Below are 54,238 nucleotides of genomic sequence, written 5' to 3'. Positions count from 1 at the left end.
GGGCGCAAACCTTGGGGCGGCGCGCGCGCTGTTTCTCATGGCCAATGCGGTTGGCCCAGCGTACGTCGGCATCGTTGCGACTTACGCGAGCTACGCGGCGGCGTTCGGCGGCTACGCCGTCTGTCTGCTCGTCGCGGCGGCGTTGCTCTACTGGGGTGGGGAAAAATAGCGTCCGGAAATGTGCACACCGACACCATTGAATACGCGTGGCTCTGTAACAACCCACATGGACGGACCGAATCCCTTTGGTGCCATTCGCGAGTTCGAACACGATGGCACTACCTACAAGATGGCAGACCTCACAGTCCTCGAAGACGAGGGCATCTGTGACCCGTCTCGCCTGCCCGTTAGCATCCGAATCCTCCTCGAATCTGTCCTCCGTAACGTAGACGGCGACATGATTACCGAAGAAGACGTGCGCAACGCCGCGTCGTGGGCCCCAGACGTGCCGGACGTCGAAGTGCCGTTCACGCCGTCGCGCGTCGTTTTGCAGGACTTGACTGGCGTTCCCGCCGTGGTTGACCTCGCCGCACTCCGCTCTGCGGTCGAGCGCAAGGGCAAAGACCCGAAGCTCGTCGAACCGGACGTCCCAATCGACCTCGTCATCGACCACAGTGTGCAGGTCGACTTCTACGGCTCTGAGGAAGCCTACGAACAGAACGTCGAACTCGAATACGAGCGCAACGCAGAGCGCTATCGCGCGCTCAAGTGGGCCCAGCAGGCGTTCGACGGCTTCCGTGTCGTCCCGCCGGGAACCGGGATTGTCCACCAGGTCAACTTGGAGTATCTCGGTCAGGTCGTCCACGACCGCGAACGAGACGGTGAAAACTGGCTCCTGCCGGACACCCTCGTCGGGACCGACAGCCACACCCCGATGATTGGCGGCATCGGCGTCGTCGGCTGGGGTGTCGGCGGCATCGAGGCCGAAGCCGCGATGCTCGGCCAACCGATCACGATGAAACTCCCCGAAGTCGTCGGTGTCCGGCTCACGGGCGCACTCCCCGAGGGCGCAACCGCGACCGACCTCGTGCTCCACGTCACCGAAGACCTGCGCGAAGTCGGCGTGGTCGACCGCTTCGTCGAATTCTTCGGTCCCGGCGTTGGCAATTTGACGGTCGCAGACCGCGCGACCATTTCCAACATGGCCCCCGAACAGGGCTCGACCATCAGCGTCTTCCCGGTTGACGACGCGACGCTCGACTACCTCGAACTCACCGGGCGCGACCCAGACCACATCGAACGCGTGAAAGCGTATCTGGAGGCACAGGGCCTCTACGGCGAGCAGGAACCCGAATACACGGAAGTCGTCGAAATCGACCTTTCTGCGATTACGCCAAGTCTCGCCGGCCCAAAGCGCCCACAAGACCGCGTTTCGTTGCCGGACATGAAGCGTCATTTCCGCCAACTCGTCCACGGCGAGTTCGAAGACGAACTCCACGAAATCGACGAGAGCGAACTCGCCCGCTGGCTCGGAGAGGGCGGTCACGATGACGACCCACACGCCAAACACCCAGACTTGCCCGACGTGGGCGAACTCTCGAAGAAAGTACCGGTCACGATGCCCGACGGCACGGAAACAGAGATTGGCCACGGCTCGGTCGTCGTGAGTGCAATCACGAGCTGTACGAACACCTCAAATCCGTCGGTGATGATTGCCGCCGGACTGCTCGCAAAGAACGCCATCGACCGGGGCCTCGAAGTGCCGTCGTTCGTAAAGACGAGCCTCGCCCCCGGCAGTCGGGTTGTGACGGCCTACCTCGAAGCTTCCGGCCTCATGCCGTACTTAGAAGAACTCGGCTACAACGTCGTTGGCTACGGCTGTACGACGTGTATCGGGAACGCCGGGCCGCTCCCGGAGCCGATTGAAGACGCCATCGACGCCCACGACCTGTGGACAACCTCGGTGCTCTCTGGCAACCGCAACTTCGAAGCGCGCATCCACCCGAAGGTTCGCGCGAACTACCTTGCCAGCCCGCCGCTCGTGGTCGCATACGGCCTCGCCGGGCGGATGGACATCAACTTAGAGAAAGACCCACTCGGGACCGACGACGAGGGCGAACCGGTGTACCTCGCAGACCTCTGGCCGGGCGTCGACGAGATTCAGACGGCCATCCAGGAAAGCGTCGCCCCGGAGATGTTCAAAGAGAAGTACGCAGACGTGTTCAAGGGCGACGAACGCTGGGAGGCGCTCGAAGCTCCGACCGGCGACGTGTACGATTGGGACGAAACCTCGACGTACATCCGCGAGCCGCCGTTCTTCAAGGACTTCCCGCTCGAAGAACCGGGCGTACAGGACATCGCAGACGCGCGCTGTCTCATGCTTCTTGGGGATACCGTCACGACAGACCACATCAGCCCAGCCGGGCCGTTTAGCTCAAATCTGCCGGCTGGCCAGTGGCTCATGGACCAAGGCGTCGAACCCGTTGACTTCAACACCTACGGCTCTCGCCGAGGGAACCACGAGGTCATGATGCGCGGGACGTTCGCCAACGTCCGCATCGAAAACGAGATGCTGGACGACGTGGAGGGCGGCTACACCATCCACTTCCCGACGAACGACGAGACCACCGTGTTCGACGCGAGTGGGCGCTACCGCGACGAGGACACCCCGCTCATCGTCATGGCGGGCGTCGAGTTCGGGACCGGTTCCTCGCGCGACTGGGCGGCGAAGGGGACCGACCTGCTCGGCATCCGCGCGACCATCGCAGAGAGCTATGAGCGCATCTACCGCGACAACCTCGTCGGCATGGGCGTCCTGCCGCTGCAGTTCCACGACGGCGACGGCTGGGACAGCCTCGGACTCGACGGCGACGAAGTATTCACCATCAGCGGGCTCGATGATGGCCTCTCTGTGAACGACGAACTCACCGTCACCGCAGAGCGCGCAGACGGCTCGACCCTTGAGTTCCCAGTCACCGCACAGGTCGGTACCCCTGCTGCCGTAAAGTACGTCGAAAATGGCGGCATCCTGCACCTCGTGCTACGTCGTCTGTTGCAGAATAACTGAACGCCTGACACCGATTTTCCCATTTTTCACGGCAAAAGCGACAGCCACGACCAAAGCTATCAACTGTCGTGAGATTTTAAATACTGGGACGAAGGTGTGTTATGAAATGAGACATTTAGGCCTCAAGGTACGGATGGCGATTGCAGGGAGCATCCTGTTCGCCTTCTACATCGTCATCGCCTCAATCGCGTGGGCGATGACCGGCTCTATCGCCCTCGTCGCGGTGCTCAGTCTGTTGCTCGTCGCCGGGCAGTACAAGTTCGGCAAATGGGTCGCGGTTCGGAGCGTCGGCGCAAAAGACCTCCCGAGCGACCAGTTCGCTGACATCCACGAGAAGACAGAGCGACTCTGTGAGAAGATGGACATCCCAAAGCCGCGGCTTATGTACGCGCAGATGGGGTCGCCAAACGCATTCGCTGTCGGGCGCAAGAAGAGCGGAACGGTCGTCATCAGCACTGAACTCATGGAGGTTCTCGACGACGACGAACTGGAGGGCGTCATCGCCCACGAACTCGCGCACATCAAGAACCGCGACGTGGTGACGATGGTGCTCGGCCAGTCCGTGGCGATGCTCATCGGCTGGGGCGTTTACTTCGTCGTGCGCAACGTCGCAGACGGCATTCTCGGCTGGATCCTCGCGTGGATTGCGAGCATCATCGCGAACATGCTGGTCATGATCTTCGTGCTCGTCATCTCGCGGGTGCGCGAATACGCCGCAGACGAAGACGCGGCGCAGTATACGGGCAACCCAGAAGCCCTCGCAAGCGCGCTCGAAAAGATTGGTCACGTCAACCGCCAAGTCGAGGAGACGAACATCAACGACAGTGTGAGCGCGATGTGCATCTTCGGCGTCCAGAAGGGGCTGTTCGCCTCCCTGTTTGCGACGCACCCGCCAATCGAAAAGCGGATTCAGCGGCTTCGGCAGTAACGAATTTTCGCGGCGTGTCTCCGCGCTAACGTTTTTCCACCGGGAAGGAGTAGTGCATTGTAGTGACTGCTTCGACCATTTGGCCCCCGCGAACCGACGCCGCTCAGCTCGAAGACCTCGTGCTGACGGTTACGCGCTCGGGCGACGACCGTAAACTGCGCTCCGTCCACGCGCCCTACTCGGACGAAGAGATTGGGTCGGTTCCCGATTGTACAGGCGAGGACGTGGAACTCGCCATCTCGCGCGCCAGAAACGCACAAGAAGAGTGGGCTGCCCGTGATGTAAGCGAACGAGCGACCATTCTCACCCGGTATCACGACATGGTGCTCTCGCGCCAAGACGAGTTACTCGACGTGATGCAACTCGAAAGCGGGAAGGCGCGCCGTGATGCCCTCGAAGAGGTGCTCGACGTGGCGAACAACGCGCGCCACTACGCCACTCGCGCAGAAGGGTATCTCGCAGACGAGAAGCGAAAAGGCGGCTTTCCGGTACTCACGAAAGCCCGCCAGCATCGCCACCCGGTCGGCGTGGTGGGTGTCATCTCGCCGTGGAACTATCCGCTGACGCTCGCCGTCTCCGACGCGATTCCCGCACTGCTCGCCGGAAATTCGGTGGTTCTTAAACCCGCAGAAGAGACGCCGTTTACCGCGCTTCTCGCGGTGAAACTGCTCAGGGAAGCGGGAGTCCCACCGAACGTGTTTCAGGTCGTGACTGGCTCGGGGAAGGAGCTTGGGCCGCCGCTCATCGACAACGTGGATTTCGTCCAGTTCACGGGGAGCACGAAGACGGGCCGACGAGTTGCGAAGCGAGCAGGGAAAAACCTCGTTCCCTCGTCGCTCGAACTCGGCGGGAAGAATCCGATGGTTGTCTTCGACGACGCCGACCTGAAATGGGCCGTCGATGGCGCAATTCGCGGCTGTTTCACCAACGCCGGACAACTCTGTCTCTCCTTCGAGCGTCTCTATGCGCAGTCTGGCATCTACGAGCAGTTCCGCGACGAACTCGTGAATCGAACGCGTAGCCTCCACCTCGCGGCGAGCTACGACCACGACCCAGAAGTCGGGTCGTTGATGGGGAAACAGCAACTCGCGAGAGTGCGAACACACGTTGATGACGCCGTCGAGAAGGGCGCAAAGCTTCTCACTGGCGGGCGTCACCGCCCCGACCTCGGGCCGTATTTCTACGAGCCAACCATCCTCGAAGGCGTCACCGACGAGATGTTGGTCGCCCACGAGGAGACGTTCGGGCCGGTCGTCACGCTCCGGTCGTTCCGTAGCGACGAGGAAGCGATTTCGCTCGCGAACGATTCTGAGTACGGACTGAACGCGGCCGTCTGGACTGGGGATACAGACCGCGGGCACGACGTGGCGCGAAAAATCGAGTGTGGCACGGTCAACCTCAACGACCCCTACACCGCCGCGTGGGGGTCTGTGGACGCGCCGATGGGCGGGATGAAGCAGTCGGGACTTGGCCGCCGACACGGCGACGAAGGCTTCCTCAAGTACACCCAAACCCAGACGGTTGCAGAACAGCGATTCCACCCGATTGCGCCGCCCCGGCGGGTGCCAATGCGCCTGTACGCGAAGGGAATGAGCGCGATTCTGAAACTCATGCGGCGTATCCCGGGGCTTCGGTGAGCCGATGACCCATATTTTCTTCACCGGCTATCCCGGCTTTCTCGGGTCTGCGGTGCTCGAACGACTGCTTGCAGAAACCGACGAAGAGACGACCGTCACCTGCCTCATCCAGCCCAAGTTCATGAAAAAAGCCGAGCGTCGGCTTCCGGTCATCGCGGCGTGGGCAGAGACGAGTCCGGAGCGCGTGTCGCTCGTCACGGGCGACATCACTGCTGAGAATCTCGGACTGAGCGACGTCGAAGCCCTCTATGACTCGGTGGATACGGTGTTCCATCTCGCCGCCGTCTACGACCTCGGCGTCTCGCGCGAGGTTGCGTTGGCGGTGAACGTCGAAGGGACGAAAAACGTCCTCTCGTTCGCGCAGGCCGCAGATGCAGACCGCTTTCACTACGTCTCGACGTGCTACGTGAGCGGTGAGCACGTCGGTATCTTCGAAGAGACCTACCTCGACGTGGGCCAGTCGTTCAACAACCACTACGAGGAGTCGAAGTTCGAGGCGGAAGTTGCGGTTCAGCAGGCCATGCGCCGCGGGTTGGCGACGACCATCTATCGCCCGGCTATCGTCGTCGGTGACAGCGACACGGGTGGGACGCAGAAATTCGATGGGCCGTACTATCTCCTCCAGTGGATGCTCAGACGGCGAAAGCGCGTCGTCCTCCCCGTCGTTGGCAACGCGAAGCGGACGGAAGTGAACCTCGTGCCCCGCGATTTCGTTGCGAGAGCGATTGCACACCTGAGCCAACTGGAGAACTCGAAAGATACGGTGTACCAGCTCTGTGACCCAGACCCACCGACTGCGGCGGAAGTACTCTCTGCGTTCGAAGCGGCAACCGACCGAACCCTGCTCCGGATTCCGATGCCGAAAGTCGTGGTACAGAACGCTCTCGACTACGTGCCGGGCGTCTACGACCTGTTCAAGATTCATCCGGCGGTCGTCGACTACTTCGACCACCCGACGAGCTACGTCTGCCCGAACACGATTCGTGATTTACACGGGTCGGGTATCGCGTGTCCACCGCTCGTAACCTACGCCCCCGCGCTCGTTTCGTTCATGCAGAAACACCCCAAACTGGGCTGGGACGCGATGGTCTAAACTGCTCATACAGCAAGCGTTAACCCCCACTATCGTGGACATTTTTACATGTCTGCTGCACGCGCCAGTTTCAGAGCGGGGGTTATCGACTGCATCCCGCTCATGCTCGGCGTTATTCCGTTCGGACTTATCGCGGGCGTCGCCGCCGTCAGCGCCGGAATTCCGGCGGTCCACACGGTTGGGATGTCCGTCATCATCTTCGCGGGCGCGTCACAACTCGCCGCCATCGAACTCATCGGCCAAGACGCCCCGGCGCTGGTCATCGTCCTCACGGTGCTCGTCATCAACCTGCGGATGATGATGTACAGCGCGTCACTCGCGCCACATTTTCAGAAGTTGAACGAACGCTGGAAGGTGTTGCTTTCCTACATCCTCACAGACCAGGCGTTTGCGGTATCGATTATCAAGTTCGAGCAAAGTGACGTGAAAAAACACTGGTACTATTTCGGCGTGGCCATCACCCTCTGGGTCGTTTGGCAAATCGCCACCATCGTGGGAATCGTCCTCGGCGCGAGCATTCCCGCAGAGTGGAACCTCGGCTTTACCGTCCCGCTCATCTTCCTCACCTTGCTCATCACCGCGATGAAAGACCGGCCGTCGATTGCGGCGGGCGTCGGCGGCGGCGTGATTGCCGTCGTGGGCGCAGGGCTGCCGTTTAACCTCGGCTTGCTCATCGGCTCGCTCTGTGGCATTGCAACCGGCCTCCTCGTCGCAGAGAGGTGGGCGTAGATGCCAACGTCAATCGAGCCGACGCTGCTCTGGGCCATCATCATAGCGGCGGGCGTTGGCACGTTCCTCATCCGACTGTCGTTCATCCAGTTGTTCGGACAACTCGATGACCTCCCACCGCGCGCAGAGCGCGCGCTGTCGTTCGTTCCGGCGGCGGTGCTCGCCGCCCTCGTCATCCCGAGTTTCGTCTTCGTCAATGAATCGCTCGCGCTCGGCATCGGCAACGAAAAACTCCTCGCTGGGCTGGTCGCGGGTGCGGTTGCGTGGCGCACCGAGAACATGGTGGCGACGATTGTGACGGGCATGGGCGTGCTGTGGACGCTCACGTTCGTGCTTTAGGCGACAATCGACGGCCACACGCGGAGCAATAGGCTGAACAACACCGTGAGCACGAGCGCCATGAGCACGTCGAGCAACGCTCCTGCGCGAAGCATCTCCCCGCGAGTGAGTTCGCCCGTACCGAACACGATGGCGTTTGGTGGGGTGGCAACCGGAAGCGCGAATCCGAAGCTTGCGGCGATGGCCCCCGAGAGCGCAAGCGTGAGCGCGACGGCCGCCGGGGCTGCCCCGAACGCGCCACCGGTTGCAAGCCCGGCCGTGATGAGCAGTGGGGCGAGAATCGCGGCCATCGCGGTGTTCGAGGCGAGTTCGCCCGCGAGAATCGTGACGATGATGATGACGAACAACAAGACGAAAAGCGGCGCGTCCATCACCACACCGAAGGTGTTGGTCGCAAGCCATTCGGTTGCCCCGGTTTCGGTGAGCGCGTTCGCGAGCGAGAGACCGCCGCCGAGCAACAGGAGCGTTCCCCAGTCGATGGCGAGGAGGTCGTCCCATTCGACGGTGTCTGCGAGCACGAGCGCCGGAATCGAGAGCAGGCCAACGACCACGAAGTAGAGTGCGCCCTGATGGCCGCCAGCGCCGACGAGGCTCGGCCCAGAGCCGCCAAAGAGGGTGACGTACAGCCGTGGGGAAAGCACGCCTTCAAAGAGAAAGCCGAGGCCACCGAGTATCCATAGCGTCGCCGTCGCAGCGAAGATGAGTGCGACGCGTTTCGCGTGCGGCGAGAGTGGCCCGTCTGCTTCGAGCAGGGCGCGTGTTTCGTCGCGGACCACAGACACGTCGTGGGCTGCGGGTGGGAACACGACGAAAGTGAGGACGTACCAGACGAGCGGGAGCGTGACGATGACCACGGGCAGGCCAATCGCGAGCCACTCGACGAAGCTAATCTGAATGTCAGCAAACTCAGCGAGGGCTGCGACCACGATGGCGTTTGGCGGCGTGCCGATGAGGGTTCCCACGCCACCGACGCTCGCGGCGTAGGCCGTCCCGAGGAGCAACGAGCGGTGGAGATTCGAGTGCTCTTCGTGCGCCCCCGTCACCTGCGTCGCGAGGCCGAGGGCGATGGGTGCCATCATCGCCGTGGTCGCCGTATTCGAAATCACCATCGAAAGCAGCGCTGTCGTCACCATCACCGCAAGGACGAGGCGACGCGGGGAGGTACCGAGGCGAACCAAGAGTACGTAGGCGATTTTCCGGTCGAGATTCTGGCGCTGGAGTGCTGCTGCGAGCATGAACCCCGAGAGCAGTAAGAACACGATTGGGTCTGCAAATCCGGTGAGGGCACCGGAGAGGCGTGGAAACACGCCAAGCAGCGTCAGGCACACCGGTATCAAGAGGGCAGTCACGGGGAGCGGGAGTGCGCCTGTAACCCAGAGTATCGCGGCGAACAGCGCGGTCGAGAGCGCGAACTGACCTGCTTGGTCGAGTCCCGCGGGCGTGGGAAGGGCGGCGAACACGCAGGCGACGACGAGAGCGAGTCCCACCAACAGCACATTTCGCAGCCCCATTGAGAACACAATTGTCGCCTATCCGCAAAAGTACTTGCAGACGGACTGTCACAACAGCTAAACCGCTCACCTCAGTAGCCACGGCTAATGGCGGACGAACCGATTGCATTCGGGCCTGAGCCAAACTGGATTGTTGCCGTCTTCGGCCTCGTCGGCGTGGGCCTCGGCGTCGTTGGCCTGCTCGGAACCCTCTTACTCGGACAGTTTCTCGGTTCGATATTCAGGCTCGTCGCGGTCGCTATAACGCTCCTCTCCGGGCCGGTACTCGCGTTCGTATATGGGTTGTGGAGCGCAGAAACAGCCCCGCTTTCCGTGGGGCGACAGAGTGTCGCTGGCTACCTCCTTTGTGGACTGCTCGCCGTGTTCATCCTCTCGCTGGGCGGTGGGCTTCCGGTCATCCAACTCGGCATTGGGGTAGTTGCCTTCTCGCTTCCGACGGGTGGGGTCGGCGCTGGTGTTGCGTATCTGGCCCAACGCGCGTAATAAAAAGTGTGTCTCAGCAGTAGGTAGCGGTCGCGTACACGGTGCCGTCTGCGGTGATGCGCACGCCCACGCCAAGCGAGCGGGCGTTGTCGAGGCCGATGTACTCTGCGTCCGTCGTGGTGTTCAGCCACTGGTTTACGAGTGTGGCGGCGACCGCTTGCTCATCGGCGTTGATGCGTTGTTCGCCGTTTACCGTGTAGTAGGAACCCGCGGTGGTTTTCCCGATGCTCTCTGCGCCCCGGTGGTAGTAGCCTTTCGAGTCGTCTAAGATTTTACACTGTTCGTAGAGTTCGTATTTGCGGTACCGATCTTCGACCGTCTCGCCATTCGGTGATTCGTGGGCGTAGTACTCGCCGTCCGCCATGTCCGTGCTGTGGTACAGCGCCATCTCGGTCAACTCGTCTTTGAAGCGAAGTTCGCTAATTTCTTGGTCTGCCCGCGCTGCGTTGATTTCCTCATAGACGAGCACCGCGACCTTCGTTTCGTTAAACGAGTCGGGGTCAGTCTCCGGCACTGCCGTGGTTTGCGTTGCTGCAGGCGTTTCGGTGGCCTGCGCTGTCTGGTCTGTGTCGTCCGTTTGCGTCTGCGTGCTGTCTCCCCCAATGTCAAAATTGCCGCCCTGATTCTTCGCAAGTTGCATCCCCAGCAACCCTCCAACCGCGAGGGAGGTAAACACGATAACCGCCAGAATGATGATAACGGCTTTGTTTACCATTGTCGATATATACGAAGAATAGATAGATTAACCTATCGGACGGTCAGGATGAACTGACTGTTATGTGAGGGTTACTGAACCGCCCCGAAAGCCAGGCCATCAATCCCTAAAACTATCGGATGAGCCACTGTGGACAACGTTTTCAGACCAGGTCATCGAAGCGGTTCACGCAGCCATAGTTCCGGTCACCAGTGTGGTCGAAGCAGATAGTGCTAGAAAACCGACAGAAAGGCACTCATGGTTCAAGACTGGTGGATGTCGTGGCAGTGAGCGTGTCCACAGCCCGCAGCACGTCACCCGGGTCGATAACGGTGCCCTGCGAACAGAGGTCTCGGTACGCCATGCCCGCCTCACTGCCCGCGTAGTTTCGTGCCTCGAACGGCCGCTCTTCGACTATCAGCAGGCGGGTTGCTTCGCCGGCAAGGTCGAGGATTGCGCGATTCCCGATGCCGATTTCGACGTCCGCGAACACCGTCACGTCAGCCTCGTGGATGAGTGTTCTCGCAGCAGCGACCGTGTCCGCAGAGAGCGGCGCGAACGGCTCTTCGACCACGGCTTCGAGACCGAGCAGTCGAGCGGTTTCGAGGTCTGAATCGCCTTCGTTGAGCGCGCCAACGGTCACTTTGTAGCCCGCCGCAGAGAGCAGATACTGAAGCCGAGAACTCGTTCCGCCGCCGCCGATGACGTGAACGTGCGCGTCCTGTTCGGTGCCCATCTCGGGAAGTGCCGTGACGTAGACGGAGTGGGTCACTGGGTGGCGGGCGACGACTGCGCGGGTGTCGAACGCTGCCGCGAGGGCGTCTTCGGTGAGCACGTCCTCCGGTGGTCCTGCGGCGAGCACCTGCCCGTCGCTGAGCAACAAGAGTTCGTCGCAGTAGTGGGCGGCGAGATTGAGGTCGTGAATCGCGGCGACTGCCGTTTTCCCTTCTTCGACCAGCCCCGAGACGAGTTCGAGCGTTCTGACCTGGTGGTTGATGTCGAGGCTCGCGGTTGGCTCGTCGAGCAAGAGCACGGGCGTCTCTTGGGCGAGTGCGCGGGCAAGGATGACGCGCTGGCGTTCGCCCCCCGAGAGTTCATCGACGGTTCGGTCTGCGAACTCGGTGGTCTGGGTGCGAGAAAGCGCGCGCGACACCGCCGTCGTGTCCTCTTCGGTTCGCCGGTCGAAGCGCGTTTTGTACGGGTTTCGGCCCATCGCCACCACCTCGCGGACTGGGAACGGAAACGCGACGGAGGTGTCCTGTGGGACGGTCGCCACGAGTTGGCTGACGGCTTTCGCAGAGAGCCCGCGAATTGACTGGTCGTCGATTGAGACGGTGCCGGCATCCGGCTCGATTGCGCCGTTGAGGACGCGGAGAAGCGTGGTCTTACCCGCGCCATTTGGCCCGATGAGGCCGACGAAGGTTCCGTCCTCGACGCTCGCAGAAATCGAATCGAGTACCGAGACGTTGCCGTAGGAAACGGAGATGTCGTCGAGCGAAATCATAGGCGGTGGACCTCCCGGCGGCGAAGGAGATAGAGGAAAAAGGGTGCGCCGAGGGCGGCGGTCACGATGCCCACCGGCAGTTCGGCCGCGCCCGCCCGCGCCACGGTGTCGGTCGCTACGAGGAACACGGCTCCGGCAATGGCGCTCGTCGGCAGCAGGATGCGGTGGTCGGGGCCGACGAGCAGGCGCATGACGTGGGGAACGATGAGGCCGACGAAGCCGATGACGCCGGAGACGGCGACCGCGGCCGCGGTGACGATGCTCGCAACGGCGAGGAGGATGCGTTTCGTCCGCTCGACTTCGACGCCGAGTGAGTGGGCGTCCTCCTCGCCCATGAGCAGGATGTTCAGGTCGCTCGTGTAGGCGAACAGAATCCCGACGCCGACGACGACGAAGGGGAGCGTCGTGGTGACGCTTTCCCACGTGCTCGAATGGAGATGGCCCATGAGCCAGAACACGGCTTCTCTGAGGCCGTCACCGCTCTGGAGCAGTGCGTAGGAGATGACCGCACCGAGAAACGTCTGGACAGCGACGCCCGCGAGCAAGAGCGTGGCGACGGGGGTTCGACCGTTTTCTGTTGCGAGGATGTAGACACCGAAGGCGGTGACGAGCGCCCCGACGAACGCCGAGAGTTGGAGGCCAAAGGGGATGGCGAGAGGGAACGCGATGGTCATGACGGCTCCGAGCGCCGCCCCCGAGGAGACGCCGACGATGGAGGGGTCGGCCATTGGATTACGGAAAAAGCCCTGCATCACTGTCCCCGCGGTAGCGAGGGCGACGCCGACAATTGCCCCGAGCAAAATTCGGGGTAAACGAAGTTTGAACACGATGGTTTCGCTCGTTTCAGGGACTGAAAATGAAAAGAGTGGGCGTGTTGCAAGGTCGAAACCCGGCCACGGAAGGCCCGCGTTGGTGAGCGGGAGTGGGACAGAGTTCATGTGCAGCGAGAGGCCCGTTGGAACGACGAGCGTGTGTTGGAGGAGAATCTTCGCCACGATGAGCGGGTCGATTTGTACCGGACCCATGGCGGCGCTCACGAGAATAACGCAGAAAAGCGCGACCAGTAGGCCCGAGACCCACACGGTGAGACGAAGCTCTTGACGCATGTATGAAAGCGTGCTTGCATTAGGTAAATACTTATTGTGTAACCGGCGAGGGGGAAGTACGATGCACAAAAATTTCGTGCGGCTCGTCGCCGTTTTTGTGGTGGTTCTCGCTGGGGTTGGCCCCGCGATGGCTGTCACACCGGGCCAGACACACGCGATGACACAGGAATCCTGTAGCTTCCCATTCACCGCGACGGATGCGACGGGAACCGACGTCACCGTTGACGCGGAAGTCGAATCGGTCGTCGCGCTCCAACCGAGTGCGGCCCAGACGATGTGGGAAATCGGTGCCGAAGAAAAAGTGACGGGAATGCCCGTGAACGACTACACGAGCGACCTTGCGGGCGCAGAGTCCCGAGAGAACATCGTCGCGGAAGACCAGTTCACCGTGAACGTAGAGAAGGTTGTCGCGCTCGACCCTGACTTCGTTCTCGCGCCGAACATCGTCCCCGACGACACCGTGAGCAAACTCCGTGACGCGGGCCTCACCGTCTACAAATTCGAGTCAGCCGCCTCCATTGAGGCGGTGTACGAAAAGACGCTCCTGACCGGCAAGCTCGTCGGTGCCTGTGGCGGCGCACAGGAGCGCGTTGACGCGATGAAAGCCCAAGTGGATACGATTGAGCAAGCCACGGAAGACGAGGACAAACCGCGCGTCCTCTACCTGACCGGTGGCTTCACCGCCGGGAACGGAACGTTCATCCACTCGCTCATCGAGCGCGCGGGTGGCCAGAACGTCGCCGCTGAGGCAGGCATTTCGGGCTACGCGCAGATTTCAGACGAGGTCGTCGCGGAGTACGACCCCGAGTTTATCGTCGTGGACACGGGCGTGCCAGAGCCGCGAATCCCAGAAAAAGAACCGTACACGAACACGACGGCCGTCAAAGAGGGCAACGTCGTGGTGCTTGAGGCGAACGAACTCAACCAGCCTGCACCACGCATCGTGAACCCACTCACGCAGATGGCGAAGGCGTTCCACCCCGAAGCCTACGCAGCAGCGAACATCACCGAGACGGAAACTACTGCACAGCAGACGGAAATGACCGATGGCACAACGTCTGGAACAACGACGGACGCGACGGCCACGACCAGCACCGACGGACCGGGCTTCGGCATCACTGCCGCGCTCCTCGCGCTCGTCTGTGCCGCGCTGGTCGCGCTGCGTCGAACCTAATCGCCACCGCTTTCTCGCGGGCTTTTCGACAACAGAAGGCGTTTAATCCGTGACCGCTGATTGAACTGTATGGTCGAGAACGTCATCTGGCCCGCCTATCTCGATGCGGAACTCACGCGCAGCGAAGGCCGTCGCGTCCCAGAAGACCTCGCCGTCACAGACCCCACGGTCGAGGAAATTGCGAAGGCCGTCCAGCAGGTCGGCTACGACGCAGTCATCGAACGGAACAAAGCCTACTCACGCGAGTTCGAAGAACGCGGTCGCGTCCTCGTGAAAAACGCAGACGACGCCGGAAAGAGCGATCTCATCCAAGCCGTCGCCGTCTACGTCGGAGTCCTGCGCGAATGAAGCGGGTCGGTGAGGTTTCCCGGGTCGCCCAAGGCCTCGCAATCGTGCGACTGCCCGGCGAGGAGCATCCGAACATCGGCACGGCCGTTATCGACGAGAATCTGGACGAAGTCGGGCGCATCGTGGACGTGTTCGGTCCCGTCTCGAACCCCTACGTCGCCATCTCTTCTGACCGTCGTCCGGCGACGCTCATCGGCGTGAAACTCTACGCCCGGTAGCGAAACGGAAAAGGCGGCGGCTCACAACGTTTCAGTATGGAACACCGTTCGCGGATGTATCTCGCAACCGCCGCGACAGTCGGCATCTTTCTGCTCGTGCAGATGGGCGCGCTCGCGCTCGTCCAACCGTTCGACGCTGCTGGCTATCAGGCAGTTGAGAACCCCGACGACCCGACGAACAGTTTCGTCTATCTCGCCGCCATTCTCGTCGCCACCGGCGTCATGTTGCTCGCGTTTAAACTCGACTTGACGTGGGTGATTCGCGGCCTCATCGTGTTTTCGAGTTCGCTCGTCTCGCTCTACGTTTTCAGCATCCTCATCCCACCCGTCGTGACGGCGACGATTGGCGGCAGCGCGGTGAACGTCCTCCCCTTTGTCGCCGCGGGCCTGCTCGGGATTCTCCTGCTCGCCTACCCCGAGTGGTACGTCATCGACGCGGTGGGCATCGTGATGGGCGCTGGCGCGGCGGGGCTGTTTGGCATTAGCTTCGGTCTCCTGCCCGCAATCGTGTTGCTCTCGGCGCTCGCCATCTACGACGCCATCAGCGTCTACGGCACCGAACACATGCTCACGCTCGCAGAGGGCGTAATGGACATCAAAGTCCCCGTCATCCTCATCATCCCGCTCACGCTCTCGTACTCGTTTCTCGCAGAAGGTGCGGGCGACGGGGTGAACGAAGACGATGAAGAAACAGACGAAAGTGAAGATGATGGCTCGCGCGACGCCTTCTTTATCGGCCTCGGTGACGCCGTCATGCCAACTGTGATGGTCGCAAGCGCAGCCGTGTTCGCCCCCGCGCCGATGTTCAACCTCGGGGTACTGACGCTGAATCTCCCCGCGCTCACGTCGCTCATCGGGACGCTGCTGGGGCTGCTCGTGTTGATGTTCATGGTGATGAAAGGCCGCCCGCACGCCGGATTGCCGCTCCTCAACGGCGGCGCAATTGGAGGGTACTTGCTCGGCGCGCTCGTGAGCGGGATTTCGCTGGTGCAGGCGGTCGGGTTGGCGTCGTATCTGTAAACGATTCCTTACTGGGTTCCTGAGGTTACCTGACCGGTTGTATTTCGATTTCTCCCCCAGCCGTAATTTGAATTTTCAGTTCCGCTATTCCATTATCGAGCGTGAAATCCAACCTATTCGTCGTCTCATTCTCTAGCATTACTAAGACGGTATACTCGGGATTCGAGTCGGGTGCTGGGATTCCCTCCTCGAACTCTTGGCTACGCCCAGCGCCGACCAACATGTTGTCGGAAAACGCAGTCGAAAATCCCAGACCGTGGTCATCAAATATCGTAATCGAAACCACCACCATGTGATTCTGGTCGTGGTCGTTTTCGATAGTAATGGGGTAGTACTCACTCCCGCCGAGAGGAGCGTTGCAACCAGCTATCGCGGTTCCAGTGACCACAGACGCAAGTGTTAGAAAATGACGACGAGTCGAACCGGGCGACATAAGCCACCCTTCTCTCAAATTGGCTAAATATTTTCTCCTTATTCGCCCGTCAATGCCTGACTCGCGGGCGAGAACTCCATCTGTTCACCCAAGTCCTGCTCGACGGCCTTTTCGTAGAGCATCTGCGCCGCCGCGACGGTTTCGATGGCCGTCCCGCCGCTGTCGAAGACGGTGATGTCCTCGGCAGATTCGCGGCCCGGCACTTCTCCGGCGACGACCTCCCCGAGTTCAGCGTAGATGTCGTCTTCGGTGACCGCGCCCTCTTCCATGGCGAGGAGGAACGACCCGGCGTCAGAAAGCGCCCGCGCACGGAGGTCCGGGACGTACTTCGCGCGCTGGATGGTCGTCGCGTCGAGTTCGCGCTTTTTCGGGTGGTATTGGCCCATCGCCGTGACGTGCGTCCCCGGCGAGAGGAGGTCGCCGTCGAAGACGGGTTCGTTGGCCTTCGTGGCGGTGATAACGATGTCCGCGTCTTCGACGGCAGCCGCGCTTGAGGCGACGGCGGCGACGGTGGCGTCTAACTGTTCGTTGAACTCGGCGGCGAACGCCTCGCGGTTCTCCTTCGTTGGTGAGTAAACGTACACCGAGTCGAGGTTGCGGACGATTGCGGTGGCTTTGAGTTGCCCGCGGGCCTGTGCGCCGCTGCCGATGAGCGCGAGCGTGGAGGCGTCGTCGCGGGCGAGCGCATCGACGCCAACCGCGCCGACGGCACCGGTTTTAAACGGGTTGATGTTCGCGCCGTCTAAGAGCGCCTTCATCGCGCCGCTCTCTGCGTCGAACAGCGGGAGGACGAACTGGGCGTCGCGGTTGCCAAAGCCGGCGGCGTACATGTAGCCGCCCATCGCGCCCATCTCGGGGAGGATGGCGAGATAGCTCGTGAGTTTTCCCGGTGGGGAGTCGTTAAAGAGGCTGGTTCGTGGCTCTGCGGGCGCACCGGTGCCGCGCTCGCGGTAGCCCTCGCGGACGGCCGCGACGTACTCTTCAGGTGTTGCGAGTCCGCTCAGTGCATCGCTCGGGAGAAATCTAACTGCACCGCTCTCATGAGGCATACGCCTGAGTTAGGGGGTCTGTGTCTTAGGTGTGGTGACAGCAGAACGTGTGGTAAAAAAGACCGGAAAAGGAAAAAGAACGGAGTCGGTGACGAGTATTAGTCTGCAGAGCCGATTTTCGGCGGTCGTTCGTTGGTCGTTTGGGGTGCCGGTGTATCGACGGGGCCGTTTACGAACAGGCCGTGTCCGATGAGGGCGACACTCACGAGTGCGGCGATTGGAACTGCGGTTGTGAGTTCAAAACCGATGAGTGTGAGCAATGCGGTGATCCCCCCGAGAGATACAGGGATGAGACCAAGGATAATGTCGTAATAACCCGTCATAATCTGTTAGTAACAAGGGGAATTAGATGTATAAGTGTTTCCCATAAGTGGGTGGTATTATTCTAAGAAGGTAGTCTGCCTATTTTGAGTGTGTTTTTACAATTATTCTCATAACTTATGAGGGAGCCTGATTGCGTAGAAACCGAATCCCGACGCCTCTGTTTCGAACATTCGTGATATTTGAAACAGTTTTTGAAAAGGGCAGGAAAAATATATGTTTGAAAACTGACGGCGAAATTTGGCCCAAACTGTAGGCTCTTGAGGCGTGAGAACATAGCGCAATGAGCGAGTGCATCCACCCAACACAGCATAACTGCTGTTACTGTCAGCTCGCACGATACAGATAGGAATGCCGGTGTGGCCCGGCACGACCTATCATCTGCCGATACCGACGACTTTTCAGCCTCGGCAAGCAATTGCCCGTTCAGTGAACCATAACGACCGGTCTATCGTTGGGCTCGTGATGGTCGCCCACGCGATGGTCCACACCTACGAACTCTCGGTTCCCATCCTGTTGCTCATCTGGATGGCAGAGTTCGGCGTGAACGAGGCCACCATCAGCCTCGTCGTCTCCGCTGGCTTTGCGCTGTTCGGCCTCGGCGCGCTTCCCGGTGGGGTGCTCGTCGATAGATTCGGCTCCGGCCCACTCATCACCGCCTGTTTGCTCGGGATGGGCGGCTCTTTCTTGCTTCTTGGTCTCGCGCCGAACCTGCTCGTCGTCGCCGCCGCGCTCTTGCTCTGGGGGCTCGCAGCGAGCGTGTATCACCCCTCCGGCCTCGCGCTCATCAGTCGTGGCGTCACCGAGCGCGGCAGCGCCTTTGCCTACCACGGCATGGCGGGCAACCTCGGCATCGCCCTCGGCCCACTCATCACCTCGCTGCTCTTGCTCGTCTACGATTGGCGCATCGTCGTCGGCCTACTTGCCATCCCCGCCGGGGCCGCCGCGCTCTACGCTGCGCGCGTCAACGTCGATGAGCGCGCTGCGGTCTCCGCAGACGGCGGCAAGAACGCAGAGAGCGAACCCATCTCATCGGTGTCTGAGTTCGTCGAAGAGTCGCGTGCGCTGTTCGTTGGCGGCTTCGCGCTCGTGCTCACGGTTGCCATGATGTCCGGCCTCTACTATCGTGGCTCGCTCACGTTCCTGCCTGCGCTCATCACCGAGTTCCTCGGCTTCGACGGCGCGACCGTCACCGTCGCTGGCTTCGCCTTCGACATCGCGCGCGATGAACTGAGCCGCTACGTCTACTCCGGGCTCCTCATGGTCGGGGTCATCGGCCAGTACACAGGCGGCAAGCTCACCGACCGCTTCCCCGTTGAGTACGGCATCCTGTTCGGGTTCGGCGCACTCGCGCTCATTGCGTTGCTCATCGTCCCTGCCGCGAGCGCGGGCGTCATCCCCTTCCTGCTTATCGGCGTTGCACTCGGCTTTACGCTGTTTCTCGTCCAGCCAATCTATCAGGCGTCCATTGCGGAGTACTCGCCCGCCGAGGCGCGGGGGCTCTCGTATGGCTACACCTACCTGTTTGTCTTCGGCGTGGGGGCGATTGGCGGCGTCATCGCCGGGACGCTGTTGACCTACTTCTCGCCGATGGTGCTGTTTACGGTGCTTGCAGGATTTGGCGCGATTGGCTCGACCCTCGGCTTCGTCCTCATCCGGCGGTCTCAGGACGTGTAGGCCACGGCCGTCCGGAACGGGACGAGCAACACGAGGCCGACGAGAATCGAGACGATGACGAACGCGATGGCGAACCCACCGGGGAAAAATTCTGTCGCACGGAGCGCCTGTCCGATGAGCGCCGCGCCCACCCACGCGCCGGCGGTTCGACCGATTGTGGCTTTGAGGTCACGACGGCGACCGTCGTAGAGGCCCGCGAGGGGCGCGAGGAAAAGCCAGCCCAGTAAAAACGGGGAAGTCGTCATGAGGAGGCCTTGCGTGCCGTGTTCCATCTGCCCGAGAAAGACGAACAGCGTGATGAGCGCGACATCACCGAGCGCGAGCAGTGCGGTACGCGGCGTTACAGCGACACGAGCGGAGGCGGTGTCACTCATTGCTCAGTCTCATCGCTCCTCGATAATGGGCGAATCGTTTTCGGTCGCCACGCCGACGATGGTGTAGCCAAAGCCGGTCTCTGGAACAGTTGGTTCGAGACCCGCCGCTTTCACCAGTCCCGCGAGTTCGTGTGGCGTGTCGAACGTCGAATCGAAGCCGACGAGACGTTCGAGTGCGACGAGCGCCCCACCGCGCAGCGTTTCGGGGTTGAACTCACGGATGACAACCACGCCGCCGGGGCGCACGACGCGCGCAGCTTCACGGACGACCGACCGATGGTTCGGCATATGGTGGAGGGCGTCTACGATGACCACCGCATCCACGCTGTCGGTGGCGACTGGCAAGCGCGTTGCATCGCCCTGTGCCACGTCGAGGCCGTGTGTGCGCGCCTCCACGAGCATCCCTCTCGCGGCGTCAACGACGATTCTCTCTGTCGCTGTGAGCGCCCGCGACGCCCGCCCGGTGCCGCCACCCACGTCGAGGACGCGCTCTATGGGGCGAGTGGCGCGAGACAACCCGGCTTCGAGCGTGGCCCTATCTGCTGCGGGCATCGCCCGTTCGTACGCACTGGCAAACCGGTCGAACAGCGTGACGTCGCGGCCGTGTCCCATACGGACGTGTTGTGACCGACACCTCTTAGATTCACCCCAGTCAGGTTGTTACTCAAAGCATGACAAGTATTAAGATAATCACGAAACATGTCGAAGTATGAAACGAGCCCTCCCTCTTTTTCTCGCCCTCCTCATCTCCCTCGCAGGTTGTGGTGCGGTCAGCCAAACGAACCAGCAGCTCACGACCGAAGCCCCACCAACTACCGCAACTGAAGCGGCATCCCAAAATGCGATGGAAACGGCGACAGCGGCCACAACGCCGAATACGACAACCACACCGGAATCGTCGTCAGCCACGACAACGACGGCTGAGTCAACGCACACTCCACAGGCAACAACGACCACAGCGACGCCAGCCACGACGACGCAAACACCGACTACGACCACCACGACACAGACACCTGTCACCACGATAGCAACTTCCACGCAGGCTGATACGCAACCCGCATCGGCGGGTGCCACGGGTGGCGGGAGTAGCACGCCACCAGAAAGTGGGTCGACAACCGAGCAGACGACGACTGCGGCACCGACGCAGGATACCACGGAGTCACAGACGCCAGAACCTGAGCCGCTTGGTCGGTTTGAGGGGCCGACGTACACCGACACAGAAATCACCAACAGTCCGCTCGCCTCGCTCAGCGCAAGCCGCCTCGTCTCCGCCCACGAAGCGGCTCTCAACGACTTAGAGAGCGTGACCAGCTTTGGGCGCTACTGGTCTGAAAACGAGCTCGAAGAGCGCGTCTTCCACGCAGAGGAGACCATCGAAATCGACGAGAGCCGCGACGTGTCTCACCTGCACTGGGCCGACCGCGTGACGAACGCAGGCAGTACGACGCGCCACTTCGACCGCCGCGTGACGACGGATTCGTGGACGGCGTACAACGCGACGACGGTGTTCCCCGAGAAACCGACGAACTATCTCACGGGAAAAGTCTGTGAACCGTACCAAGACGACTCGCTGCGCGTGCCGGTTGACGTGGCGTCGGTCGCAGACGTAAACCGTCTTTCCTACCTCATCACGGAACTCGACTTCCGACAGGTCGAGACAATCCGCTACGACGGCATGGACGCGACCGTCTACGCGACTACCGACCCGAAAGATACGCTTTTGACGGGGTCTGACACGACCCTCGAAGAATATCGTGCCATCCTCGTCGTCTCAGAGTCCGGGCTGGTGCAGTACTCACACACCTCCGTGACGCTCACCAGAGACGGCGGAACCGTCACGTTCGGAGAGACGCGCACGCTCCGGGACATAAACGACACCACCCTCAGTCCCGCGGCGTGGACCGACGAGGTCGAACTCGGCGAAAACTGCTAGTCGAAGCCTACTTCGCCATCAGCCACGAGGGAGTGTGTATGGAGTACGCGGTGCTCGGCTGGCCGCCCGATGGCCCGAAACTCAGACTCGATTATCGTCAGTTTTCGTATGCTGGAAAGTTCGTCATGTCGAACACCGGGAAGGCCGTCGCCCGTGAGGATGAGGAACTGCTCGGCGCTCTCGCGTTCAACGAAGACCGAACCGACGAGACAACGCTCTGGCTCCGGTACGTGACGGTCAGAGGCGACCGCCGCGGTGAGGGTATCGGCGCATCGCTCGTTTCGTTCGTGACCGAGGTCGCCCACGAGCGCGGGTACGAAACCGTCAAAATCGCGGTTAACAACCCGTTTGCGTACGAAGCCGTCTGGAAAGCAAGGTTTGGCTACACGGGTGAGCAAACGGGGATTGCAGAACTCGTCTGTGCGCACCCCGGCACGCGGACCCAAGCACGATATCAGGACGGACTCGACGTGTATCGAGCGCGCGAGGGATTGTCGGCTGAAGAACGCTCGTTTCTGGCGCGCAAAGCCGCGGCTCAGCCGCCAAAATAAGGGAAAACTCGTTTGCCGTTACAGCCGCTTTACGTTCTGTGCGCGAGGACCGTTGTCCGTTTCGACCACGTCGAACTCAAGCTCCTGACCCTCTTCTAAGTCGGGGCCGCCGATGTCTTCCATGTGGAAGAACACATCGTCGTCGTAATCGTCGGTCTCGATAAATCCGTACCCCTTCCGGTCGTGGAAGAAGGTCACTTTGCCTGTAGCCATTCGAAAGCTCCGCCCTTCTATAGCCTCTCTGACGATAAATAGCCACCGCCGGTCGGGGGATTCAAACACGCTGCGCCGAATAGAGGCGGTATGGGAAACGCAGACCTCCGCCAACTTGCGGCCATTGAGGACATCCCCTTCGAGAAACTGAAGGGCTCCGTCGTGGCCGTTGACGCCCACAACTGGCTGTATCGCTACCTCACGACGACGGTCAAATGGACACGCGACGAGGTGTACACCACGAGCGAGGGCGCGGAAGTCGCAAATCTGATAGGCGTGATTCAAGGACTGCCCAAGTTCTTCGAGAACGACCTGACGCCGGTGATGGTGTTCGACGGCGCGATTACCGACTTCAAAGAGGCTGAAATCGAAGCGCGCCGCGAACAGAAACAGAAGGCCGAGAAAGCCGCAGAAGAGGCCAGAGAGCGCGGTGACGCCATCGAGGCGGCCCGACAGGAAGCCCGCACGATTCGGCTCACCGACACCATCCACGAGACGACGCGAACGCTGTTCGAACTGCTCGACGTGCCGGTCATCGAAGCGCCCGCAGAGGGCGAGGCACAGGCCGCCTACATGGCGCGAAACGGCGACGTAGATTACGTGGGTAGCGAGGACTACGACACGCTGTTGCTCGGCGCGCCGTACACGCTTCGCCAGCTCACGAGCAAGGGCGACCCCGAGTTGATGGATTTGGCGGCGACGCTGGAAAAACACGACATCACATGGGAGCAGTTGGTCGACATTGGCATCCTCATGGGCACCGATTTCAACGAGGGCATCTCGGGAATTGGCCCGAAAACCGCCGTCAAGTTGGTCAAAGAACACGGCGACCTCTGGGCGGTGCTGGAGGCGAAAGACGAGTACATCGAACACGCAGACATCATCCGCGGGCTGTTTCTCGAACCCGACGTGACCGATGACTACGCGTTCAATACGGACATCTCGCCTGATCTGAAAGCGGCGAAAGCGTACGTCACCGAAACGTGGGAAATCCCAGCAGACGAGGTTGCCCGCGGCTTCGAACGCATCGAAGCGTCGGTGGTTCAGACCGGCCTCGACCGATGGACCTGATTACGCGACTGCCTGTGCGAGGTCGAACTGGGCGGCTATGTCGTTGTTTCCGTAGTGCGTGAGCATGCGTTCTAGTTCCTCGAGCGCCGTCGTGGAACCCTTCTTCGCGTCGCAATAGCTGAGATAGTACTCACCGAGAATCGGAATGTCGGACGGGCGGAGTTCTGAGGGCAACGGATTGAGGCCTGCTTCTGCCCGTTCTTTGGCGAGCGGGATGCCGTGGTCGAACTCCTGCCACATCGTCTGGGGCACGGGTTGGCCAGTCGCCCGAGAGACGGCGTCTTCGAACGACAGCGCGGCACCGAACTTCGTCCAGATGGGCTTTTTCAGGTCGATGCTCTTGGTACCCTGCAGAAACTCCGTGACGAGCGGTGAGACGGTATCTTCGACGTGCGCTTCCTGTGCGGCGAGCGACGGTCTCCCAGCGAGGTGGATGAAGTCGAACGACTCACCGTTGTAACTGTACACGACGTCTGGATTTTTCTCGAGACACCATTCGACCGCCGACTCGATGACGGCCAATTCGCTCTCCGGGCTCGAATCTTCACGGAAGAACACCGCCGTCGATTGCGAGCCGTCCGGGTCGATGGCTCCCACGTTGATGGTAAAAATTTCGAAATCTCGAGGATTTTGAAAGTTCGGTCGCTGTCCAGCGTCGAGAGTCGGTGACGTCGTTTCGATATCGATGGTCACAACAGGCGGTTCACTACCAGTCATATCTTAATTATTGATGAGTTTCATATATGTTTTTTGCTAGTGATAGTCTTGAACAGTTATCAGTAGCGCACCCAAACCCGAAGTTTATCTTGTTTCCGTGAGAGTTTTGTTTCGATGAAACGGCCAACGCCGCAATTGGGCACCGAAACGGATACCTTGGGCGCACGAATTGTCGCCTGGATTATCGACGCGATTCTCATGGGACTTATCACCGGTGCGCTCGTCGCACCGCTCAACATCTTCGGGAATGCGCGCGTGACGCTTGGCGGGTCGATTGGCCTGCTCTTGACGCTCGCGTACTTCATCTACATGGAGGCCACCTACGGCCAGACGTTCGGGAAACGGCTCATGAAAATCGTCGTCGTGAAAGAAGATGGCGGGCCAACCGACATGGAGGCGTCACTGATTCGCAACGTCCTCCGGCTGGTGGATAACTTTCCCTTCATCTACCTCGTTGGCCTGCTGTTCATCTGGTTCAGTGACCGCGACCAACGCCTTGGCGACATGCTCGCAGATACGGTGGTCGTGAGAGTAGACTCACAGGCATAGGCCAGAGGGAACGGTTTTCAGAGTCGGGCTATCTTCTGTTGGTATGGACCTCACAGTAATCGAGCGACTCATCGAGGAGGAAATCGAGGGTGCAGAGGCGACCGTGAGCGACCCACGAAACGATGGCGAACATCTCGCCGCGCTGGTCGTCTCCCCGGCGTTCGAGGGGAAAACGCTCGTCCAGCAACACCAGATGGTGTACGACGCGCTCTCAGAGCACATGACAACGGACATCCACGCGCTCGAACTGAAAACGTACACACCGGAAGAGTACGACGCCCGCCAGTAGCCGGAACGTTGACCGCTTTCGATGCCTTTTACGCCCCATGCGAAGGAGTCTCTACTACGCATGAGTGACCAGGAGTTCAGGACCGAACGCGACAGTCTCGGAGAGATGCAGGTACCGGCAGACGCGTACTGGGGTGCCCAGACCCAGCGCGCGATTCAGAACTTCCCCATCTCGGGAATTTCCTTCGGGCGACGGTTCGTCCGCGCGCTCGGCGTCGTGAAAAAGGCCGCCGCCCAGGCAAACAAGGACCTCGACATGATCCCCGCGGACAAAGCCGACGCCATCATCGAGGCCGCAGACGAGGTCATCGCGGGCGAACTGGACGACCAGTTCCCCGTCGACGTATTCCAGACCGGCTCTGGTACGTCCTCGAACATGAACGCAAACGAGGTCATCGCCAACCGCGCCACCGAGATTTACGGCGGCGAAATCGGTTCTCGAGAGATTCACCCGAACGACCACGTCAACTTCGGCCAGTCCTCTAACGACGTGATTCCGACGGCGATGCACGTCGCCGCCTACGAAGCCGTCGAGAAGGACCTCCGTCCGGCGCTCGAACAGCTCCGCGACGCCCTCGCCGCGAAAGAAGAAGAGTTCGACGACGTCGTGAAAACCGGCCGCACCCACCTGCAGGACGCGACGCCGGTTCGTCTCGGTCAGGAGTTCGGCGGCTACCGCACGCAGGTCGAAAAGGGACTCGTCCGTCTCGACAACATCGGCCCGCACCTCGCTGAACTCGCCCTCGGTGGCACGGCCGTCGGCACGGGACTCAACACGCACCCAGAGTTCCCGGAGAAAGCCGCGCAGTACATCGCAACGGAGACCCGCCTCGCCTTCCGCGAAGCCGACAATCACTTCGAAGCACAGGCCGCCCACGACGCGATGGGCGAAGCACACGGCGCGCTGCGCACCATCGCAGGCTCTCTGAACAAGATTGCAAACGACCTGCGCCTGCTCGCCTCCGGGCCGCGCAACGGCCTTGGTGAAATCGACCAACCGGAGAACCAGCCCGGCTCGTCGATTATGCCCGGCAAAATCAACCCGGTGGTCGCAGAGGCCGTCAATCAGGTGCACAAGCAGGTCGTCGGCAACGACGCAGCCGTCGCCGCGGGAGCCGCAGAGGGACAGATTGACCTGAACCTCTACAAACCGGTGCTCGCCTACAACTTCCTCCAATCCGCAGAACTCCTCGCAAACTCGTCTGCGGTGTTCGCAGAGCGCTTCGTCGCCAAACTCGAAGCCGACCGCGAACACTGTGCAAACCAGGTCGAACAGAGCATGGCACTCGCTACGGCGCTCAACCCACAGATTGGCTACGACAAGGCCTCTGACGTGGCGAAAACGGCACTCAAAGAAGGCAAGACCGTCCGACAGGTCACGCTCGAAAAGGGCTACCTCACCGAAGACGAGGTCGATAAAGTGCTCGAACCAATCAAGATGACCGAGCGCGGCATCCTGAGCAAGGACGACTAACGGCGCACGTTCGACTACCTCTCTGTCGCCGAGAATTATTATTTTTCGAGAAAGTGAATGACAAAAACCTTCTTATTACCGCGCCGGAGAATGCATACTATGGCAGATGCCAAACGCAAACTCGTCGAGTGCATCGAAGCATTCGGTGAGGACGCACTCCGCGATATCTGGCTTTTTAATCCAACTCGCTACGAGGCGCTCTACATTCGTGATGACGTGGAGGCGAACATCGAGGATATCAACGTCAACAATTTCGTGGATAACGAACGCTACGGCTACATCACCCGCGATACGTACAACGCCCTCTCACACGCGACCTACCAGTATTCTGTACATGGGTTCGACGAGTTCGAGCAGTTTCGAACCTTCTTCGGTGAGGAAACGACCGACTCTGGCGTGTTCATCAGCCTAGATGCACACAACGGTGCCTACGACTTTGGCGACCTCTACGACAAACTGATGGCCTACGCAGCCCGCGTCGACCTTTCGAGCGTTACACCCGAGAACGTCGGACAGTGGTCTGGCGATTAAGGCTGTTTTGCCGCTTTTTCTGACGACCCGTCAACGACGGCGGAGAACGGTGCCGGATAACGTGTGGAGATACGTATTCACCACGTACGGAGGGCACAATGACGGCGACAACGACCACCGCGCCCACCGCGGCTTCCGATTCGGGACTCACGTACGTAGACCCGCGGGCACCGCGCTTTGGGCAGGCTATCACCGCGACGGTGCTCACGGCTGGCGTGGTGTTTGCAGAACCCCTCCTCATCTACGCCATTGCCGCGATTCTCGGGATGGCACTGCTTTCGAGATGGCGACTCGACCTCTATGGCTTTAGCTGGCGGACCGTGATGATACCGCTTGTTGGGACTTCAGAACGGCGCGAACCAGCAGCGCCACATCGGTTTGCGAAACTCATGGGCGCGGGGTGCACCGTCGTGGCGAGTGCCTTGCTGCTCGCGGGCGTCCCACTCGCGGCCTACCTCCTCGCCGGTATGGTCGCGGTGCTCGCCGGAGTGGCCGCCACGACCGGCTTGTGCATCGGCTGTCGGATGTACCAGCAGGTTTCGTTCTTCCGCCGACTCGGCGTCGTCTAAGCCGAGCGATTGCAATGTCAGACCGTAGACGTGCTCATGTAGAGCAACTGGTCGAACGCGTCTTCGACGGCGTTGATGACCGAATCGAGCGCTCAATAGCGGTGAGAGTACGGCGGCGGCGACTGGATGGTTTTTTGCCCATCGATACCCCATCGTCGAGTAATGAGTGAGTACGACTACGAGGAACTCGGTCTTATCGCGGGACTCGAGATTCACCAGCAACTCGATACCGCGAGCAAACTGTACTGTAACTGCCCGACGGTGCGTCGAGAACCCGAGGAATCGGTGCGCTCCTTTACTCGCTATCTCCATCCCACGCGCTCAGAACTCGGTGAACTCGACGACGCCGCCGTAGAAGAGAGCCGCGTCGAACGCGAATTCACCTATCTCGCCTTCGACTCCACCTGTCTGGTCGAAGAGGACGATGAACCCCCGCACCGCTTAGACCACGAGGCCGTCACCGTGGCGCTCGAAGTCGCCCAACTGCTCGACATGGAGGCGCTCGACCAGGCCCAAATCATGCGGAAAATCGTCGTTGACGGCTCAAACACCTCCGGCTTCCAGCGCACGACGCTCGTCGCAAACGACGGCGAGATTCAAACCTCAGAGGGCGCAGTCGGCATCGAAGACCTCATGCTCGAAGAGGAGAGCGCACAGCGCATCGAAGAATCCGACCGCGCAGTCACCTTCGGCTTAGACCGCCTCGGTATCCCGCTCGTCGAAATCGGCACCAAACCGGACATCCGCACGCCCGCACAGGCCCGCGAAGCCGCAGAGCAAATCGGGATGCTCCTGCGTTCGACGGGGCAGGTCAAACGCGGGCTCGGCACCATCCGCCAGGACGTGAACGTCTCCATCGCAGACGGCGCGCGTGTCGAGATGAAAGGCGTCCAGAGCCTCGACGGCATCGAAGACCTCGTGGCAAACGAGGTTCACCGACAGGTGCGCCTGCTCGAACTCAAAGACGAACTGGCAGAACGCGGCGCGACCGTCGGCGAGGTGCAGGACGTGACCGCGGTGTTCGAAGACTCAGAAAGCGGCGTCATCAAAGGCGCACTCGACGCGGGTGGGAAGGCGATGGCCGTCCCCCTCTTCGGTTTCGACGGCCTCGTCGGCGCGGAGATTCAGCCAGACCGCCGCCTCGGCACCGAGTTCGCAGACCACGCAAAACGCAACGGCGCGGGCGGCATCTTCCACACCGACGAACTCCCTGCCTACGGCGTGACCGAGGACGAAGTCGCTGCCCTCCGCGAAGCCGTTGGCGCGGGCGAGGACGACGCCGTCGCGATGGTCGCCGCTTCCGCAGACGTGGCAGCACAGGCAATCGAGGCCGTCGCCGCCCGTGCACAGGTCGCCCTCGAAGAAGTGCCAGAAGAGACACGCGGCGCGAACGAGGACGGCACCTCCCAGTACCTCCGCCCGCTCCCCGGCGCGGCACGGATGTACCCCGAGACGGACGTGCCGCCGGTTGACTTAGACCCATCCGAGGTCGAGATTCCAGAACTGCTGACCGAAAAGGTCGAACGCTACCAACAGGAGTTCGGTTTCACCGAGGATTTGGCAAACCAGATGGCCTACTCCCGACGCATGCCGCTGTTCGAGCGCGGCATCGAGATGGGCGTGGACGCGAACACCGCCGCAAACGTTGTCGAGAGTACGGTCATCGAACTCCGCCGCGACGACGTGCCCGTGACGAAACTCACCGAATCACACTTCGAGGGTGTCTTCGCTTTGCTCGCAGACGGCGACCTCGCAAAAGAGGGGATTCCAGAACTCCTCACCGCGCTCGCGGAGAATCCGGAACTCGACGCAGAAACCGCCGCAGAACAAGAAGGCCTTGGCTCTGCTGGCGAAAACGAAGTCCGTGACATCATCGTGGAAGTCGTCGAACGCAACGAGGAGCAGGTCAAAGAACAGGGCATGGGCGCGTTCTCCGCGCTCATGGGCGAGTCGATGGGCGCGCTCCGCGGGAAGGCAGAGGGCGAAGTCGTGAGTTCGATTCTCCGCGAGGAGATTCAAAAGCGATCGTAACGGTCGCGACCTGTTTTTTCGTACCGCTTACGCGCTCTGTGGCCGCATGTTCGAGAGGTACTTTGCGAGGTCTGTGGTCGTAATCATGCCCAACACGTCGTCGCCGTCTACGACGGGCATGTGGTGGAAGCCGTGTTCTATCATCTCGTCTGCGACGTCGCTGATGGGCCGTTGGGCCGTCGTGGTGATGACGTCCGTCGTCATGTAGGCGGACACGGGCGTCTGGTCTTTTGGCTTCTGCTCTGCGACGATTTTTACGAAGTCGGTAGTCGTGAGGATGCCCGCGAGTTCGTTGTTGTCGTTCGTGACGATGACCGACCCGATTCGGTGTTCCAGCATGAGCTGTGCGGCCTCCTCTACGAGCGTGTCCGGAGAGACGGTCTTGATGCCGGTCGACATGAGTTGCGCCACAAAAATATCTTCCATACGGACAGGTGGGTCGGACGACGCTTAAGCCTTGGCTGAACGCGACACGCGAGACGGTTACCGGTCGAGCCACCAGTGGGTGTTGTGGATGCGTAATTGGAGGCGGACGGGGAGGGCGTGCACCGCGGGCTGGTTCGGGAACAGCTTCTCTGCGAGGCCGTAGTCTGCGTAAATCTGGTTGCGGTCTGGCCACGCCGGTTCGAACTCTTCTACGAACGGGAGCTTCCGCCGAATGAAGCGTTCGAGTTGGTTGAGTTTGTTCGAGTCGTGTGGCTGGCTCGGCGGCCGGTGGTGGAGGATGTTCGGGTCGATGCGTTCGAGCGCCTTGCGGAACGTCTCGCTGTTTCTGTACTCCGGTGGCGTCTTCAGGTGCCAATCGAGCAACGTCGTGTCGATGGCGACGAACGGCTCAAAGTAGTTGTCCGCAAGCTGCGTCCGAAACGGCATCACCGGCTGGTTGCTGATGACGAGCAAGTCCATCGCGTTGTGCACCGAGTCGGTGCGCTCCCAACAGCGTGACAGCTCCTCGCTCAGCTGGGTTTCTAAAAACTTCCTCGGTGACACGTGGTCGAGGTCGAGCGTCGGGAACACTTGTTCGACCAGCGACGCCATGTGCTCGCTCGGCGTCGGGAAGTAGCCAAGCGTCGCGAGCAGAGAATCGACGGGGTCTGGGTCGCGGACGAGCGTTGTCGAAGGGAGCTTTGAGCCGAGGACTTCCATGCCGTCCCACTCTAGGAAGTAGCCTTTGAACAGCGTATCAAACAACAGGCCGTGGTACATCACGTCCACGTCGAGGAGGTCGTCGTACCCGGCGTGGTGGATGTGGAGCGCTTCTTTGATGCTTTGTGAGTAGCGCAGTTTCTCGTCGCTCGTAGAGAGGTAGCGGTCGCTCGGTTCGAGAACCGTGTGTTCTGCGTTGTACTGGTGGGCAATCTTCTTTGCCACCCGCACCTCTCGTGACTCGTTGCGCCCAATCGTGTAGGTTTGGCTGATGTCGGGAAGCTGTGAGAGGAAGACGCGGGAGTCTTTCCCGCCGGAAAGCAAGATGCCTTTCTTGCCCGGGAAGTGCGAGCGGAGGTGGACGGCGCGTTGGAGGCGGTCTGCGAGTTCGGTGACGTAATCGAACTCCTGTGGGTCGTACACGAAGCGTGACAGCGACTCGGTGGTCGTCGCCGTCAGGTAGCTGTCGATGGGGACGCGCCGGATTTCCTCGAACAGGGTTTTGGTGCCGAGGACGGTGCCGAGGTGGAGGAATTCGAGAACCGCCGTCCGATTTGGTGTGGGGTTTGCGACGAGGTGTTTCAACATCGCAATGTCCGTACTGAACACGCGCGCGCCGCCAACGTCTGCGTAGTAACACTCCCACGACCGAATCGGGTCGGTGACGACGACCGACTCACCTGCGTGCTCGATGTACGCGAGATACGAGCCGTTCAGTTGCGAAAGGGCGTCCATGCCCGCCGTCGAAAACTGGTCTAAGAGCCAGTGGGCGGTGTTCGGTGAACTCTCGCCTGCGGGATACGCCTCGCCAAAGATGATGCACGTCCCGTCACTGTCAGAATACGACGAACTGCACCCACGGATGTCGAGGCTATGTGAACGGATGCCCACGGTCGCTTCGGTCTCGCTTACGACTTCGTCGAACTCCTTTACGGAGCGAAATCGCTCGAAGTCGCTTTGCGTGCCGAACACGCCAAACAGTTCAGTGTTCATCGACGCGCGGGTGGCCACTTCGGTCTGTTCGGTCGCTCTCACGAGGCGTCGTCCTCCGTCACTGGTATCCCACCTGCCGAGCCAGGACCGCCAACCGGCGGTGGCGAGGAGAGGGCATTTGTGTTCTCTGCGTCCCCGACGGCTTCGGTGAGCGGCATTTTGAGCAGCGTGAGCAACGAGTAGAGCAACGTCATGTTGTTCTCACCGTTCAGGTGGGCGTCGTAGACGGCCGCGACCTGTGTCTCGTCGAGGAAGGGCAACTGTGCTAGCAAGGCTTCTTTCTCGCGGAAGGTGTCCGGGGCGAACGATTTCACGCGGAGGAGTTCGGGGCGATTTGGCCACGGATTGTGGTCTAAGTGCGAGGCGGGCGTGGGCTGGTCGTGGATGTGTTTGCGGTAGAACGCCGTGACCATCCCGCCAACGTATTCGACCGGGAAGGAGTATTTGAGCGGGACGCCCGTTCGCGCGTGAGGGATGGCCGCCAACTCAGGGCTGAGTTTGGCGATGGCCGCGTTCACGACGTTGCGTCGGGCACAGTATTTCATTGGAATCTGCTGGTGGAGGTCGAAGATACGGTTGTCGAGCATCGGCGTGCGATACGGCCGCATCTGCATGAGACTCCGCGGGAAGATAGACTCTGTGCTGCCCCCGAGCGGGTAGTAGTCGCTGTACATGGCGAGGTCGGTGAGTGAGTTATAGCGTACGCCATGGCTCACGATGTCGTCTCCATCCCAGTGGATGTTCTCTCGAAGTACCTCGCGCAATGAGTAATCTGGGGTAAAATACGGGAGCGGTTCGTTTGCCTCGTCAACCTTCGTGTCGATGTAGTCGTCTATGGTCGAAACAGACGCCCGGGCCGGGAGCGGGACGGTGCCAAGCGATCCGAGTCTCAACTCCTTGGTTTTGAGGGCGATGCCGTCGAACAACTGGTCTGAGAACAGGCCCGTCACGAGCACGTCAGCCTCGCTGACGATTTGCTCTTCGAACTCGGAGAAGTAGGCTTGGTCGAACCAGCCGCTGAAATCAGAGAGCTGCGGCGTGGTTTCGAGTGAGCGCGCCTCGTGGTCGTCGTAGCGTTCGAGCAGCCGGAACTCGTCGCCTGCCGTGGTTGCGACGCGCTTTGCAACCTGTGCCTCCCGGCTCATCCACCCGGCGTTGTGAAAGCTCACTGCGGGCTGGTTGAGCGTCGCTTGAATCAGGCGCGAATCGCCACCGCCGCTGAGGAAGGTGCCGTAGGTGCAGTCGTCGCGCGTCCACTCGGCAAAGAGGTCTTCGAGGGTGTCTGCAAGGGTATCGACGAAGTACGAAAATGGCTTGTCGACCGGGTCGTAGTGTGGCCGCCAGTACGACTCGACCGAAAGTGAGAGGTCGGTGAGGTCGATGGTCGTCACCGCACCCGGCTGGAGTTCAGAAACGCCTGTGAGCGCGGTTTCGACACCGAACACTCGGCGCAGTTCGAGGTACTCGTACAGGTGCGGAAGGTCGAACTCCGGTTCGAACTCGGGGGCGGCCGCAAGCCCTTGGATACACGACGAGAAGATGAGTGAGTCGTCCGTGGGGCGTGTATAATGGAGCGTCCGCGTCGCAAACCGGTCGGTGATGAGTTTGAGTTCGTCTGTGCGCTCGTCGTGGATGACGATGAGGAACTCGCCGTTCAACTCGGAGAGAATCGACTCGCCGTGTGCGTCAAGCAGCGACGCAACGTACGTCGGGGCGTCGACGTCGTCTTCTCGCGGCGTGTAGTCGCCCAAGCCACCACGGCCGTACACGTCGCCCCAGAGCCACAGGCGGCGCTCGTCGCCACACGCGACCGGCTGGTCGCCCGCGAGCAGTTCGTGGACAGAGAAGGCGAGGTCGAAACGCGGAGCCGACGCGGCGAACGTCACCTCTTCTGCGCGCCACGTAGCCGTCGCTCGCATCTCGTCCGAGAGCGAGCCGGTTCCAAGTACGCCAGTTAATCCAACCATTCTAGTTCGTCTCCAACCGTCGGTCGTGGCCCAACCACACCGATTTGAGAGGCCCGTGAGATTGCGCTGACACTGTCTTCGTTGACAGATAGCCGTTCATATAGAAGTGCGCTTCGGCCGTCGTGCGAAGTGCCACCACACAGAGTGATTGTGGGAAATTGTGGGGAAATCACGGCGCTTAACCCGATTTCTTCCGTGATTTCCCACAGCCACCCCAATAGTGTGAGTTTGTTGACTGGTTGGGGTTTGACGCGTTGGGACTACAGAGTGTGTTGGCTGCCAACTATCTGCGACCAAGCGGCGGGTACGCTGCGAGCGTTTCGCGGAGGGCGTCGAGCGACGCACGATGTTCCTTGCAGTCGCGTTCGACAGCGCCGTCCTGCAGTCGAGTGCGTTCTTCCGCAGACAATTCTTCGCGTGCCGACGCGCTCGTGCGCAACTGCTCGTAATCGTCGCGGTGGCCGAGGTCACGAACGGCGCGGGCGCGTGCCACCACCTCGTCTGACGCAAACCGACCGACGACAGCGATTCGTTCGCGCATGTGCCAGCCGAGTGCGTCCGCAGAGACCGGCGGCCACGACACTTGGAGTGGGGTTGCAGAAAGGCTGCGGAGATACGACTGATTCGTCGCAACGTTCGAGCGAAACGCTTGTGGAGTATCGACGTAGTGGTCGAGTTTCGACGGAGAGTAGCCCGCGAGGTCGAGCAAGCGATTCAGCGACTCCTCGCCAACTGCCGATTCGTGGACGTAGTCGTGTAAGTTCTCCGGCGGCGGCCGGTACTCGACCAACGGGTACGCCGTCGTTTCGGCCACCAACTGGAGGACGGCGCGCGCAGAGGCAGTTTGTTTAAACGAGGTGAATGCCTCGGCCACCGCGTCGTTGTACGCCTCGATTGGCTCACGCAAGAGCGAGACGGGCGCGTCTAAATCCGCCTCGCCCAGCCGTTTGATACGCTCAAGGTCGTCGAGTTGGGTTTCGAGTGTTCGCTGTTGTTTCTGGAGTTCGTTTCGCGCGGTGCGGTACGTGTCTCGTACGTCCTGTTCGCGGCTGCGAAGCTCCGCGTATTCTCGTGCTGGTTCGAGCTGCGAGCGCGCTCGGTCGAAGTTCGCGTGTTTGAGCACCGACGTGACGCTGGTCGTGAGTTCGTCGTCCGCGGCGGTGAAGGCGTCGTAGTGTGGCAGGTCCTCAGAAACGGAGCTGAGCACCTCCGCCATCTGCTCGCGGAACTCGATGTAGCCTTGTAAGTCGTCGCGGTCGGTCGCCCGGTCTTCGTAGCGGTCGAGCACCGACGAGAACTCCGTGTAGGCGTCGGCTACGTCATTGAGATTGTCTCTCCCAATCGCTGCGATGCGCTCGTCAATGTCCTGTAACTCCGCGTCTGCGCGCTTGAGTTGCGCCGCTGGCGCGTCCATCAGTCCGCCCTCTCGTCCGTCCGTGGTGGTCGCTGACGTGTGGCCATCGCTTGCACTCACTCGGTTGCGAACGTCAAAAGGATTGTTGGCTTGGGTATCGGCCGAACCCTGCCGCGAATAGACTCAGGCACTTCGCGTGTGGACGTAGTGTTCAAGTCCACCACCGAGGGCGTAGAGAATCAGATACACTGGGCTGTATAACAGGGCGAACGCAACCATTCCCGTCACGGTTGAGGCGTTGATGACGGGAACAGAGAGTGCGAGCGCACCCCAAAAGATGGCGACGATTGCGAACAACACGGCGGGAACGACGAGTTTCCACCCCAAATATGCGGTAACGGGAACGGCGAACACAGCAACGATGAATGCACCACCAATGAAGAGGAACCCAACGGTACTGAGCGATGCGTGGCTGAGTGCGTCAGTGAGACTCCACGCTGCGAACAACACACCCACGAGGAGAAAAAGCGAGAGCACACCGATGCCGACGGCGAGGCCAACGAAGAGTGCGTGGTCTTGGTTCAGTTCGTGGCTCGCTGACTGTGCTGGCGAAGACGCCATACAAAATTTTAGTGGTCTATCAGGATAACTGCTCGCACGCGGTCAGTCGTCTGCGCGCTCTGGATGCTCTGCGCGCTGTTCTGCGTGGCGGAGGATGCCGTGTAGCGTCGAGATTTCGCGGCCGGTCGGGTGGGCACGGCCGAGGATACGCCGCATCATGCGCTGGGTCTTCTTTCGTTTCTCTGCGGGGTAGTTGATGAAGTCGAGAAACGAGTCGAAGTGACCGTAAAAGCCCTCGATTTCGTCTTCGCAAGCGCGTTCGTGGACGGCCGTTGGCAGTTGAGAGCGTTCGACCGAGAGGTTGCGCAGTTCGTAGAGAACGATGGTCGCAGCCTGTCCGAGGTTGAGGACGGGGTACTCGGAACTCGCGGGAATCGAGCAAATTTCGTCCACGCGCGAGAGTTCCTCGTTGGTGAGGCCGACGCCTTCGCGGCCGAAGAGGAGCGCGGTGTCGGTCTCGACTTTCGCGAGACTTTCTTTGAGTTCGACCGGCGTTTTGAACGGCCAGCGCATGTGTTTGGTCTCGTCTTCGTTCGTGACGGCCGTCGTCCCGACGGTGTGGTAGTTCTCGATGAGGTAGTCAAAGGAGACTTCCGTCGCGTTCGGGAGCACGTCGTCGCGGGCGTGGCCGGCGAAGCCGTAGGCCTCGCTGTCACGGCCGAGATACGGTGGATTGACGAGATAGAGGTCTGAAAGCCCGAAATTTTTCATCCCGCGAGCGATGGTACCGACATTCCCCGGGGTTTTCGCGTCCACGACGGCGACGACGATGTCGCTCATTTTTGTGGGTAGTCCGCGCCGAGGTCGAGGTCGTCCATGTCGAGTTCGTCGATGCTCTCGACGCCGAGTTCCTCTTCGAGTGACGGGAGTTTCTGGTCGTTCGACGGCGTTTCCGGGAGGCTTTCGGGGTCGGTATCGACGTGTTCGTCCGGGCCGTAGCCCTCCGGTGCGCGCCCGCCGTCTAAGAACCATTCGTGGAAGTGGTCGTCCATGTCGAGTGCCCCCGCATGTTCCTCACCGCCGTCTTCGCGCCACCAGTAGAGGAAGTCAGCTTCGTGTTGGTTGCAAAGGAGCACCTCACCGAGCGGCTCGCCGTAGACGACCTGCGTGACCCGGCAGCGTTGGATGTTTTCGTCGCCGTGGGTTAACCAGCACGCATCGCACGGCGTCCCAACGATCTCGGTGAGTCTGAGCACCTGTCTGCGCGTATCTTCTGGCATCTCTACCAGTGGTTTGAGGTTCCCCTCGTCGTCGAACACTTCGTCTTCATCGAAGCGCCACCCGCGGACGCCGATGCTGACCTTAGCCATACGCGGGGGTAGCAGATAGGTGAATAAAAAGAGCGTGTCTGGCGGCGATGGCGCGGTGCTTTTAGCCACGGCAGCCATTTTTCCGGGCATGCGAACGGTCTACGCCGCCGGCCTTGGAATCGGAGACGACCACCCGCCGCGAATCATGGGCGTCCTGAACGTGAGCGAAGAGTCGCCGTACAAGCCAAGCGTGTTCGACGACCCGGCGGACGCCGCCGCCTACGTAGACCGAGAACTCATTGACCAAGGCGCAGACATCGTGGATGTCGGCCTCGAATCCGCGAACAAACGCTTTGACGTGCTCTCTGCGGAGCAGGAACTCGACCGCCTCGACACCGCTATCGAATCCATCGCCTCCGTTTCGGGCGATGCGGTGTTCTCCATCGAGACGCGCTATCACGAAGTCGCGGAAAAAGCCCTCCAGAACGGTTTCGACATGGTCAACGACATCTGTGGCTTCGCCGACCCACAGATGCCCGAGGTTTGCGAGGAGTACGACGTGGCCGTGGCGAAGATGGCAAGTCCACCAGATCTGACGCGACCGGGTGCAGTTGAGGACGTAGACGACATCTACGAAGCCCTGAAGATGAACGGGCTCACGGACAAGACCATCGTCGACCCGGCCTTTGGCGGGTGGTCTGCAGAAAAGACGCTCGAAGACGACCGCGAAACCTTCCACCGGCTGCGCGAGTTTCGGGGACTTGGCCAACCGATTCTGGTCTCTATCAACCGGAAAAACTTCTTGCGCGACGTGGCCGGGCGCTCGACAGACGCCGCCCTACCCGTGAGTCTCGCCGCCACCTCGATGGCTGTCGAACGCGGCGCACACGTCATCCGCACCCACGACGTGGCAGAAACGCGGGATGCCGCCCTGATTGGCAAAGCGTTCTCCCGGCGGCGCGTGCGCGACGACAAACTCGGCGTCAGCGAACTCGACGTGACCACACGAGGGGACGCGAAACGCCACTTAGAGCGCGTCGGTGGCGATACCGACCACGCCGACGAAGCGGTCAAGAGAGTGGTCGAACTCAGGAATTTGTCAGAAATCGAATACACAGAATTGACCACCGCAGCGGGGAATGCCGGGGCGATCGTAACGGGTGAAATGGGGGCGACGCTGGTGATTGGGACACACGGGGCATTCGAGCAGATAGCACAGGCCATTCCGCCCGAATTTGACCGGCTCACCGCCGTATTCGTTGAATTATCTGAATTATAAGGGTAAGAGAAAACTTATGCCGAAGGATTTAGAACTAGAGATTGGTAGCCGGAAGGGCCCTACGGGTAGGGGTACACGTATGCGCCATTCCGGCTCAATACGATTTATCGAGTGGAGACACAATGGACTATAGCTCCTGGTCTCCCGTTTATGCAGCCATCCTCAGAGACTTTGGCTTCCCGCGAGGAGCAGATGAGACCGCGCGCGACGAGCTCGCAGCGCGCACTGTGCCGTTCGACCACACGAGGCTTTCGTTTCTCTCCGGTGCGCGCGTCGCCATCGCCGGGGCTGGCCCGTCGCTCGAAGCCGAATTCGACGTCGCAGGCGACGCAGACGCCGTCCTCGCCGCCTCGACGGCCACGGACACGCTCCGTGAGGCTGGCATCGACGTTGCCCTGATGGTTACGGACATCGACAAAAATCCCGAGACGATTCGCACCCTCACCCGCGAGGGCACCCCTGTCGCGGTGCACGCACACGGCGACAACATCCCCGCAATTCGCCGTGAAGTGCCCACCTTCATGAGAGAAAACGTCCTCCCGACCACGCAGGCAGAGCCAACGCCACCCGTCGAGAACTTTGGAGGGTTCACCGACGGCGACCGTGCGGCGTTCCTCGCAGACCACTTCGGCGCACGCGAGTTGACCTTTCTCGGCTGGGATTTCGACGACCCGAGCGTCGGGTCGATGAAAGCAAAAAAACTCGCGTGGGCAGAACGACTGCTTTACTGGCTCGAACGGCGCCGTAGCGAGCGATTTTCCATCCTCGACGGACGGCGCGATGCTATCGACACGAGCGCGCTTCCCCTGTAACGCTTAAGGTGGCGCACCGTGGTATGTTCCCCTATGCCACACGATTGTTCATTTCTCTCCGCTGTGCTCCCGGATTCACAAGTCTCCGTTGGCGATTCGGTGCGGGCAAGTCACGCAGGCGACTGGGGGACGCGCGACGACCAGAAGGTAACCCCAGACGCCGTAGTGTTCCCCGAATCGACCGAGGACGTGTCTGCGGTGCTCGAAGCCGCGACCGCCCACGACGTGCCGGTGACGCCCTACGCTGCCGGGACGAGCCTTGAGGGGAACGCGACGCCCGCATTCGCAGGCATCAGCATGGACATGACGCGGATGAACGCGGTGCTCGACGTGCGCCCCGACGACTTCCAAATCGATGTCGAACCCGGCGTGTTCGGTGGGAAAGTAGACGAGTCCGCCGCGAAACACGGGCTGTTTTTCCCGCCGCTCCCCTCCTCGGGGGAGATTTCGACCATCGGTGGGATGATTGCGAACGATGCAAGCGGGATGAAGACGGTCAAATACGGCGAAGTTGCAGACTGGGTGCTCGAACTCGAAGCCGTCCTCGCAGACGGCACGGTCATCACCGCCGGGAGCAAGGCGGTTAAAACGTCGAGCGGGTACAACCTGAAAGACCTCATCATCGGGAGCGAGGGTACGCTCGCCGTCGTGACCCGTGCGACGCTTAGACTCGCGGGAATCCCCGAGCAGATTCGCGGCGGGCGGGCGATTTTCGAGAATCTGGAAGACGCAACTTCGGCCATCGCGGACACCATCCGCTCGGGCGTGGACGTAGCGACCATCGAACTCATGGACGCAGAGAGCGCGATGATTGCGAACGCCTACACCGGCTCTTCCCTCCCCGATGCGCCGATGGTGTTTCTCGAATTCCACGCGAACCACGGCATCGAGAGAGAAATCAACTTCTGTAAATCCATCTTTGAATCCCACGACGTCACGCGCTTCGAGATGGCCGCAGACGAGGCTGAGATGGCGAAGCTATGGGAAGCGCGCAAGGACATGGCCTTCGCGCTCCAATCGTGGGACGAGAATCTGACGCCGAACAAATCGGGTGACATCACGGTTCCCATCAGCAAGTACCCCGAAATCATCGCCTTCGCAAAAGGGCTCGCGGCCGAACACGACCTGCTCGTCCCGTGCTTTGGCCACGCGGGCGACGGCAACGTCCACTACTCAGTCATGGTCGATGTATCGGACGACCAAGAAGTCGAACTCGGGGACCGAATCTATTCGGACGTCGTCAAACGAGCCATCGAGATGGGTGGCACCGCGACGGGCGAACACGGCATCGGCTGGGGGAAACGCGAGTACCTTGAATTTGAACACGGCGCAGGAACCGTCGAAGCGATGCGCGCGGTGAAACGGGCGCTCGACCCGACCGACACGCTGAATCCGGGAAAGATATTCCCCGAAACCGCAGAGGGAAAGCGCGTTCGCCTCGAACGGAACTAAGCGCCACTAATCGTGGACGAGCACGTCGATGACGTCCGTGCCTGCAGTGTCGAGGGCTTTTGAGAGCACTTCCTCGATTTCGTCGGGCGTCGAGACGAGATGGCCGCGCGCGCCGTGGCTCTCTGCGTTTTTCGGAATATCCACCGCGGGTTCGAAATCCATCCCGATGAACGCGTGGTCGGCGTAGTCGCCACCGAGCATTCTGACGGTGTTGTCTTTGAGGATGCGGTAGTTGCGGTTGTCTGAGACGACGACGGTCAGGTCTACGTCGTAGCGCGCCGCCGAGTAAATCGAGTGCGGGTAGTAGAGATACGACCCGTCACCGACGAAGCCGATGACCTGTCGCGGATTCTCCTGCATCGACTCTGCCATCGCCGCGCCGACGGACGCGGGCAGGCCGTAGCCAAGGCCGCCACCTTTGTTCGAGATGAACTGTTCTGCTTCGAGCGGGACGCGCGTGAGGAAGGCGTACTTTGAGGTGACCCCCTCGTCTACGAAGTAGGCGTCCGGAGCGACCGCGTGGATGGTATCGACGAGTTCTGCTTTCGAAGAGCGGGTTTCGCCCTCTGCCTTCGGGTCATTGCCCATCTGCTCCATGGTGCTTGCGAGCGACTGCTTGAGCGTCGAGACTTGCTCTCTGCGAGCGTCTCGAACGTCCGCATCGAGGCTTTCACTGAGGTGGTCTGCGATGGCGTCCATCACGAGGCCGGGGTCGCCGACGACGGCTGCATCCGCCGTCTGATTTTTCCCGACCTGCCAGGCGTCTTGGCTGATGTGTATGCACGTCGTCTCTGCGTCCACGAGCGGCGTGTCGTGGTGCATGAGCGTCGTGTTGGTCGAACAGCCCACGAAGACGAGTGTGTCGGTTTGCATGAGCATCTTCCCGAGGTCTTCGCGCGGCGGGAGGAACGACACCCACTGGTCGTGGTCGGTGGGGTAGTTCACCTCACAGCCGAGCATCTCGCCGTGGACGCGCGCGCCGGACGCTTCGGCAAGCTTGACGGCCGCGTCGACGGCCTGCTCGCCCGCTCGCGCGACGTGGTCGCCAAGGACGAGCACCGGGCTGTCGGCCTCGACGAGCAGGTCTGCGGCGCGCTCGACCTGCGCCGGGTCGCCGCCGCCCGCGTTCGGAATCGGGCCGAGTCGCTCCGGCTCCTTGTCGGTTTCTGCCATCATCACGTCGGCCGGAAGCGCGAGGAAGACGGGGCCGGTCGGCGGCGTGAGTGCGACACGAACCGCGCGCCGGAGCATCGTCGGCAGGGCGTCCACTGACAGGACTTCCGCAGACCACTTACAGAACTGGTCTGCGAGCGTGGTGAGGTCGCCGGTCAGAATCGGCTCCTCGTGGCGGAAGTCGCGTTCGTGATTGCCCGCGGTGACGAGGAGGGGAGCGCCGGTCATTTTGGCGTCGTAGAGGTTCCCGAGGCCGTGGGCGAGGCCGGGCGTGACGTGGAGGTTTACGACGCCGAGCGGGTTGACTGAGTCGTCGTGGTGAGAATGATACCGTCGCGTGCTCGCGTAGCCTGCGGCCATTCCGACCGCCACGTCTTCGTGGATGCCGAGGACGTACTCAAGGTCACCGCCCGCGAGCGCGTCCATGATGGGGAGTTCGGTGGTGCCGGGGTTGCCAAACAGGTGCGTGACGCCGTATTGGGAGAGCGCTTCGACGAAGAGGTCGGCTCCCGTAGTTGTGTCACTCATTTGCACGCAGGTTCCGACGGCGCGACCTTAAGCGCTCTCACCGAGGCCTTGCGTTCTTACGTCAGGAGCACTTACCTACCCCCATGTCCGACTCACTGGCCACAGCGACGTTCGCTGGTGGCTGTTTCTGGTGTGTTGAAGCGGCGTTCAAAGAACTGCGCGGCGTGACCGACGTGACCTCCGGGTACACCGGCGGCGAGACGGAAAATCCGACCTACGAGCAGATTTGCTCTGGCAACACTGGCCACGCAGAGGCGATTCAGGTCACCTACGACACCGACGAACTCACCTACATCGACCTCCTTCGCGTGTTCTTCACCGTCCACGACCCGACGACGCTCAACCGACAGGGCAACGACGTTGGCACGCAGTATCGCTCGGCCATCTTCTACCACGACGAGGAGCAACACGAGCGCGCCCAAGCCGTCATCGACGAACTCGAAGCGTCAGGAACCTACGACGACCCAATCGTCACCGAACTCTCGGCGCTCGGGACGTTCTACGACGCAGAGGAGTACCACCAGGACTTCTACGAGAAAAACCCGAATCAGGGCTACTGTGCGGTGACGATTCCGCCGAAACTCGACAAGGTGCGAAAGCAGTTCGGCGAACTCGTTACGCAGTAGAATCCGGCGCAAGCGCGTCGAGTGTCGCGTTGATTTCTTCTTGCTCTGCCCCGCGTGGGAACGAGACACTAATCGCATCCACGCCGTCGATATTGGCGAAGCGCTCGATGCTCTCCTTTGCCTGTTCTTTGGTGCCCGCAGCAGACATCTGGTCGAGCAACTCGTCCGGAATCGCGTCAAGTGCGGCCTCACGGTTGCGGTTCGACCACTCTTCAGAGACGGTCATGGCCACGTCTTCCCAGCCCTGTCGGGCGAGTGAGTCGCGGTAGAACGTGCCCATGCCGCCGATGTAGAACGCGAGGTGCTGGCGGGCAAGGTCGCGGGCGTGTTCTGCGTCGTCGAGAACACAGCAGCCGAGACCGACATTGACGCGGAGGTCGTCTGGGTCTCTACCCGCGAGTTCCGCGCCGCGTCTGAGGTCTTCGAGGCGGTCTTTGAGGCCCTGTTCGGTCAGCATCAGGGCGTGCCAGCCGTCTGCGAAGCGACCGGCGAGTTCAACGGATTTCGGCCCCATGCCCGCGGCGTCGATGCCCGGTGGCACTTCGGGTGGGTCACAGCGCAGTCTGAACCCGCCGAGGTTGAAGATATCGCCGTCGTAGTCCACTGTCTCCCCCGAAAGAACGAGTTTGACGATGTCGATGGTCTCGCGTGTGTGGCGAAGTGGCCGGTCGAACGACTGGCCGTGCCAGCCTTCGATGACGATTGGACCACTCGGGCCGAGGCCGAGACGGAAGCGGCCGTCTGAGACCTCTTGGAGAGTGGCTGCGGTCTGGCCAATCAAGGCGGGCGAGCGTGAGTAGACGGGCATGATGCTCGTCCCGATGCCAATCTCGACCGTCTCGTGGGCAATCGTGGCGAGCGTCGTGACGGCGTCTCTGCCCCACGTCTCGGGGAGCCACGCCATCTCGTAGCCGAGGTCTTCTGCGCGCTGTGTCTGGGCGACGAGCGACTTCACGCTTGGCTGTGCGGCAACCGGGAGGAACACGTCGTAGGCAACGTCATTCATAACTCGGGACTCTCTAGAATCCGTGGGACGCCCTGTGCGGTAATCGTTTCGCCGACGATGTACGACGAGGCGGGACTTGCGAGGAACTGGGCGATATCCGCGATTTCTTCGCTCACGCCAATCCGGCGTTTGACCTCGGTTCGGTCGATGTTCTCGCCGGTGACGCCCATCTGGCTTTCGACGCCAGGGGTGGCGACGAAGCCGGGAGCGATGCCGTTCACGCGTACGTCGTCGTCGGCCCACTCGAACGAGAGCGACTTGGTGAGGTTGATAACGGCCGCTTTCGATGCGCCGTAGTGGCTCATGTAGGGCGATCCTTGCTGGCCAGCGACGCTTGCGATGTTGACAATCGACCCGCCGCCGCGCTCGCGCATGACCGCACCTGCGGCCTGCGAGCAGTGGTAGGTTCCATGAAGATTGATGTCCACAATCGTCTTCCAGCCGTTTTCGGAGATATCCTCGAAGTCGGCCATGAACGAGGCTCCGGCATTGTTCACGAGCGTGTTCACGCCGCCGAACGTCTCGACTGTCGCCGCGACGACGGCGTTTACCGCCTCGCGGTCGGTCACGTCGCATTCGACGGCGAGCGCCTCGCCGCCCGCGTCGGTGATGCCGTCTGCGACGGGCTGGACGTTGTCGCGTTCGCGCGAGCAGATGACGACGTTCGCCCCGTCTGCGGCGAACTGCTCTGCGATTACCTTCCCGATACCGCTCGAAGCGCCCGTGATGAGCGCTGTTTGGCCGGAAACGCTGAACTGGCTCGTCATCGAGCTTGCCTCGTTGTGTGGTCGCGTACCATAGTAAACCAGTTTACTGGTTGCAGTTCTGGTGCAATAAACTTGGGTTCGGCAGAAGCCACCGAAAGCCGAACCCTTTTCGGCGCGACGAGCAAGCCTTCGGACAATGACTGCCCCCGCCGTCCACCGTATCGAATTTCCCGTCGATTGGGAGCCGGGCCACGTTGCAGCCTATCTCGTCGATGGCCCAGAAACGGTACTGTTCGACGCTGGAACGCCCGGCGAAGACGCCCGTGAGAAGCTGCGCGCTGGCCTCAGCGCGGTTGGCTTCACCCCCGCGGACATCGACCACCTCGTCATCACCCACCCGCACGTAGATCACATCGGGCAGGTGCAGACGCTCCTCGATGCCGGGTCGCCGCGCCTCTATGTCCCTGCGAGCGTCGAACAGCGATTCGCCCGCGACGAAGCCGACCTCGCGGCCGTCGTCGAAACGAACGCACGGGCGGCTGGCGTAGACGACGAAGAATCCGCCGTCGAGATGTCGGTTCGCTCGCTCACGCGAAATCGTCGCCTCCTCCCACCTGATGCCGTCTCTCACTGGATTGAGCCGAGTGAGACGGTTTCGATTGGCGGCTTTGACTACACCGCCGTCCACGCAGGCGGCCATCAGGCAGACCATCTGTGCTATGCGACCGCTTTTGACGAGACGCGCGTTCTCTTCTCCGGTGACATGGCCATCGAACCGTTCCGCTCGGTCGGCCTCCACGTCGGCCTTGACAACGGCGTTGCGGAGACGATTCCGGCGTTCTACGAGGGGCTTGACCGCCTTTCAACACTCGACATAGACCGCGTGTATCCGGGCCATGGGCCGGTTCACGACGAATTTGACGCCTCGATAGTCCAGTCACGTCGAAGTCTGGACAATCTCGGTGAGTGGGTCACCGAGATGCTCGATTCTGGCATCGAGACTGGAGCCGCAGTTGCCGCCGAGCGAGCGAGAACAGACCGCGAGAACGATTCGTTCCTGCCCGAGTCCTATGGGATGTTGCTGTGGCTGGAACAGCAGGGCGTTGCCACGTCAACAATGACGGACGGCGTTCGGCGATTTCGCCCCGCACCCTGACCCTGCCGAGAGCCACACGCATTTGTACCCGGATTTCTTCTCTGCGACCAATGAGCGAATTTGACGCGGTGTTCTTCGATATCGGCGGTGTCCTCCTTGACCTCTCGTCGGTCAGAGCGGGCCACGATGAGTTCATTCGCCGCCTCGTCGCAGCCCAGGACCTCACAGACCACGAGGCCGCGAAAGCGACGTGGCGAGGCGCGCTTGGCGACTATTTCAGCGGGACAGACGGCACGAACTACCGGCCTGCCGCCGCGGGCTATCAGTACGCCGTCGATGAACTCCTCGGCCGAACGGTTCCAGAATCCGAGTGGAAACCCCTTTTCGAAGAGGCGACCTACGGCACGATTCGCCCCCACGACGGCGCGAAAGAGACCCTCGAAGTTCTTGACGAAGCTGGCCTCTATCTCGGCGTCATCAGCGACGTAGACGACCACGAAGGCCGTAAAATTCTCGACACACTTGGCGTCCTCACCCACTTCGACCACGTCACCACGTCCGAAGAAGTCGGGAAGAAAAAGCCCGACCAAGCGATGTTTCAGACGGCCTTAGAGCGCGCTGGTGTCTCCCCAGGCGCAGGGATGATGATTGGCGACCGCTACAGCCACGACATGGTCGGCGGCCGTGAGGCGGGGCTTACGACCGTTGCTTACGGCGCGTCGGACGGCCCAGCGGTCGATTACGTCATCGACGACCTGCGTGAAATCCTCCGTATCGTCGGGGTTCGCGACTGAGTCGTGGCAAACGATTAACACACAGTCCGGTGAACCGCCGGGTATGGATTTCGGACTTGCTGAGAAAACCGCCCTCGTCACCGGGGGCGCAGGCCGTATCGGAAGCGAAGACTGTCGCGTGCTCGCTGCAGAAGGTGCAACCGTCGTCGTCCTCGATTTGGAAGCCGAGGCCGCGGAGACGGTGGCAGACGAGATTCGGGAATCGGGTGGGACTGCCCATGCCGTCACCTGCGACCTGACCGACCGGGGCGATGTGAAAGACACAGTCTCTGCGCTCCGCGAGGAAACCGGCGGCATCGACATTCTCGTGAACAACGCCGGCCTCGTAGACGCCCAGAGCCAGCTCAAAGACTACGACGACGAGAAGTGGGATTTGGACGTTGACGTGAACCTGACCGGCGCGTACAACATCTCGCGCGAGGTGTTCCCGGCGATGTGCGAGCGCGGGTGGGGGCGGGTTATCAACATGTCCTCGATGGCCGGGTGGTACGGCGGCTTCGGACAGGCTTCCTACGCCGCGACGAAGGCTGCGCTCATCGGGTTTGGGAAAACGATGGCGCTCGAAGGAGCGCGAAACGGCGTCACCTGCAACATCATCACGCCGAACATCGTGATGGACGCGCTCGCAGACCTCTCATCTGAGGAGTTAGCCGCGACAAACCCGATGTTCGAGCGTATTCGGAAGGCAACGCCGATGCAGAAACTCGGCCGTGAACGCGACGTGTCGAATCTGATTGCCTACCTGTCGAGCGAGCAAGCGAGTTACATCACGGGACAGGTCATCGGTGTCACAGGCGGTATCGACCTGTTTTCGTTCTGAGCCACGGCTCACGGTCGGTTCAAGGGGTGTGAAAACCCTGGAGGGCACAGGGATTTAGTCGTGGGGCGTTAGCTGTTCATCTCCGTCGTCGTGGTCTCAGTCGAGTTGTCGGTGGAGTTGTCTTCCTCGACGCCACCTTCTAAGTTGGGCGTTGGTTCGCTGCCGTCGGTCGAAATCATTACCCAGAAGATGTCGCCGTCTTTGACCATATACTGGGTCGGGTCGACGGTCACGTCGCGCTGCTGGATGGCAATGTTCGTGTTGAAGTCACCTGAGTTGTACGTTTCGCCGTCCACGGTGAGCGTCGTGTTCTCGCCCATCTTCTGGTAGCTGATGTTCGGAACTTGGTTGAGCCCCTGTCCGAGCGTGACAGCTTCCTCTGAGAGGTGCCACTTGTTGTTGTTGTTTTTCTCCGTGTGGAAGTGGAACGGCTGTAAGTTGTCGTCGTCGACGAACGTCTCGGTCGAGAGGTTCATACGCTCGCCATCGACTTCGAGGTACATCGCACCGTGCCAGTGGTCACCGTCTTCTGCGCCGGGGCCGTCCATCGCGGCCTCGGTGGTGGTGGCGTTCTCGGTGGTGGTCATGTCGCCTTCCGTGGTGGTCGTGTCACCTTCCGTGGTCGTGCCGTTCTCCGTGGTCTCGCCATCGCCGCTGTTGCTAGAACAGCCAGCGAGGCCGACTGCGATTGCACTGCCTGTCACTTGGAGGAACCGGCGGCGGGTTTTCTTCGTCATCATCATGGAAAAATCGGGCTATCCCCTTTCCTATGCACTCCGTAAATCAGGGTCTAAGGGGTGATTAATCAGAAAAGATGACTATCTATAATTCAGAGATGCGACGGCGATAGCGCCTCAATCGTCTGTTCGGCTAACTTTTCAGCCGTCTGATTTGGAATGGTGATGAGCGGCCGGTCGATGGCGGGATTTTCGATTACGTCGTGGAGGCGGTCGCGGGCCTGTTCTGGCGTCCCGGAGACGCCGAGGGCTGCCACCATCTCGTCTGTGACTGCAGCGGCCGCGCCTTTGCGGTCGCCGCCGCGCCACGCGTCTGCGACGGCGTCGGCCTCCTCGGGGAACATCTGGGCGACCGCGCGCTGGTAGCCCTTCCCGCTGCCGACGTAGTAGGCAATGTGGCCGCGAATCGCGTCGTGGGCTTCCGCCTCGTCGTCGCTGACTGCAGACGGAATGTAGGGCGCGACGGTGATGTCGGCTGGGTCGCGGCCCGCCTTTGTGGCGTGTTCTGCGACGTACTCGAACGCCTCTTCTAAGTGCGGGAACGGGATGTTGTGGGGAATCCAGCCGTCTGCGAGGCGGGCGACGACGCGACGATTTGCGGGGCCGAGCGCAGCATGGTACACTTCCACGTCGGCATCGAGCGGCGGGAAGTCCTTCGTTTCGAACAGCTCACCATCGTAATCCACGCGCTCATCGCCGCCACCGAGGAACTGTTTGACGAGTTCGATGGTTTCGTGCGAACGGCGCACGGGACGGTCGAAAGGCATCCCGTGGAGGTCTTCGATTGCCTTTGGCGTACTCGTCCCGAGGCCGAGGGTGAACCGGCCATCGGAGACGCGGTCTAACGTCGCGGCGGTCATGGCGAGGACGGCGGGCGAGCGCGAGAAGACGTTGAGAATCGCCGTCCCAATCTCGATATTCTCCGTTTCCCCGGCGATAGCGGTGAGCTGAATCGTCGAGTCAGACCCCCAGAGTTCTCCGAGCCAGACGGAGCCATACCCCAAGTCCTCTGCGCGAGCCGCGAGTTCTGTCGGATTGACGGTGCCGATGTGCGGGAGTAACAGGCCAAGTCGCATGGTTGCACTCCACGCGCCGGGCAAATAACTCTTGGTGGGCAGTCAGTCGATGACGCCGTCGCGGCGCAGGGTGTCGATGTTGAACGGCGAGAGACCCACGTCTCGCAACACAGCTTCGGTGTGTTCGCCCTGTTCTGGGAGCGATTCGTCCGTGTCTCGGGTGCGGTCGGTGACCGCCGGAAAGCCGATGCGCGGGCGACCATCCTCGGGTCGTCGGATGATGCCGCGAGACGCGAGTTGCGGGTGGTCAAGAGCTTCTGAGAGCGTGTACACCCCGCCGAAGGCGGCGTCCACGTCCGCGAGTTCCTCCACCCACTCGTCGCGCGTCTTCCCGGCAAAGAGGTTCGAGAGTTCCTCGCGCAGGGCGTCGCGTTCTGCCGGGTCGGTGGTGCCGTGAACAGCAACGAGGTCTGGTCTACCGACGGCTTCACAGAAGGCTTCCCAGAACTTCGGTTCGAGGGCGGCGAGCGTCACGTAGCCGTCTTTCGCGGCGTACACGTCGTACCACGGATACACACCGGTGAGCGACGTTTCACCCGGGCGCGGCGTCTCGCCGTCGAAGGCGGGCGCGGCGAGCGCGTGGGAAAACGAGAGGACGACGTCGGTCATCGACACGTCGACGTAGCTCCCGCCGCTGCCGAGTTCTCGTGAGAGCAAGCCGCTCACGATGGAGAACGCACAGAAGAGGCCGCCGGCCATGTCTGCGGTCGGATAGCCCGGAATTTGAGGCTTTGCAGTCTCGTCTTCGCGAGTCATGTCGAGCAGGCCCGCGAGGCCGATATAGTTCAGGTCGTGGCCAACCGCGTCGGCGAGCGGGCCGGTCTGCCCGAAGCCAGAGAGCGAGCAGTAGACGAGTTTCGGATTGTACTCGGTGAGCGTGTCGTAGTCGATACCTAACCGGTCTGTGACGCCCGGGCGAAAGCTCTCGAACACCACATCCGCGTGTTCGACGAGTTTGTAAAACGCCTCCCGCCCGGCGTCCGCTTTCAGGTTGATGGCGACGCTTCGCTTGCCGCGATTCACGCCGTCGAACACCGCGCCGATGCCCTCGTCGGTGAGCGGCGGCATGGCTCGCGCGTAGTCTCCCGCGCCGGTGTCTTCGACTTTGATGACATCCGCACCGAGATCAGCGAGGAGCTGCGTGGCGTAGGGACCGGGAAGCAACCGAGTCAAATCGAGGACGCGGATACCAGAGAGATTCATGGTCGCATCTCACACGGCGGCTACTTAATGTTCGATGCTGACCCCGAACGTTAACCTCTTGACCGGTGTTGGTAGCGTCATGCCTGCAGAAAACAACCACGGCGGGGTTTCATTTGGGGTGGGCGAAGAGACACGGCTCATCCGCCAGAGTCTCGACCAGTTTGTCGAACGCGAAGTCAGACCGCTCGAAGCCGAGTTGGGCGAGGTGTTGGAGAATCCACGGCTGCGGCACGAAACGGATGGCCGGTTCGTTTCCGACGTGCTCGACGCTATTGAGAAAATCCGTAAGAAGAGTGCAGACGCGGGCTTTTACGCCATGAACATGCCCGAGGGCGTCGGCGGAGAGGGTGTCTCGACGGTGACGTGGTATCGCGCGAAAACGCACGTCGCGGCCAAAGGAACCGGCCTCACACGCCACATCCTTGCCGGGCCGGAGGGGCCAAAACCGCTCTTGTTGCAGGCGAATACGGAGCAGACCGAGACCTACCTGAAACCCGTCGTCCGCGGCGAGCAATCGACGGCGTTCGCCCAGACCGAACCCGGTGCAGGCTCTGATTCCCCGAACATGCAGACGACGGCGCGAAAGGAGGGTGACGAGTGGGTGATTACCGGGCGAAAGCAGTGGATTACGAACGCGCCGTACGCAGATTTCGTGCAGGTGTTCGCTCGCACGACGCCGCAAGAAAAAGCGGGCCGCTACGGCGGCATTACGTGTTTCATCGTAGAAGCCGACGAGTACGAACTCGGCGCGATGAACAACGCCGTCGGCATGGAGGGGATGCAGGCAGAACTCGTCTTCGATGAGGTTCGCGTCCCCGACTCGCGCGTGCTTGGCGAGGTGGATGCAGCGTTCTACTCCGCGATGGACTTTCTCTCACTCGGTCGTCTCGAATTGGGTGCAGAGGCCGTGGGTTATGCAGAACAACTCGTAGACGAGTGCGTGTCCTACGCGAACCAGCGCGAAGCGTTCGGCCAACCCATCGGGAAGTTTCAGCAAATCTCTGGGAAAATCGCCCGCGGAAAGGCGCGGGTCGATGCTGCAGACGCGGCAGGTCTCCGGTGTGCGTGGCTGATGGACAGTGGAGAGGATGCGATACAGGCGTCGTCTGCGTTCAAGTGGCTCGCCACCGACGCCTACTGGCAACTCGCAGACGACACGGTGCAGATACACGGCGGCAACGGCGTCGCGGAGGAAAATCCGTTCATGGACCACCTCCATCTCGCGCGCATCCTTCGCATCGTGGAAGGCACTGACGAAATTCAGCTAAATACGATTGCGAAGCAACTCGGCGTCTAAAACAGCTTGTCCATCGTGACGTGCGGGATGCCCGCCTCTTCGAACTCGTCTCCCTGTTGAAGGTAGCCAAGCCGCTCGTAGAACGACTTCGCGTGTACTTGCGAGTTGAGAATGAGGTGGTCGTAGCCGCGTGCGTGTGCCTCCGACTCGACACACGCCATGAGTTCGAAGCCGAGTCCGTTACCGCGATACGGTTCGAGCACGGCCACGCGCTCTATTTTCGCCCGTTCATCGTCGAGCGGGCGAAGCCGCGCAGCCCCGACGGCGTCATCGTCGATATAGGCGACGAAGTGGACGCAATCGTTTTCGTACTCGTCAACCTCCAACTCTTCTGGTACACCTTGCTCCTCTACGAAAACCCGGAATCGAACGGAGAGAGCATCTTCATACTCCGCGTCGGACTCGACGACGTGGATAGACGAACGCATATGACAGAATATTCGTGGTCTACGAAGATAAACCGCAGGACTGAGTCAACACTCGAAAACCGCGGTTTCGATTTCTTCTCGGGGAACCGGTGAAATCCAGTCATCCGCGAGCCACCGATACTGGACGATGCGGTCTGCATCGAGCACAAAGATGGCTCGCCGTGCCGTCGAAACCCCGGCCATTCCGTCGCGTTCACACCGCACGTCGTATGCGTCGATAGCGCGGGCGTCTACGTCCGCGAACAGTGAAAACGGGCTGTCGAGGTCTCGCAGGAAGGCGTTTTGCGCATACGGGCCATCGCGGGTGACGCCGGTGACGGTCAGTCCCTCGAACTCGTCCCAACCAGCAGTGGCGTAGCGCGTCCACCAGTTGTGCGTGATGGCGCTGCCCGAAAACCCAGAGAACACGAGCACGCCGCCGCGCTCACCGAGGACGGCATCGAGGCTGGCTTCGCGGAAGGTTTGGCCGTCACAGTACAACGCCGTAAAGGTGGGCGCGCGCTCGCCTGTGGCTGGTGGCATAGCCGTCACGAGGTGCGGGAGTACCAAAATCCTCCGGGCCACACCACGCTTTTATTCGTGTGGGTGCTTCTGCGTGCTATGAGCCTCACCCTCTACCGACTCGAAGGCTGTCCGTGGTGTGAACTCGTGGTGGACAAACTTGACGAACTCGACGTAGAGTTCGAGAGCGTCTGGGTCGAAGCCCTGCACTCGAAGCGTAACGAGGTGAAACGGGTCTCCGGCCAGCGGGGCGTCCCCGTCCTCGTCGATGACGAGTACGGCGTGACTATGGCCGAGTCCGCGAAAATAAACGAGTATCTCTCCGCCTCCTACGCCTAATCAAGCGCGTGTGGGTCTAAGCCGGGGTCGTGTACCGGCGGCGTTCCAATCGCCAACACGACGCCGCGCTCGTCACCGACGTTCCGGTAGCCGTGGCCGATTTCCGGGCCAGCCGAGAAAAACGTCCCAGGCCCGACTTCACGGACTTCTTCCTCGCCAGACCGCCCGAGTTTCAGCGAGAAGGTGCCTTCGATGACGTAGTAGAACTCCTCTTGTTCCGAGTGGGCGTGGTAGCCGATTTGCTCGCCGGGTTCGAGATACCAGAGTTTGGCGTTCATCTTCTCTAACCCCAACACGTCGTCGAGCGAGCGGATGTTGAGGTCCGGGGGGAGTTCGTCGATTTCAGAGAGGTCGGTCACGGGCACGTCTTTGGTGTGGGCAACGCCGTAGTCCATCGCACCATAGCTCACGGTACACGCTCCCAAAACACTAGGGCTTGCGGACAGCAGCGGCGAGTCGCGGAAGCACGTCGGTCACGTCCGCGTCGAACGTGTAGTCTGCGTCGAAGCCGGTGTCATCCAGATTCACGTAGATAGTGGTCGCACCGTGTCTCGCCGCGACGTGCGGGAGCGAGGCGGCCGGCTCGACCGAGAGCGACGACCCGGCGACGAGAAACACGTCACATGATTTGGCGAGCGAGTGCGCCCGCGACATCGCCACCTCTGGCATGGATTCTCCGAACAACACGACGGCAGGTTTCACGATACCGTCACACGACGCACAGCGCGGCGGGGCGTTTCCGGCTTTGACCGCGTCCCACGCCGGGGCTGCGTCGGCGCGGTTTCCACAGTCCATGCAGACGACCTCTGCGCCCGTGCCGTGGAGTTCGATGAGATTCGCTGTGCCCGCCTCGCGGTGCAGGCCATCGATATTTTGCGTGATGAGTGTGTCGAGGTGGCCCGCCGATTCGAGTTCTGCGAGCGCGTGGTGGGCGTCGTTGGGCGCGATATCGCCCCCGGCGTAGATGTCTTCGAACATCGAAAGCCGGTCGCGCCAGAAGCCTTCGGGGTCTGTGCGAAATCGGCTGAAGTGGAAACTCTGTGGGTCGTGTTTCTCCCAGAGGCCGCCTTCGCTGCGAAAGTCGGGGATGCCGGAGGCGGTACTGACGCCTGCGCCCGTGAGCGCGACGACTGAGTCTGCCTCGCTGAGCGCGGTGGCCGCCTGCGAGAGTGCCTCGTCCATGGGGTCACTTTGTCGTGCGAGACAAAAGGCGTATCCCGATTTGTGTACGTCAACAGCCGCCGATACCCGCAGGTTTTCGTAGCCGGAGGTTGTAGCCGCGACCATGTTAGAGATTAGCTTTCTGAGGTGGGCACTGTGAGCGACCATTCAGAGGAGTACTTCTCGCGTATCGTAGACGAGGAGAAACTCGCAGCCTTCCTTGAAGCCGAGTTGGGCGCGGCAGATGAGTACGACGTCCGCCATCACAAAGAGGGCCACTCGAACGAGACGCTGTTCGTG

Annotated in this window: 60 protein-coding genes (2 of these 60 only partly in view); 32 read left to right on the top strand and 28 right to left on the bottom strand. The window is 61.2% G+C overall.

Going from position 1 to position 54,238, the window contains the following annotated elements; all coding sequences use genetic code 11:
- The 7 genes from V5N13_RS01135 to V5N13_RS01105 form a co-directional block, all read left to right on the top strand.
- Positions 1 to 169 carry the end of an MFS transporter gene (locus tag V5N13_RS01135; protein ID WP_442905085.1) on the top strand. The gene continues 962 nt to the left of window position 1, outside the view, so only the last 169 of its 1,131 coding nucleotides appear in the window; its start codon lies beyond the left edge, outside the window; the stop codon is at positions 167 to 169.
- 57 nt (positions 170 to 226) lie between these two features.
- Entirely contained in the window at positions 227 to 3,007 is a 2,781-nt protein-coding gene (gene acnA / locus V5N13_RS01130) for an aconitate hydratase AcnA (protein ID WP_336359265.1), read from the top strand.
- Positions 3,008 to 3,113: 106 nt separating this feature from the next.
- Complete coding sequence (locus V5N13_RS01125; RefSeq protein WP_336359264.1) at positions 3,114 to 3,935, top strand: M48 family metallopeptidase; 822 nt, start codon at positions 3,114 to 3,116, stop codon at positions 3,933 to 3,935.
- A gap of 62 nt (positions 3,936 to 3,997) precedes the next feature.
- Positions 3,998 to 5,572, top strand: coding sequence for a succinic semialdehyde dehydrogenase (locus V5N13_RS01120; RefSeq protein WP_336359263.1), 1,575 nt, complete (start codon positions 3,998 to 4,000; stop codon positions 5,570 to 5,572).
- A 4-nt stretch (positions 5,573 to 5,576) separates the two neighbouring features.
- A complete protein-coding gene (locus tag V5N13_RS01115; protein ID WP_336359262.1) occupies positions 5,577 to 6,665 on the top strand; it encodes an SDR family oxidoreductase in 1,089 nt (362 codons plus the stop codon).
- Positions 6,666 to 6,713: 48 nt separating this feature from the next.
- Positions 6,714 to 7,394, top strand: coding sequence for an AzlC family ABC transporter permease (locus V5N13_RS01110; RefSeq protein ID WP_332898997.1), 681 nt, complete (start codon positions 6,714 to 6,716; stop codon positions 7,392 to 7,394).
- Entirely contained in the window at positions 7,395 to 7,733 is a 339-nt protein-coding gene (locus tag V5N13_RS01105) for an AzlD domain-containing protein (protein ID WP_336359261.1), read from the top strand.
- Here V5N13_RS01105 and V5N13_RS01100 read toward each other — a convergent pair.
- On the bottom strand, positions 7,730 to 9,244 hold the full coding sequence (locus V5N13_RS01100; protein ID WP_336359260.1) for an SLC13 family permease: 1,515 nt from the start codon (positions 9,242 to 9,244) through the stop codon (positions 7,730 to 7,732). The genes V5N13_RS01105 and V5N13_RS01100 overlap by 4 nt on opposite strands.
- 87 nt (positions 9,245 to 9,331) lie before the next feature.
- On the opposite strand from V5N13_RS01100, the gene V5N13_RS01095 reads away from it, so the two are divergent.
- Positions 9,332 to 9,727, top strand: coding sequence for a hypothetical protein (locus V5N13_RS01095; protein WP_336359259.1), 396 nt, complete (start codon positions 9,332 to 9,334; stop codon positions 9,725 to 9,727).
- Positions 9,728 to 9,740: 13 nt separating this feature from the next.
- On the opposite strand, the gene V5N13_RS01090 is transcribed toward V5N13_RS01095, so the two are convergent.
- The 3 genes from V5N13_RS01090 to btuC all read right to left on the bottom strand — a co-directional run bounded on the left by V5N13_RS01090 (position 9,741) and on the right by btuC (position 13,031).
- The gene (locus tag V5N13_RS01090; protein ID WP_336359258.1) at positions 9,741 to 10,442 is read right to left on the bottom strand and encodes a CAP domain-containing protein; all 702 of its coding nucleotides are present in this window, start codon (positions 10,440 to 10,442) and stop codon (positions 9,741 to 9,743) included.
- A gap of 235 nt (positions 10,443 to 10,677) precedes the next feature.
- Positions 10,678 to 11,925 (bottom strand): heme ABC transporter ATP-binding protein, encoded by a 1,248-nt coding sequence (locus V5N13_RS01085; RefSeq protein WP_336359257.1) that lies wholly within the window; start codon positions 11,923 to 11,925, stop codon positions 10,678 to 10,680.
- Entirely contained in the window at positions 11,922 to 13,031 is a 1,110-nt protein-coding gene (gene btuC, locus V5N13_RS01080) for a vitamin B12 ABC transporter permease BtuC (RefSeq protein WP_336359256.1), read from the bottom strand. Before btuC ends, V5N13_RS01085 begins: the two co-directional genes overlap by 4 nt.
- A gap of 61 nt (positions 13,032 to 13,092) precedes the next feature.
- Here btuC and V5N13_RS01075 point away from each other — a divergent pair, with 61 nt between their 5' ends.
- The 4 genes from V5N13_RS01075 to V5N13_RS01060 all read left to right on the top strand — a co-directional run bounded on the left by V5N13_RS01075 (position 13,093) and on the right by V5N13_RS01060 (position 15,791).
- Positions 13,093 to 14,205: a PGF-CTERM-anchored ABC transporter substrate-binding protein gene (locus V5N13_RS01075; RefSeq protein ID WP_336359255.1), complete on the top strand. Its 1,113-nt coding sequence runs from the start codon at positions 13,093 to 13,095 to the stop codon at positions 14,203 to 14,205.
- A gap of 69 nt (positions 14,206 to 14,274) precedes the next feature.
- Complete coding sequence (gene srp19 / locus V5N13_RS01070; RefSeq protein WP_332898989.1) at positions 14,275 to 14,553, top strand: signal recognition particle subunit SRP19; 279 nt, start codon at positions 14,275 to 14,277, stop codon at positions 14,551 to 14,553.
- On the top strand, positions 14,550 to 14,771 hold the full coding sequence (locus tag V5N13_RS01065) for an H/ACA ribonucleoprotein complex subunit GAR1 (RefSeq protein WP_332898988.1): 222 nt from the start codon (positions 14,550 to 14,552) through the stop codon (positions 14,769 to 14,771). The genes srp19 and V5N13_RS01065 overlap by 4 nt, the downstream gene beginning before the upstream one ends.
- Positions 14,772 to 14,807: 36 nt before the next feature.
- Positions 14,808 to 15,791 carry a presenilin family intramembrane aspartyl protease PSH gene (locus V5N13_RS01060; RefSeq protein WP_336359254.1) on the top strand — a complete coding sequence of 328 codons (984 nt, stop codon included), beginning with the start codon at positions 14,808 to 14,810 and terminating at the stop codon, positions 15,789 to 15,791.
- A gap of 25 nt (positions 15,792 to 15,816) precedes the next feature.
- Here the strand turns inward: V5N13_RS01060 and V5N13_RS01055 are convergent, their stop codons facing one another.
- The 3 genes from V5N13_RS01055 to V5N13_RS01045 all read right to left on the bottom strand — a co-directional run bounded on the left by V5N13_RS01055 (position 15,817) and on the right by V5N13_RS01045 (position 17,596).
- Positions 15,817 to 16,179, bottom strand: a complete 363-nt coding sequence (locus tag V5N13_RS01055) for a hypothetical protein (RefSeq protein ID WP_336359253.1) — start codon at positions 16,177 to 16,179, stop codon at positions 15,817 to 15,819.
- 83 nt (positions 16,180 to 16,262) lie between these two features.
- Positions 16,263 to 17,273 (bottom strand): ornithine cyclodeaminase family protein, encoded by a 1,011-nt coding sequence (locus V5N13_RS01050; RefSeq protein WP_336359252.1) that lies wholly within the window; start codon positions 17,271 to 17,273, stop codon positions 16,263 to 16,265.
- 98 nt (positions 17,274 to 17,371) lie between these two features.
- A complete protein-coding gene (locus V5N13_RS01045; protein WP_332898984.1) occupies positions 17,372 to 17,596 on the bottom strand; it encodes a hypothetical protein in 225 nt (74 codons plus the stop codon).
- 427 nt (positions 17,597 to 18,023) lie between these two features.
- On the opposite strand from V5N13_RS01045, the gene V5N13_RS01040 reads away from it, so the two are divergent.
- On the top strand, positions 18,024 to 19,271 hold the full coding sequence (locus V5N13_RS01040; RefSeq protein ID WP_336359251.1) for an MFS transporter: 1,248 nt from the start codon (positions 18,024 to 18,026) through the stop codon (positions 19,269 to 19,271).
- On the opposite strand, the gene V5N13_RS01035 is transcribed toward V5N13_RS01040, so the two are convergent.
- Both V5N13_RS01035 and V5N13_RS01030 read right to left on the bottom strand, forming a co-directional pair.
- Entirely contained in the window at positions 19,259 to 19,645 is a 387-nt protein-coding gene (locus tag V5N13_RS01035) for a DUF3054 domain-containing protein (RefSeq protein ID WP_336359250.1), read from the bottom strand. The two genes, V5N13_RS01040 and V5N13_RS01035, sit on opposite strands and share 13 nt — an antisense overlap.
- A 9-nt stretch (positions 19,646 to 19,654) precedes the next feature.
- Positions 19,655 to 20,257 carry a class I SAM-dependent methyltransferase gene (locus tag V5N13_RS01030; protein ID WP_336359249.1) on the bottom strand — a complete coding sequence of 201 codons (603 nt, stop codon included), beginning with the start codon at positions 20,255 to 20,257 and terminating at the stop codon, positions 19,655 to 19,657.
- A 97-nt stretch (positions 20,258 to 20,354) separates the two neighbouring features.
- Between V5N13_RS01030 and V5N13_RS01025 the strand changes: the two genes are divergently transcribed.
- Positions 20,355 to 21,578, top strand: coding sequence for a hypothetical protein (locus V5N13_RS01025; protein WP_336359248.1), 1,224 nt, complete (start codon positions 20,355 to 20,357; stop codon positions 21,576 to 21,578).
- 38 nt (positions 21,579 to 21,616) lie between these two features.
- Positions 21,617 to 22,129, top strand: coding sequence for a GNAT family N-acetyltransferase (locus V5N13_RS01020; RefSeq protein ID WP_336361404.1), 513 nt, complete (start codon positions 21,617 to 21,619; stop codon positions 22,127 to 22,129).
- A gap of 18 nt (positions 22,130 to 22,147) precedes the next feature.
- Here V5N13_RS01020 and V5N13_RS01015 read toward each other — a convergent pair whose 3' ends face one another.
- Positions 22,148 to 22,342: a cold-shock protein gene (locus tag V5N13_RS01015; protein ID WP_332898979.1), complete on the bottom strand. Its 195-nt coding sequence runs from the start codon at positions 22,340 to 22,342 to the stop codon at positions 22,148 to 22,150.
- A 90-nt stretch (positions 22,343 to 22,432) separates the two neighbouring features.
- Between V5N13_RS01015 and fen the strand changes: the two genes are divergently transcribed.
- Positions 22,433 to 23,413: a flap endonuclease-1 gene (gene fen, locus V5N13_RS01010; protein WP_336359247.1), complete on the top strand. Its 981-nt coding sequence runs from the start codon at positions 22,433 to 22,435 to the stop codon at positions 23,411 to 23,413.
- On the opposite strand, the gene V5N13_RS01005 is transcribed toward fen, so the two are convergent.
- Complete coding sequence (locus V5N13_RS01005; protein WP_336359246.1) at positions 23,414 to 24,130, bottom strand: hypothetical protein; 717 nt, start codon at positions 24,128 to 24,130, stop codon at positions 23,414 to 23,416. It abuts the gene before it with no gap.
- Between the two features lie 114 nt (positions 24,131 to 24,244).
- Here V5N13_RS01005 and V5N13_RS01000 point away from each other — a divergent pair, with 114 nt between their 5' ends.
- The 6 genes from V5N13_RS01000 to gatE all read left to right on the top strand — a co-directional run bounded on the left by V5N13_RS01000 (position 24,245) and on the right by gatE (position 29,572).
- Positions 24,245 to 24,679 carry an RDD family protein gene (locus V5N13_RS01000; RefSeq protein WP_336359245.1) on the top strand — a complete coding sequence of 145 codons (435 nt, stop codon included), beginning with the start codon at positions 24,245 to 24,247 and terminating at the stop codon, positions 24,677 to 24,679.
- Positions 24,680 to 24,722: 43 nt separating this feature from the next.
- On the top strand, positions 24,723 to 24,968 hold the full coding sequence (locus tag V5N13_RS00995; protein ID WP_336359244.1) for a BolA family protein: 246 nt from the start codon (positions 24,723 to 24,725) through the stop codon (positions 24,966 to 24,968).
- 60 nt (positions 24,969 to 25,028) lie between these two features.
- On the top strand, positions 25,029 to 26,441 hold the full coding sequence (locus tag V5N13_RS00990; protein ID WP_336359243.1) for a class II fumarate hydratase: 1,413 nt from the start codon (positions 25,029 to 25,031) through the stop codon (positions 26,439 to 26,441).
- Positions 26,442 to 26,540: 99 nt separating this feature from the next.
- Positions 26,541 to 26,972, top strand: a complete 432-nt coding sequence (locus V5N13_RS00985; protein WP_336359242.1) for a DUF7522 family protein — start codon at positions 26,541 to 26,543, stop codon at positions 26,970 to 26,972.
- Positions 26,973 to 27,070: 98 nt separating this feature from the next.
- On the top strand, positions 27,071 to 27,541 hold the full coding sequence (locus tag V5N13_RS00980; protein ID WP_336359241.1) for a DUF4395 domain-containing protein: 471 nt from the start codon (positions 27,071 to 27,073) through the stop codon (positions 27,539 to 27,541).
- A gap of 162 nt (positions 27,542 to 27,703) precedes the next feature.
- Entirely contained in the window at positions 27,704 to 29,572 is a 1,869-nt protein-coding gene (gene gatE / locus V5N13_RS00975) for a Glu-tRNA(Gln) amidotransferase subunit GatE (protein WP_336359240.1), read from the top strand.
- A gap of 27 nt (positions 29,573 to 29,599) precedes the next feature.
- Here gatE and V5N13_RS00970 read toward each other — a convergent pair whose 3' ends face one another.
- From V5N13_RS00970 to V5N13_RS00940, 7 genes are all read right to left on the bottom strand, one after another.
- Positions 29,600 to 29,998, bottom strand: coding sequence for a CBS domain-containing protein (locus tag V5N13_RS00970; protein ID WP_332898970.1), 399 nt, complete (start codon positions 29,996 to 29,998; stop codon positions 29,600 to 29,602).
- 57 nt (positions 29,999 to 30,055) lie between these two features.
- On the bottom strand, positions 30,056 to 31,753 hold the full coding sequence (locus V5N13_RS00965) for an asparagine synthase-related protein (RefSeq protein ID WP_336359239.1): 1,698 nt from the start codon (positions 31,751 to 31,753) through the stop codon (positions 30,056 to 30,058).
- Positions 31,750 to 33,678 (bottom strand): asparagine synthase-related protein, encoded by a 1,929-nt coding sequence (locus V5N13_RS00960; RefSeq protein WP_336359238.1) that lies wholly within the window; start codon positions 33,676 to 33,678, stop codon positions 31,750 to 31,752. Before V5N13_RS00960 ends, V5N13_RS00965 begins: the two co-directional genes overlap by 4 nt.
- A 283-nt stretch (positions 33,679 to 33,961) precedes the next feature.
- The gene (locus V5N13_RS00955) at positions 33,962 to 35,092 is read right to left on the bottom strand and encodes a DUF7118 family protein (protein WP_336359237.1); all 1,131 of its coding nucleotides are present in this window, start codon (positions 35,090 to 35,092) and stop codon (positions 33,962 to 33,964) included.
- A 123-nt stretch (positions 35,093 to 35,215) separates the two neighbouring features.
- The gene (locus tag V5N13_RS00950; protein ID WP_336359236.1) at positions 35,216 to 35,653 is read right to left on the bottom strand and encodes a hypothetical protein; all 438 of its coding nucleotides are present in this window, start codon (positions 35,651 to 35,653) and stop codon (positions 35,216 to 35,218) included.
- 42 nt (positions 35,654 to 35,695) lie between these two features.
- Positions 35,696 to 36,433 carry an RNA methyltransferase gene (locus tag V5N13_RS00945; protein WP_336359235.1) on the bottom strand — a complete coding sequence of 246 codons (738 nt, stop codon included), beginning with the start codon at positions 36,431 to 36,433 and terminating at the stop codon, positions 35,696 to 35,698.
- The gene (locus tag V5N13_RS00940) at positions 36,430 to 36,963 is read right to left on the bottom strand and encodes a hypothetical protein (protein ID WP_332898964.1); all 534 of its coding nucleotides are present in this window, start codon (positions 36,961 to 36,963) and stop codon (positions 36,430 to 36,432) included. Before V5N13_RS00940 ends, V5N13_RS00945 begins: the two co-directional genes overlap by 4 nt.
- An 88-nt stretch (positions 36,964 to 37,051) precedes the next feature.
- On the opposite strand from V5N13_RS00940, the gene folP reads away from it, so the two are divergent.
- The 3 genes from folP to V5N13_RS00925 all read left to right on the top strand — a co-directional run bounded on the left by folP (position 37,052) and on the right by V5N13_RS00925 (position 40,446).
- Positions 37,052 to 38,182, top strand: coding sequence for a dihydropteroate synthase (gene folP / locus V5N13_RS00935; protein ID WP_336359234.1), 1,131 nt, complete (start codon positions 37,052 to 37,054; stop codon positions 38,180 to 38,182).
- Between the two features lie 122 nt (positions 38,183 to 38,304).
- A complete protein-coding gene (locus V5N13_RS00930; RefSeq protein ID WP_336359233.1) occupies positions 38,305 to 38,994 on the top strand; it encodes a 6-hydroxymethylpterin diphosphokinase MptE-like protein in 690 nt (229 codons plus the stop codon).
- Between the two features lie 33 nt (positions 38,995 to 39,027).
- Entirely contained in the window at positions 39,028 to 40,446 is a 1,419-nt protein-coding gene (locus tag V5N13_RS00925) for an FAD-binding oxidoreductase (protein WP_336359232.1), read from the top strand.
- Between the two features lie 6 nt (positions 40,447 to 40,452).
- On the opposite strand, the gene V5N13_RS00920 is transcribed toward V5N13_RS00925, so the two are convergent.
- A complete protein-coding gene (locus V5N13_RS00920; RefSeq protein WP_336359231.1) occupies positions 40,453 to 42,147 on the bottom strand; it encodes a thiamine pyrophosphate-binding protein in 1,695 nt (564 codons plus the stop codon).
- A gap of 83 nt (positions 42,148 to 42,230) precedes the next feature.
- Here V5N13_RS00920 and msrA point away from each other — a divergent pair, with 83 nt between their 5' ends.
- Entirely contained in the window at positions 42,231 to 42,773 is a 543-nt protein-coding gene (msrA, locus tag V5N13_RS00915) for a peptide-methionine (S)-S-oxide reductase MsrA (RefSeq protein ID WP_336359230.1), read from the top strand.
- Here the strand turns inward: msrA and V5N13_RS00910 are convergent.
- Positions 42,763 to 43,779 (bottom strand): TIGR04024 family LLM class F420-dependent oxidoreductase, encoded by a 1,017-nt coding sequence (locus V5N13_RS00910; RefSeq protein WP_336359229.1) that lies wholly within the window; start codon positions 43,777 to 43,779, stop codon positions 42,763 to 42,765. The genes msrA and V5N13_RS00910 overlap by 11 nt on opposite strands.
- Positions 43,776 to 44,546, bottom strand: coding sequence for an SDR family NAD(P)-dependent oxidoreductase (locus V5N13_RS00905; protein ID WP_336359228.1), 771 nt, complete (start codon positions 44,544 to 44,546; stop codon positions 43,776 to 43,778). Before V5N13_RS00905 ends, V5N13_RS00910 begins: the two co-directional genes overlap by 4 nt.
- Positions 44,547 to 44,682: 136 nt before the next feature.
- Here V5N13_RS00905 and V5N13_RS00900 point away from each other — a divergent pair, with 136 nt between their 5' ends.
- From V5N13_RS00900 to V5N13_RS00890, 3 genes are read left to right on the top strand one after another with little or no spacing between them, the layout of a single operon-like run.
- Positions 44,683 to 45,642, top strand: a complete 960-nt coding sequence (locus V5N13_RS00900) for an MBL fold metallo-hydrolase (protein ID WP_336359227.1) — start codon at positions 44,683 to 44,685, stop codon at positions 45,640 to 45,642.
- Positions 45,643 to 45,692: 50 nt separating this feature from the next.
- Positions 45,693 to 46,376 carry an HAD family hydrolase gene (locus V5N13_RS00895; protein WP_336359226.1) on the top strand — a complete coding sequence of 228 codons (684 nt, stop codon included), beginning with the start codon at positions 45,693 to 45,695 and terminating at the stop codon, positions 46,374 to 46,376.
- Between the two features lie 43 nt (positions 46,377 to 46,419).
- Complete coding sequence (locus tag V5N13_RS00890; RefSeq protein WP_336359225.1) at positions 46,420 to 47,196, top strand: SDR family NAD(P)-dependent oxidoreductase; 777 nt, start codon at positions 46,420 to 46,422, stop codon at positions 47,194 to 47,196.
- Positions 47,197 to 47,264: 68 nt separating this feature from the next.
- Here the strand turns inward: V5N13_RS00890 and V5N13_RS00885 are convergent, their stop codons facing one another.
- The 3 genes from V5N13_RS00885 to V5N13_RS00875 all read right to left on the bottom strand — a co-directional run bounded on the left by V5N13_RS00885 (position 47,265) and on the right by V5N13_RS00875 (position 50,212).
- Positions 47,265 to 47,939, bottom strand: coding sequence for a hypothetical protein (locus V5N13_RS00885; RefSeq protein ID WP_336359224.1), 675 nt, complete (start codon positions 47,937 to 47,939; stop codon positions 47,265 to 47,267).
- Between the two features lie 86 nt (positions 47,940 to 48,025).
- A complete protein-coding gene (locus V5N13_RS00880) occupies positions 48,026 to 49,009 on the bottom strand; it encodes an LLM class flavin-dependent oxidoreductase (RefSeq protein WP_336359223.1) in 984 nt (327 codons plus the stop codon).
- Positions 49,010 to 49,051: 42 nt separating this feature from the next.
- Complete coding sequence (locus V5N13_RS00875) at positions 49,052 to 50,212, bottom strand: CaiB/BaiF CoA transferase family protein (RefSeq protein ID WP_336359222.1); 1,161 nt, start codon at positions 50,210 to 50,212, stop codon at positions 49,052 to 49,054.
- Positions 50,213 to 50,291: 79 nt separating this feature from the next.
- Between V5N13_RS00875 and V5N13_RS00870 the strand changes: the two genes are divergently transcribed.
- Positions 50,292 to 51,509, top strand: a complete 1,218-nt coding sequence (locus tag V5N13_RS00870) for an acyl-CoA dehydrogenase family protein (protein ID WP_336359221.1) — start codon at positions 50,292 to 50,294, stop codon at positions 51,507 to 51,509.
- Here V5N13_RS00870 and V5N13_RS00865 read toward each other — a convergent pair.
- Together V5N13_RS00865 and V5N13_RS00860 are read right to left on the bottom strand one after the other, a co-directional pair.
- Entirely contained in the window at positions 51,506 to 51,937 is a 432-nt protein-coding gene (locus V5N13_RS00865; RefSeq protein WP_336359220.1) for a GNAT family N-acetyltransferase, read from the bottom strand. The genes V5N13_RS00870 and V5N13_RS00865 overlap by 4 nt on opposite strands.
- Before the next feature lie 45 nt (positions 51,938 to 51,982).
- Positions 51,983 to 52,459 carry a redoxin domain-containing protein gene (locus tag V5N13_RS00860; RefSeq protein WP_336359219.1) on the bottom strand — a complete coding sequence of 159 codons (477 nt, stop codon included), beginning with the start codon at positions 52,457 to 52,459 and terminating at the stop codon, positions 51,983 to 51,985.
- A gap of 78 nt (positions 52,460 to 52,537) precedes the next feature.
- Between V5N13_RS00860 and V5N13_RS00855 the strand changes: the two genes are divergently transcribed.
- Positions 52,538 to 52,777 carry a glutaredoxin family protein gene (locus V5N13_RS00855; RefSeq protein WP_336359218.1) on the top strand — a complete coding sequence of 80 codons (240 nt, stop codon included), beginning with the start codon at positions 52,538 to 52,540 and terminating at the stop codon, positions 52,775 to 52,777.
- Here V5N13_RS00855 and V5N13_RS00850 read toward each other — a convergent pair.
- Both V5N13_RS00850 and V5N13_RS00845 read right to left on the bottom strand, forming a co-directional pair.
- The gene (locus V5N13_RS00850) at positions 52,774 to 53,172 is read right to left on the bottom strand and encodes a cupin domain-containing protein (RefSeq protein ID WP_442905084.1); all 399 of its coding nucleotides are present in this window, start codon (positions 53,170 to 53,172) and stop codon (positions 52,774 to 52,776) included. The genes V5N13_RS00855 and V5N13_RS00850 overlap by 4 nt on opposite strands.
- A 34-nt stretch (positions 53,173 to 53,206) precedes the next feature.
- Positions 53,207 to 53,959 (bottom strand): Sir2 family NAD-dependent protein deacetylase, encoded by a 753-nt coding sequence (locus tag V5N13_RS00845; protein WP_336359216.1) that lies wholly within the window; start codon positions 53,957 to 53,959, stop codon positions 53,207 to 53,209.
- A gap of 135 nt (positions 53,960 to 54,094) precedes the next feature.
- On the opposite strand from V5N13_RS00845, the gene V5N13_RS00840 reads away from it, so the two are divergent.
- A protein-coding gene (locus V5N13_RS00840; protein WP_336359215.1) for a phosphotransferase family protein crosses the window boundary here: on the top strand, positions 54,095 to 54,238 show its 5' portion. Its footprint extends 927 nt past the window's final position; 144 of the gene's 1,071 nt are visible here — the first part of the coding sequence; its start codon is at positions 54,095 to 54,097; its stop codon lies beyond the right edge, outside the window.

Origin of the sequence: Haladaptatus sp. ZSTT2, assembly GCF_037081775.1 — an archaeon.
Classification (GTDB): Archaea; Halobacteriota; Halobacteria; order Halobacteriales; family Halococcaceae; genus QDMS2.
This window is presented reverse-complemented; position numbering and strand designations above follow the sequence as displayed.

Excerpts from the sequence above, each read along its gene's own strand:
- V5N13_RS00855 (WP_336359218.1), top strand. The coding sequence starts at position 52,538 with ATGAGCCTCACCCTCTACCGACTCGAAGGCTGTCCGTGGTGTGAACTC.
- gatE (WP_336359240.1), top strand. The coding sequence starts at position 27,704 with ATGAGTGAGTACGACTACGAGGAACTCGGTCTTATCGCGGGACTCGAG.
- V5N13_RS00985 (WP_336359242.1), top strand. The coding sequence starts at position 26,541 with ATGGCAGATGCCAAACGCAAACTCGTCGAGTGCATCGAAGCATTCGGT.
- V5N13_RS00945 (WP_336359235.1), bottom strand. The coding sequence starts at position 36,433 with ATGAGCGACATCGTCGTCGCCGTCGTGGACGCGAAAACCCCGGGGAAT.
- V5N13_RS00870 (WP_336359221.1), top strand. The coding sequence starts at position 50,292 with ATGCCTGCAGAAAACAACCACGGCGGGGTTTCATTTGGGGTGGGCGAA.
- V5N13_RS01050 (WP_336359252.1), bottom strand. The coding sequence starts at position 17,273 with ATGCCTCATGAGAGCGGTGCAGTTAGATTTCTCCCGAGCGATGCACTG.
- V5N13_RS01015 (WP_332898979.1), bottom strand. The coding sequence starts at position 22,342 with ATGGCTACAGGCAAAGTGACCTTCTTCCACGACCGGAAGGGGTACGGA.
- V5N13_RS00845 (WP_336359216.1), bottom strand. The coding sequence starts at position 53,959 with ATGGACGAGGCACTCTCGCAGGCGGCCACCGCGCTCAGCGAGGCAGAC.
- V5N13_RS00865 (WP_336359220.1), bottom strand. The coding sequence starts at position 51,937 with ATGCGTTCGTCTATCCACGTCGTCGAGTCCGACGCGGAGTATGAAGAT.
- V5N13_RS00925 (WP_336359232.1), top strand. The coding sequence starts at position 39,028 with ATGCCACACGATTGTTCATTTCTCTCCGCTGTGCTCCCGGATTCACAA.
- V5N13_RS00920 (WP_336359231.1), bottom strand. The coding sequence starts at position 42,147 with ATGAGTGACACAACTACGGGAGCCGACCTCTTCGTCGAAGCGCTCTCC.
- V5N13_RS01075 (WP_336359255.1), top strand. The coding sequence starts at position 13,093 with ATGCACAAAAATTTCGTGCGGCTCGTCGCCGTTTTTGTGGTGGTTCTC.
- V5N13_RS01095 (WP_336359259.1), top strand. The coding sequence starts at position 9,332 with ATGGCGGACGAACCGATTGCATTCGGGCCTGAGCCAAACTGGATTGTT.
- V5N13_RS00875 (WP_336359222.1), bottom strand. The coding sequence starts at position 50,212 with ATGAATCTCTCTGGTATCCGCGTCCTCGATTTGACTCGGTTGCTTCCC.
- V5N13_RS01005 (WP_336359246.1), bottom strand. The coding sequence starts at position 24,130 with ATGACTGGTAGTGAACCGCCTGTTGTGACCATCGATATCGAAACGACG.
- V5N13_RS01020 (WP_336361404.1), top strand. The coding sequence starts at position 21,617 with ATGGAGTACGCGGTGCTCGGCTGGCCGCCCGATGGCCCGAAACTCAGA.
- V5N13_RS01060 (WP_336359254.1), top strand. The coding sequence starts at position 14,808 with ATGGAACACCGTTCGCGGATGTATCTCGCAACCGCCGCGACAGTCGGC.
- V5N13_RS01100 (WP_336359260.1), bottom strand. The coding sequence starts at position 9,244 with ATGGGGCTGCGAAATGTGCTGTTGGTGGGACTCGCTCTCGTCGTCGCC.
- V5N13_RS01125 (WP_336359264.1), top strand. The coding sequence starts at position 3,114 with ATGAGACATTTAGGCCTCAAGGTACGGATGGCGATTGCAGGGAGCATC.
- V5N13_RS00860 (WP_336359219.1), bottom strand. The coding sequence starts at position 52,459 with ATGCCACCAGCCACAGGCGAGCGCGCGCCCACCTTTACGGCGTTGTAC.
- V5N13_RS00955 (WP_336359237.1), bottom strand. The coding sequence starts at position 35,092 with ATGGACGCGCCAGCGGCGCAACTCAAGCGCGCAGACGCGGAGTTACAG.
- folP (WP_336359234.1), top strand. The coding sequence starts at position 37,052 with ATGCGAACGGTCTACGCCGCCGGCCTTGGAATCGGAGACGACCACCCG.
- V5N13_RS00905 (WP_336359228.1), bottom strand. The coding sequence starts at position 44,546 with ATGACGAGCCAGTTCAGCGTTTCCGGCCAAACAGCGCTCATCACGGGC.
- V5N13_RS00895 (WP_336359226.1), top strand. The coding sequence starts at position 45,693 with ATGAGCGAATTTGACGCGGTGTTCTTCGATATCGGCGGTGTCCTCCTT.
- V5N13_RS00980 (WP_336359241.1), top strand. The coding sequence starts at position 27,071 with ATGACGGCGACAACGACCACCGCGCCCACCGCGGCTTCCGATTCGGGA.
- V5N13_RS01105 (WP_336359261.1), top strand. The coding sequence starts at position 7,395 with ATGCCAACGTCAATCGAGCCGACGCTGCTCTGGGCCATCATCATAGCG.
- V5N13_RS01085 (WP_336359257.1), bottom strand. The coding sequence starts at position 11,925 with ATGATTTCGCTCGACGACATCTCCGTTTCCTACGGCAACGTCTCGGTA.
- V5N13_RS01000 (WP_336359245.1), top strand. The coding sequence starts at position 24,245 with ATGAAACGGCCAACGCCGCAATTGGGCACCGAAACGGATACCTTGGGC.
- V5N13_RS00950 (WP_336359236.1), bottom strand. The coding sequence starts at position 35,653 with ATGGCGTCTTCGCCAGCACAGTCAGCGAGCCACGAACTGAACCAAGAC.
- acnA (WP_336359265.1), top strand. The coding sequence starts at position 227 with ATGGACGGACCGAATCCCTTTGGTGCCATTCGCGAGTTCGAACACGAT.
- V5N13_RS01030 (WP_336359249.1), bottom strand. The coding sequence starts at position 20,257 with ATGGGACACGGCCGCGACGTCACGCTGTTCGACCGGTTTGCCAGTGCG.
- V5N13_RS00900 (WP_336359227.1), top strand. The coding sequence starts at position 44,683 with ATGACTGCCCCCGCCGTCCACCGTATCGAATTTCCCGTCGATTGGGAG.
- V5N13_RS01110 (WP_332898997.1), top strand. The coding sequence starts at position 6,714 with ATGTCTGCTGCACGCGCCAGTTTCAGAGCGGGGGTTATCGACTGCATC.
- srp19 (WP_332898989.1), top strand. The coding sequence starts at position 14,275 with ATGGTCGAGAACGTCATCTGGCCCGCCTATCTCGATGCGGAACTCACG.
- V5N13_RS00970 (WP_332898970.1), bottom strand. The coding sequence starts at position 29,998 with ATGGAAGATATTTTTGTGGCGCAACTCATGTCGACCGGCATCAAGACC.
- fen (WP_336359247.1), top strand. The coding sequence starts at position 22,433 with ATGGGAAACGCAGACCTCCGCCAACTTGCGGCCATTGAGGACATCCCC.
- V5N13_RS01025 (WP_336359248.1), top strand. The coding sequence starts at position 20,355 with ATGAAACGAGCCCTCCCTCTTTTTCTCGCCCTCCTCATCTCCCTCGCA.
- V5N13_RS00850 (WP_442905084.1), bottom strand. The coding sequence starts at position 53,172 with ATGGACTACGGCGTTGCCCACACCAAAGACGTGCCCGTGACCGACCTC.
- V5N13_RS00995 (WP_336359244.1), top strand. The coding sequence starts at position 24,723 with ATGGACCTCACAGTAATCGAGCGACTCATCGAGGAGGAAATCGAGGGT.
- btuC (WP_336359256.1), bottom strand. The coding sequence starts at position 13,031 with ATGCGTCAAGAGCTTCGTCTCACCGTGTGGGTCTCGGGCCTACTGGTC.
- V5N13_RS00880 (WP_336359223.1), bottom strand. The coding sequence starts at position 49,009 with ATGCGACTTGGCCTGTTACTCCCGCACATCGGCACCGTCAATCCGACA.
- V5N13_RS00885 (WP_336359224.1), bottom strand. The coding sequence starts at position 47,939 with ATGATGATGACGAAGAAAACCCGCCGCCGGTTCCTCCAAGTGACAGGC.
- V5N13_RS01045 (WP_332898984.1), bottom strand. The coding sequence starts at position 17,596 with ATGACGGGTTATTACGACATTATCCTTGGTCTCATCCCTGTATCTCTC.
- V5N13_RS00940 (WP_332898964.1), bottom strand. The coding sequence starts at position 36,963 with ATGGCTAAGGTCAGCATCGGCGTCCGCGGGTGGCGCTTCGATGAAGAC.
- V5N13_RS00930 (WP_336359233.1), top strand. The coding sequence starts at position 38,305 with ATGGACTATAGCTCCTGGTCTCCCGTTTATGCAGCCATCCTCAGAGAC.
- V5N13_RS01090 (WP_336359258.1), bottom strand. The coding sequence starts at position 10,442 with ATGGTAAACAAAGCCGTTATCATCATTCTGGCGGTTATCGTGTTTACC.
- V5N13_RS01035 (WP_336359250.1), bottom strand. The coding sequence starts at position 19,645 with ATGAGTGACACCGCCTCCGCTCGTGTCGCTGTAACGCCGCGTACCGCA.
- V5N13_RS01115 (WP_336359262.1), top strand. The coding sequence starts at position 5,577 with ATGACCCATATTTTCTTCACCGGCTATCCCGGCTTTCTCGGGTCTGCG.
- msrA (WP_336359230.1), top strand. The coding sequence starts at position 42,231 with ATGTCCGACTCACTGGCCACAGCGACGTTCGCTGGTGGCTGTTTCTGG.
- V5N13_RS00890 (WP_336359225.1), top strand. The coding sequence starts at position 46,420 with ATGGATTTCGGACTTGCTGAGAAAACCGCCCTCGTCACCGGGGGCGCA.
- V5N13_RS00910 (WP_336359229.1), bottom strand. The coding sequence starts at position 43,779 with ATGAATGACGTTGCCTACGACGTGTTCCTCCCGGTTGCCGCACAGCCA.
- V5N13_RS01065 (WP_332898988.1), top strand. The coding sequence starts at position 14,550 with ATGAAGCGGGTCGGTGAGGTTTCCCGGGTCGCCCAAGGCCTCGCAATC.
- V5N13_RS00960 (WP_336359238.1), bottom strand. The coding sequence starts at position 33,678 with ATGGTTGGATTAACTGGCGTACTTGGAACCGGCTCGCTCTCGGACGAG.
- V5N13_RS00990 (WP_336359243.1), top strand. The coding sequence starts at position 25,029 with ATGAGTGACCAGGAGTTCAGGACCGAACGCGACAGTCTCGGAGAGATG.